We start from the raw sequence: 52454 nt of genomic DNA on the forward strand, positions 1-52454 counted from the left end.
AGTGAGCCTGCAGGCCTACGGCGTCTTTGCCCACCGGCACCAGCCCGAAATTGCTACTCACCTTGATTGTGATGTGATTTTCACTCCGCACCTTGGCAACTTCAAGCGCGGCATTCTGGCGACGATCACCGCCAAGCTGGCTGACGGTGTCAATGCCGGACAGGTTGCCGAGGCTATGCAGCAAGCCTATGAAAGTCAAGCTTCCCAGCACGCAGTCAGGTTGCTGGGCGAACAGACGGCGAGTATCCAGAATGTTGTTAATACCTGCTTTTGCGATATTGGCTGGAAGGTACAAGGTCAACACGTTATTTTAACATCTGCAATTGACAACTTATTGAAAGGTGCATCGGCTCAGGCGATGCAATGCATAAATATTCGGAATAATTTTCCGCAGTTAACCGCGTTGGTTTAGGAGATATCGCCATGAGTCAGAGTCCTTTAGTCATCAAATTAGGCGGTGCTGTGCTGTCATGCACTGACACGCTGGAAAAATTGTTCAATGCCATTAATCAGTACCAAGCTAAAGCCCAGCGCTCATTGCTGCTGGTGCACGGTGGCGGCTACCTGGTAGATGAGCTGATGGAAAAACTGCAGCACGAAACCGTAAAAAAAGAAGGCCTGCGGGTAACACCGAAAGAGCATATTCCGTTTATTGCGGGTGCCTTGGCAGGAACGGCAAACAAAGTCCTGCAGGGGCACGCAATAAAGTCAGGGGTGGCAGCTGTTGGCTTGAGCCTGGCGGATGGCGGTTTGTGTCAGGTTACTGAGCTGGACCCGGCGCTGGGGGCGGTCGGCAAGGCATCGCCGGGCAATAGCGCACTGGTCAATCAGATTATGGCATCGGGCTACCTGCCGATTGTCAGCTCTATCGGATTAGATGCCGAGGGTGAGCTGATGAATGTTAATGCCGATCAGGCGGCGGTGGCCGTCGCTGCGGCACTGGATGCCGAACTGGTCTTGCTATCGGATGTCAGTGGTGTCCTGGATGGCAAGGGGCGGTTGATTGCCAGCCTGACGGAAGCTGAAGCCGAGGCTCTGATCACGCAGGCCGTGATCACCGATGGCATGGTGGTCAAGGTGCGTGCGGCGTTGGAAGCTGCAAAGACCTTGGGAAGACCCGTTGAAGTCGCGACCTGGCGTTACCCAGAAAAGCTGGAGGCATTATTTGAAGGCCAGAATATCGGCACTAAGTTTTCGGCATAAACAGAATTCTATTTTTAAGCACAACCCATTTTTAAAATAAGCCTGAGCGGTATGACCGTCGACCAGGCAATCAGGAGAGCATTATGAGTAAGGTAACTAAAGTCGTATTGGCCTATTCCGGCGGTCTGGATACATCGGCGATTATTCCATGGCTGAAAGATAACTATGACTGTGAAGTGGTCGCATTCGTGGCCGATGTCGGTCAGGGTGAAGCCGAACTTGAAGGTATTGAAGAGAAGGCATTGGCATCAGGTGCTTCGGCTTGCTATATCGCCGATCTGAAAGATGAAATGGTTGCAGACTATATTTATCCAAGTCTGAAGACCGGGGCGATCTACGAAGGAAAGTACCTGCTGGGTACCTCAATGGCACGTCCGATTATTGCCAAGGCACAGGTTGAGTGCGCACTGGAAGTCGGCGCCGATGCCGTCTGCCACGGTTGCACCGGTAAAGGGAATGACCAGGTGCGTTTTGAAAGTGCCTACGCAGCACTAGCGCCCCAGCTTAAGGTGATTGCACCATGGCGTGAGTGGGATCTGCGTAGCCGTGAAGCCCTGCTGGATTATCTGGCTGAGCGTGATATTCCATGTACGGCATCACTGGAAAAAATCTACTCGCGTGATGCCAATGCATGGCACATTTCGACCGAGGGCGGTGTGTTGGAAGATACCTGGAATCAGCCGAACGAGCTGTGCTGGGTATGGACCAAGGATCCGGAAGATGCGCCTGAAAAGCCTGAAAACGTATCTATCCTGATTGATAAAGGTGAAATTGTGGCGGTTGATGGTGAGGCGATGTCGCCGCTCAATGTGCTGACTTACCTGAATGAAAAAGGTGCCGAGCATGGTGTCGGTCGTATCGATATCGTTGAAAACCGTCTTGTTGGTATGAAGTCGCGTGGCTGTTACGAAACTCCGGGCGGTACCATCATGAACGAGGCGCTACGTGCGGTAGAGCAATTGGTGCTGGACAAAGAGTCGTTCGAGTTTCGTGAGACGATTGGCCTGAAAGCCTCGCACCTTATCTATGACGGACGTTGGTTTACTCCGCTGTGTAAGTCACTGCTAGCTGCTGCCGATGAGCTTGCCCAAGATGTGAGCGGTGAAGTTGTTGTGAAGCTCTATAAAGGTCAAGCTACAGTGGTTCAGAAACGCTCGCTCAACAGCTTGTATTCCGAAGAGTTTGCAACCTTCGGGGAAGATGAGGTGTATGACCACAGTCATGCTGAAGGCTTTATCCGTCTGTACTCGCTGGCTAGCCGTATTCGTGCGTTAAACGAGCAGAAGAAAAATAAATAACCCAAAGCAATGAGCAAGTCGAGTAGCGAAGCAGAGGAGAAGTACCATGGCACTATGGGGCGGACGTTTTAGTCAGGCAGCTGACACACGGTTTAAGCAGTTCAACGATTCACTACGTTTTGATTACCGTTTGGCGGAGCAAGACATCGTTGGTTCTATTGCATGGTCGAAGGCATTGCGTCAGGTTGACGTCTTAACGGATGAAGAGCAGCAGAAGCTTGAGTTGGCTCTGAACGAACTGAAACTGGCCGTGATGGAAGATCCGGAGCAGATCTTGCGCTCTGATGCCGAAGATATTCACAGCTGGGTCGAGCAGCAGCTGATCAGCAAAGTCGGCGATTTGGGCAAGAAGCTGCATACCGGTCGTTCGCGGAACGATCAGGTGGCGACGGATCTCAAGCTGTGGTGCCGCCAGCAAGGCCAGCAGCTGCTCTTGATGCTCGACAAGCTGCAGAACCAGCTGGTTTCGGTCGCCCGCGACCATCAGACAACAGTGCTACCGGGTTATACCCACCTGCAGCGTGCCCAGCCGGTGACTTTTGCCCATTGGTGTCTGGCCTATGTCGAAATGTTTGAGCGTGACTATTCGCGTCTGCATGACGCGCTTGATCGGCTTGATACTTGTCCGCTGGGCTCTGGCGCCTTGGCTGGCACGGCGTATCCGATTGATCGTGAAGTGTTGGCTCATAGCCTGGGTTTCCATAGGGCAACCCGCAATAGTCTTGATTCGGTATCGGATCGGGATCATGTGATGGAACTGCTGTCGACGGCCTCTATTTCGATGCTGCACTTATCCCGGATGGCGGAAGATTTGATCTTCTACAACTCCGGCGAGTCGAACTTTATCGAGTTGGCTGATACTGTGACCTCGGGTTCGTCGTTGATGCCGCAGAAAAAGAATCCGGATGCGCTGGAGTTGATCCGGGGCAAATGCGGCCGGGTGTACGGGGCCATGACCGGCATGATGATGACGGTGAAGGCGTTGCCGCTGGCTTATAACAAAGACATGCAGGAAGACAAGGAAGGGCTGTTTGATGCCCTGGATAGCTGGAATGACTGTATGGAAATGGCCGCGTTGTGTTTTGACGGTATCAAGGTCAACAAAGATCGGACGCTAGAGGCTGCCATGCAGGGCTACTCGAATGCCACCGAGCTGGCTGATTATCTGGTTGCGAAAGGGATCCCGTTCCGTGAAGCTCACCACATTGTCGGTGTCGCGGTCGTAGCTGCTATTGCCAAGGGCTGTGCGCTGGAAGAGCTGTCGCTGGCGGAGATGAAAGAGTTTTCTGAGGTTATCGACGAAGATGTCTACCCAATCCTGACTATTGAATCATGCCTTGAGAAGCGTTGCGCGCTAGGTGGCGTCGCGCCGAACCAGGTCGATTATGCAATTGGCCAGGCCGAGAAGCGGTTAGAGAAGCGCTACTCGCCGGGTGTGAAAGTGCGGGGGGCTCGTCTGACGGATCTTGATGCGATCGAAGGGATGGTGGCCTACTGGGCTGGGCTGGGTGAAAATCTGCCACGGCTGCGCAATGAGCTGGTACGCGATATCGGATCGTTTGCGGTGGCTGAGCATCACGGTACGGTAACAGGGTGCGCCTCGCTGTATGTCTACGATTCCGGTCTCGCAGAGATCCGCTCGCTGGGGGTAGAAGCCGGCTGGCAGCATCAGGGGCAGGGACAGGCCATTGTCGAGCATCTGATTGAGAAAGCCGATCAGATGGCAATCAAGAAAGTCTTCGTGCTGACCCGTGTACCTGAATTCTTTATGAAACAGGGCTTTATCCCGACCTCGAAGTCATTGCTGCCTGAGAAGGTGATGAAAGACTGCGATCGCTGCCCGCGTCAGCATGCCTGTGATGAAGTTGCTCTGGAAGTTCGTTTGGATAAAGAGCAGGCGATCCCGACGGTAAACGTCGCTTAACATTTAGCACCCTTCTTACAATTATAAAAATCCGCTCCTAGGTTTAGTTACTAGTGAGCGGATTTTTTATGGCATTTGCCGGGGCTTGCGCTCACGCTTGAGCCTGTTTTTCAAGGTAGATCTAACTTTCAAGGAATTACTCAAGGCGACAATCAAGTGCGCGGCCAGCAGCAGACTGAATGTCGCTGCGGCAAAAAGTAGGGTAATAGAGCCCACGACCTTCGGGGTAGGTAAGTAGAAGTAGAACCAGGCTCCCCAGCTGATTATGCTCAGCAAGGTTAGCTGGAGCATACATTGGCGGCATCGGCCGAGCTTCTGTTTAATTAGACTTGTTTTTTTGCAGCTGCGGCAGCCCATAGTGTCTTTCGTATAATCGGTTCGGGTGGGGGTGATTGTACATAAAAAAGCCCTCCGGATGGAGGGCGTATTAGGGTCTGTTTTTCTATCAACATTGCACCTGTAAAGACTATAAAAGTCTTCAGACAAGGCACGAAGAGAGAGGTTTAGTGTTCTAAATAAGCTCTGAGTAACGCCGTATGAAGCTTTTTGAGCCTTTACCCGAAGGGCTGGGGCTATTTTTCCACCTTACAGCGTTGTCAGATATTTAAGTAGGGCAACTACATGGCATATCTTCCGCCTTGTAAGCTGAAAAAATAGCCTCCAGCAGGAATTATGTTGATAGATAAACAGGCCCTATTAGGAGAGTTGTAGTGCGTTCTTGCTTGTCCGGACTTAGCAGCCAGGGCCACAGTCCAGACAGTGTTTGATCATTTCCGGACCAAGGTGAAGCTTGGCGTTCAGATCCCTAAGGGCAGTACGGACACCTTCTTCAATGACTGGGTGATAGAAAGGCATATCCAGCATTTCTGCAACAGTCATCTTGTTCTGATGCGCCCACGCCAGTAGGTGCGCCAAGTGCTCGGCATTCGGGCCAATCATCTCGGCACCCAGGAAGCGGCCGGTGCCGTGCTCGCCATAGACATGCAGCACCCCTTTGTTACGCAACATGACACGTGAGCGGCCTTGGTTTTCAAATGACACCTCACCGGTCTCGAAACAACCGCAGTTGCCTAAGCGGGTAGTGATGTCTTTGTATGTTTCGCCAACCATTGCAATTTGCGGATCGGAGAAAACTGCCGAGATTTTCGAGCGGCGCAGTCCGGCACGGATATCCGGGAAACGGCCTGCATTGTCACCTGCAATTCGCGCCTGGTCGGCAGCCTCGTGCAACAGCGGTAGCTGGTTGCTGGCATCGCCGGCAATGAAAATGCTGTCGACAGATGTTTGCAGCGTGAAGTGATCGGCAACCGGAACGCCACGCTCATCCAATTCGATTGCGGTATTTTCTATCGCCAGCTTGTCGACGTTCGGGCGGCGTCCTGTCGCGGCCAGCACGTAATCAACGGTGATTTCTTTTAGCTCGCCATCTTTGCCAAGGTATTTGATTTCAACTGCATCACCTTGACGCTTCATGCTCTCGAGTCTGACATCGGCATCAAGGTAAAACTCTTCATTAAAAGTGTTGTCGGCATAGGCCATTACAGCTGGGTCGGTCAGTGGGCCAACCTGGCCGCCAAGGCCAAACATGGCCACTTCAACCCCCAGTCGCTTTAGTGCCTGGCCTAGCTCAAGGCCAATTACGCCAGGGCCAAATATTGCCACTGCGCGAGGGAGATCATCCCAGTTGAATACGTCGTCATTGATGATCAGGCGATCGCCCAGCTCATTCCAAACGGTTGGGTAGGCAGGACGAGAGCCTGTTGCGATAACAATACGTTTGGCCGATATTTGGGTATGCTCATCGACGATCAGAGTATTGTCGTCGATAAACTTGGCATAACCCGCAATTTTGTCCTCCGCCGGGATTTCCTCAACCCCTTCCAGAACAAAGCCGACAAAGCGGTCACGTTCACGTTTTACCCGGTCCATGACTTCACGGCCGTTAATCATGATTTCGCCTTGTGGGTGAACACCAAAGCCCGGTGCTTTTTCGATCTGGTGAACGCTTTCTGCCGCAGCGATCAGTAGCTTAGATGGCATGCAACCGACTCGCGCACAGGTCGTACCGTAAGGGCCGCCTTCAATCATCACTACGCTATCAGTATGGGCTTTGGCTGCACGGTATGCGCCTAAACCTGCAGTACCACCACCAATGACTGCAACATCAACATTCAGGGTTTTCATTTCGCTTCTCTCCAATCAAATCTTTTTTATTCGGCCTGTATATCCGTTACGGTGGGGTACGTTCACCCCACCTTATAATTGCTTTGGCCGGATTAGCCTAGGTATGCTTCTAGTTCTTCGCTACCACCGATGTGTTTGCCGCCGATGAACACCTGAGGAACTGTGCTTTGGCCAGACACGGCGCGCAGGCTCACTGTTGTTGCATCTTTGCCCAAGATAACTTCTTCATACTGAAGACCTTTATCGATTAGGTTCTGCTTCGCTTTGGCACAGAACGGACAGCCAGGTTTAGTGAATACCGTGATTGATTCTTGTAGCTTGTGCTCTGGCGCAACGTACTGAAGCATGGTGTCGGCATCAGAAACTTTGAACGGGTCGCCTGGTTCTTCGTTTTCGATAAACATCTTGGTGACAACACCGTTCTTAACCAGCATGCTGTAGCGCCATGAGCGAGGACCAAAGCCTAGTTCTTCTTTGTCTACCAGCATGCCCATGCCTTTTGAAAACTCACCGTTGCCATCAGGGATGAAAGTAATGTTTTCTGCTTCCTGGTCGGCTTTCCAAGCATTCATGACGAATGTATCGTTCACCGATACACATAGGATGTCGTCAACGCCATGCTCTGCGAAAACTGACGCTAGTTCGTTGTAGCGAGGCAGGTGGCTTGAAGAGCATGTTGGGGTGAATGCACCCGGCAGGCTGAATACGACAACTGTTTTGTTTGCAAATAGTTCATCCGTTGTTACATCTACCCACTGGTCGCCCTGGCGAGTGTGGAAAGTAACCTGTGGAATTGCCTGACCTTCTTTAGATGTGAACATAATCTTTTCCTTCAATACTTTAATTTATGTTTAAGTGGTTATTTGTGTTTCAACCGGAGCTTACTCTTCGCTGCTCCGTTTTGATGTGATGATTATGTGATTTTACGCTTGATAGGTCTAATCGTTTGCTGCTATGGTTTTAATAGTTAAAAGCTATTACTAAGTTGTAGAGCCATGAATATCAGAGATCTCGAGTACCTGGTGGCCTTGTCTGAGCACAAGCATTTCAGAAAAGCTGCCGAAGCCTGTTTTGTCAGTCAGCCCACCCTGAGCGGGCAAATTCGCAAGCTGGAGGATGAGCTCGGCGTGTCACTGCTGGAGCGAACCAGCCGTCGGGTGCTGTTTACCGATGCGGGTTTGAATCTGGTCGCCCAGGCACAGAAAGTCTTGCTGGAAGTTAAGGTCCTGACCGAGTTGGCGAGCCAGCAGGGGGAGAGTATGGCCGGGCCGTTACATATCGGGTTTATTCCGACGGTGGGACCTTACCTGCTGCCGCACATCATTCCGCAGATCAAGGCATCTTTTCCTGAGCTAGAGCTATTTCTTCATGAGGCGCAAACCCACCAGTTGGTTCAGCAACTGGAAGAAGGCAAGCTGGACTGCATTATTCTGGCCGCCGTCAAAGAGACCGAGTATTTTATCGAGCTGCCGCTTTATAATGAACCAATGGTATTGGCCGTGCCGGATGAGCACCCGTGGGCCAAGCTGAAAGAGCTTGAGATGGCTAAGCTGCATGGTGAGACTTTGCTGATGCTGGGTGACGGGCACTGCCTGCGGGATCAGGCGATGGGCTTTTGTTTTGCGGCTGGTGCCCATGAAGATGGCAGTTTCAAAGCCACCAGTCTCGAAACCCTGCGCAATATGGTCGCAGCGGGAAGCGGGATCACGCTGTTGCCCCAGCTTGCTACGCCCAAGGAGCAGAACCGTGACGGAGTGAGTTATATCAAAGCTTGCGATCCGATCCCGACGCGCTTGATCACCCTTGCCTATCGCCCGGGCTCTCCGCTGCGGGCGCGCTATGAAAAAATAGCCGAGCTGATCAGCCAGCACATCGTCGCTCGCTTTAGTACGGAGTAGGGCCTTGAGAAGAACCCGCTTTGGTATGTGATGGAGATACAAAAAGAGCGCCACAGGGGCGCTCTTTGATTTTGTGTACTGGGGATATTAGAACAGCTCGTCGGAGCTATCCGATTCGAAAATCCCTTCAGAAGCGCCTTCGCCAACCTGCTCTGTTGGTTCGGTACCTTTTTCAAAATACTCAAACATCGAGGTGTAATCGTTACGGTTGCTCAGCTTGCCGGTATCGCGGTCAATACGGACTTTGACGATATCAGACGGAAGCTGCTTGCGCTGTACCGGCACATCTTCCAGGGCTTTGCCCATAAACGAAACCCAGGCTGGCTGCGCGGTTTTTGCCCCAGCTTCACCGCCAGAAATTTGGTTCTTGTCCAGATTATTGTTCCAGGACGCTTTGCCCAGCTCACGGCTATGATCATCGAAACCGACCCAGGAGGTTGCCACAATATTCGGGCCAAATCCTGAGTACCACGCATCTTTCGAGCCATTGGTGGTACCCGTTTTACCGCCGACATCACGGCGTTTCAGCACCTGACCACGCCAGCCGGTTCCGTTCCAGCCGCTGCCATGGCGCCAGTCACCACCACCCCAGATGTTGCTTTCTAGCATTTCGCGGACTAGGAAGGCATTTTGTTCTGAAATAACCTGAGGCGCATAGCGGACCTGCTGTTGATCACTGCTCTCCGAACTGCCTGCATCTCCCAGCTCCTGCTCGCTGATAGCGATGTCGTTGAGGACTGCGCGGCTAGCCACAACGGCATTCCCCGCTTGCTGTTGGTCGCGCTGACATTCCGTGTTGCAGACAATGTTCGGGTTAGCCTGGTAGACCAGGTTGCCGTAAGGGTCTTCAACACGCTCAATGAAGTAGGGCTCGACATAGTAGCCACCATTGGCAAAGACAGAGAAGCCCTGTGCCATTTCCAGTGGTGTCAGGCTACCAGCCCCAAGGGCAATCGCTTCGGCGCGTGGCAGATCTTTCTTTTTGAAGCCAAAGCGGGTTAGGTAATTGATGGATTCATCCAGACCGACACTTTGCAGGACTCGTACTGCCATAACGTTTTTTGATTGTGCCAACCCCAGGCGCAAACGGGTTGGGCCGTTATAGGTCGGTGGCGAGTTCTTAGGACGCCATGCTGTCCCCATGCTTTTGTCCCAGCGGTTGATCGGTGCATCATTGATCAGGGTCGCCAGGGTCATGCCGGTATCTAGCGCCGCCGAATAGATAAATGGCTTGATGCTAGAGCCTACCTGACGGACAGACTGGGTGGCACGGTTAAACTTGCTATGGACAAAGTTGAACCCCCCCACCATGGCTTTGACTGCACCATTTTGTGGTGATACTGCCACAAAGGCCGTGTTGGCATCAGGCACCTGGCTAAGTACCCACTGTTGGTCTTTTTGCTGTACCCAGATTTGCTGGCCGGCAGCTAAAATATCGGTTGCTGCTTTAGGTGCCGGGCCCTGACGGGTATCGGTCACGAACTTGCGCGCCCACTTCATCCCAGCCCATTCGATGGTGTGCTGTTCGCCGGTTTGGGTCATCACCTGCGCGGTTTTACCGTTGACCCCAGTGACCACGGCGGCACGTAACTCACCATAGCTTGGCTGTGTTTTCAGGTGCTCGACAATTTTTTGGTTGTCCCATGCTGCTTGCCCAGATTTCCATAGTGTTGTAACCGCGCCTCGGAAACCGTGGCGCTGATCGTAGCGAAGCAGGTTATTGATGGCGGCCTGTTGCGCAGCCTGCTGCAATTTCGGATCGACCGTTGTGTAAATGCGCATTCCCGAGGTATAGGCATCTTCACCATAGCGTTCGACCATCCAGGCACGTGCGCGTTCAGCAAAGTACGGCGCATTGAGCTCAATTTCAGCACCGTGGTAGCGGGCGACAATTGGCTCCGAACGGGCCTGATCCAACTCAGTCTGGGTAATATAGCCTTCGGCAAACAGACGACTTAGTACCACATTGCGGCGTGTGGTTGCACGGTCCAATGAATAAAGCGGGTTCATGGTCGAAGGTGCTTTCGGCAAACCGGCGATGACCGCAATTTCACTTAATGTCAGTTGGCTGACCTCTTTGCCGAAATAGACTTGGGCGGCCGCACCGACACCGTATGAACGGTAGCCGAGGTAAATTTTATTCAGGTAAAGCTCAAGAATATCTTCTTTGCTCAGCAGTTGCTCGATATGGATAGCAATAAAAATCTCTTTGATTTTACGCATTATTTTCTTCTCGTTGGAGAGGAAGAAATTTCGTGCAAGCTGCTGGGTAATGGTACTGGCCCCTTGTTTGGCAGAGCCGGATGTCGCCACGACAAAAGCGGCGCGGGCAATACCGATTGGGTCAATACCTGGGTGGTCGTAGTAACGGCTATCTTCGGTCGCAATGACGGCATTGATCATTTGCGGTGGGATATCGTCGAGTGCCAGCGGGATACGACGTTTTTCACCGAACTGTGAAATCAGCTGGCCGTCGGCGCTGAAAACCTGCATAGGTGTCTGTAATTCGACATTTTTTAGTGTTGCAACATCTGGGAGTTCTGGCTTTACGTAGAGGTAAAAACCAAAGATTGTACTGACTCCAAGAATCATGCAAATCATTGCAAGGATAAGTAATCGCTTTATGAACTTCACTTGAGAATTCCCGTTACACCATCAATCGGCCGTTCAATATATTTCAACCAATAGTATAAAGATAACTTAAATAAAATTAACGCCATAGGCTGGTGTTTGTTTTAAAAATATTTTGCTTTTCCGTTACGAGGGAGCATAGCACGGTATGTTTCGGAACCCACGAATAATTGGGATAGATATTGGTCATCATAGCGTTAAAGCGGTCGTGCTGAGTCAAAATAAAGAACAATTAGAACTGACTGCATTTGCTGAAATTGTATTGCCTTCATCGGTGATCAATGAACAGCATAGCGTGAATACATCTGCCTTGTTGTCAGCAATACGTAAATTAAAAAAGAGTTTGCCGTTTAACGCCAAAACAGTGGCACTAGCCTTACCTGACAGTGCTGTTATCAGCAAAGTCATTCAGCTTGATACCAATTTGAGTGATGAAGAAGCCGAGTTTGCGGTTGCTCAGGCGCTAAGTGCATCGTCGCCATTTCCGGTTGAAGAGCTAAGGCTGGATTTCTTCCCGCTGTCGTCCGACTCCTTCACGGAGCCGACGATGACTGCCCCGTATCAGATTTTTGCAACTCGAAAAGACACCATTGATAGCCGGATTGAGGCGGTAAAAAAGGCCGGCTTGACACCGAAGGTCATGGAACTGCAGACCCATGCTCTGTTGTGGCTGGCCGAGCATGCCGCCGAACAAAGTGCTATGCAGGACCAATGGGGGCTGGTCGACATTGGCAAGCGGCATACCGAGTTTAGTGTCAAACCGTCGGGCGCGGCGGCTTACCACCGTGAGATAGCATTTGGTACCCGGCAACTTCGTGCTAATAGCTTTGATGATAGCGAAAGCATGCAGGTGTTTTCGCCGACCCCCGATCAGGCTGAAGCATTCACCAAGCAATTGGCCGATCAGCTAAAGCGTCAGTTCCAGCTGTATAACTCGACCCACCCGCGTTCTGTCTTGAAAGGCATTTGGCTGTGCGGCGGCAGCCAGCATGTTGTGCTGGATGACCTGCTTACCCGGCTGCTCAGTATTGAAGTGCAGTGGATGAATCCGTTCAGCTACTTTCCGTGTAGTAAAAAGTTGGACGAGATAGCCAGCAATAGCTTTTACAGCCAGTATGCGGTCGCGACCGGGCTTGCAATTCGAGGAGCGGCAGAATGATTGAAAAATTAAATCTGCTGCCCTGGCGAGAGGAAAGACGTAAGCAACATAAGCAACGTTTCATTGTCATGCTGGGGGCCGCGGTGATTGTCGTTGCTGCGGTGCAATGGCTGGCGGCAAGCTATATCGAGCAGCAAAAATATATTCAGCAGACCCGAAACCAGCAACTACGGCAAGAAATCTCGGCACTGGAGCGTCAGTTGGCTTTATTGCCTGAGCTTGATCGGCAGCGCGATGCTTTGAACAGGCGGCTTGGGGTCATTGCGGATATTCAGAAGGAGCGAAACCGGGTTACTCATTTGCTGAGCATGCTGCCGGGGATCGTGCCTCAAGGGGTCTACCTCGACAATATCTCGATGAAGTCTGCCCGGATATCGGTCAATGGTACCGGAGACTCGAATGGCCGACTGGCGACCTTACTATCGAATGCTGAAATGTCTGCCTGGCTGAAAGATGTTGCCATGCACTCTATCGTCGCAACAAAAGGTGATAAAAAGCAGGATCAGACCCAGTTTAAAGCCTCATTCACCATGAAGCATCCCGAAGAACCGGCACAAGATGTTGCCGTAAAGAACAAGGAGAGCAGCCGTGAGTGACTGGCAGGATTTGGAACTAGATGAAATCACGGAATGGCCCGTTGTTCCCCAGAGTGTTGTGGTCATACTGCTGGCGTTGATTTTGGGGGCGGCAGGTTGTTGGTACTGGCTGATCCCGTTGCAGGATGAGCTTGCGGACCTCAAGCAAACGGAATCAGAGCTACGCACCCAGGTTATACGACGAGCCAGCCAAGTGGCTGCCTTGCCGACGGTCAGGTTGCAGGTTGAAGAACTTAAAGATCGCTATCAACACGTTATTGAGCAACTGCCTGAGGAAAAAGAGCTGGCCAGTCTGCTTTCTGGGGTCAATGACATTGGGATCCGTAATGGTTTGGAATTTCAGCGTATTGAGTGGGCGCCGCGAGTTGAGCAGCCGCTGTACTATGAACTGCCCATTAATATCGCCCTCACTGGTCGCTATGAGGATATCGGCAAGTTTGCGGCGGCGGTCGCGAAGTTGTCGCGGATTGTGACCCTCAATGATTTCGATTTGAAGTTGTTGGAGCAGAGCCAGCCGCAGGAGACCCTGTCGCTGAAAGTTTCGGCCAGTACCTATCGATTTAAGGCGCCAAAGTCGCAAATAAAGGGGGAATAGCATGAAAATGGTTTGGCTTATTGCCCCCGTCTGTATGTTGATGCTTGGCTGCCGGGCAAATGAAGATTCCATCCAAGGCTTTATCGGCCAGGCTCATGACGAAGCCCTGGCAGAGGTTGCTCCGTTGCAGGAGCAGTATAAGTTTGTTGCTGATGAGTTTGTCATGACCAGCCCCCGGGTACCTTTTATCCGTCCCCGCCCGGAGCTGGCTGAAAGTGAGCCGGAGACGGCAAAAGCATGCTGGCAGCCGGATGTTCGTCAGGTAAGAGGTCCTCTGGAAAGTTATCCACTCGTCCAGCTGAGTATGAAAGGTGTGCTGGGAGATGGGAACCAGTTATGGGCGCTCATCTATACCCCCGAAGGTAAGTTAGTGAAGATCCGAGAGGGCTATTATCTCGGGCTTAATCACGGCAGAGTCCTGCAGGTGAGTCCGAAAAGTATCGAGATAGAAGAAATTTTGCCTGATGGTGTCGGTTGCTGGTTGAAAAGACCGATTAAATTGACGTTAGTCACCACAGACTCAGCAGTATAAGAAGGAAGAGACAAAAAGATGAAAAGGAACTTTCCGGCGCTAAACACAGTGCAGTCTGTGTGCTTACTTGTTCTCTGTTTGCTTATGAGCTCGATGGCCTTTTCGGTCGCGGCATCCGCTGTGGTGGATAATCAGGTTACCAAGATTGACTTTAAACGTAATCAAAAAGGGCAGGGGGTACTTAGCGTTGACTTGGCCAGGGCGCAGTCTTTGGTTGATATGCGTAAGTCGGGCAAGCAGCTGTATATCGATATTATTGATACCGCAATTAGTGATGAGATGTTGTATGTCTTGGATGTGGTTGATTTTGGCACCAATGTTAACTCGGTCGAAACGTTCAGCATGGAAAAAGGCGCCCGGCTTATCCTTAATATGGCTGAGCCGTTTACCTACGGCTATACCCTTAAAGGGACGCGCTTCAATGTGATGGTGAACGGGTCTAGCGCGAGCATCGAAGCTGGCCAGAGTGAACAAGTGACCTACAAAGGCAAGCCCATTTCGATTAACTTCCAGGATGTTCCGGTTCGGAACGTATTACAGCTGATCGCAGAATATAATGATTTTAATCTCGTGGTTTCCGATACCGTGCAGGGCAATGTGACACTTCGCTTGGATGATGTTCCGTGGCCCCAGGTGCTCGACATTATAATGCAGGCAAAAGGGTTGGATAAGCGAGTCCAGGGTACCGTGGTCCTGATCGCCCCGAAGCAAGAACTGGCCCAGAGCGAGCAAAAGGCGCTCGAGGCAAAACGTAAAGAAGAGGAGTTAGCCTCGTTGCGTTCAGAAATCCTCCAGGTAAATTACGCAAAAGCGACGGATCTGGCGGATCTGCTTCAGGGGGCCACTGACGGTATCAGTATGCTTTCTGAACGCGGTTCACTACACGTCGATGCCAGAACTAATTCGCTGATTGTCAACGATCTTCCTGAGAGTATTGCGAATGTCAGAGATATCGTTTCGGCGTTGGATATTCCTGTGAAGCAAGTGCATATTGAAGCGCGAATTGTCACGGTGAACGAAGGCGATATAGACGAGCTCGGGGTTCGCTGGGGGATCCTCAGCAGCAGCGGGAATAACACGGTCGGGGGCTCAATCGAGAGTAACTTAAATTCCGTGGGTATGCTGGAAGATGATGCGACAGTGGATGACTTTCTTAATGTGAATCTGGCGGCAACCCAGGCAGGTGCATCTAGCATCGCCTTTCAGGTGGCCAAGCTGGGCGACATTTTACTGGATCTTGAATTGTCAGCCCTGCAGGCCGAGCAGAAGGCGGAAATCATATCGAGCCCCCGTTTGGTAACCACCAATAAACAAACGGCTTATATCGAGCAGGGAACAGAGATCCCCTATCTGGAAGCGGCTTCTAGTGGGGCGGTTTCGGTTGGTTTCAAGAAGGCGGTACTGAGCTTGATGGTGACGCCGCAAATTACGCCGGACGATAAGTTAGTGCTCGATCTGGTGGTGACGCAGGATAAACCCGGACAGGTTGTCAATACCGGAACCGGCGAGGCCGTTGCCATTGATACCCAGCGGATCGGTACTCAGGTACTGGTCGAGAATGGGGAAACGGTGGTGCTGGGCGGGATTTACCAGCATCAGGTCGATAACTCTGTGGAGAAAGTGCCGTTACTGGGCGATCTGCCGGTATTGGGGGCATTGTTTCGTCATAAGCTAGAAAAACTGGCCAAGCGTGAGTTGCTGATTTTCGTGACGCCGAAGATAGTATTGCAGTAATTGCGCATCTTTTGTCATTGCTGGCGTATCAGTTAACACCACCTGCCAAGTTATCGCGATTTCTGTGTTGGTGGTGTTAAGTTGTTGTGTTTGTTGCAAACTTTTCCGGTTGGCGATAGCGTGAGGAGGCATTGTTTGATGCTTGGTCTCGTCTCAACGGTAATTAAATTGGCAATGAATCACTCTAGCTATTGCCAAACGATATCGAGTCCTGAGATAATTTTCGGTCTTATCACGAATTAAATGTGAGGAAGTTGGCGCCTCGGGCTTATTTATAGATAGCCTGCGGGCGGTGTCGTTTTATTAACCGCGCGTAAAATTGCTAAAAATGGCTGAAAAACGAAATATTTTCCTAGTCGGCCCAATGGGTGCCGGCAAAAGCACTATTGGTAGACACCTTGCTCAGCAGCTACATATGGAATTCTTTGACTCTGATTCTGTCATTGAAGAACGTACTGGAGCCGATATCAGCTGGGTATTTGATGTTGAAGGTGAAGACGGGTTCCGTGTTCGCGAAGAGAACGTGATCGATGATCTGACCCAGGAACAAGGTATTGTTCTTGCGACAGGTGGTGGTTCTGTTAAAAGTAAAGATAACCGCAACCGCCTTTCTGCTCGCGGTATCGTGGTGTACCTTGAAACTACCATTGAAAAACAATTAGCCCGTACTCAGCGTGACAAAAAGCGTCCTCTGCTACAAACAGATACGCCACGTGAAGTACTTGAAGCGCTTGCCGAAGAGCGAAACCCTTTGTATGAAGAGGTTGCAGACTACGTAGTACGCACTGATGATCAGAGCGCTAAGGTAGTGGCAAACCAAATCATCAAGATGCTTGAAGAGCGTTAATAACCAAGAGAAGCTGACCATGGAACGGATCAACGTCAAGTTAGGTGACAGAAGCTACCCAATCTCAATCGGCGCCGAGTTGTTTAATGACCCGGCGTTGTTTTCATCTGCTATCAGTGCGGGTCGACGTGTTGTCGTGGTCAGTAATGAAACGGTGGCGCCGTTGTATGCCGATAAGGTAATGGCGACCATCCGCTCACTGCAATGTGATGTTGCATTGTTATCATTGCCTGACGGCGAGCAATACAAAACCCTTGAGACCTTTAATCAGATCATGACGTTTTTACTCGATGGTAATTACGGTCGTGACGTGGTGATCGTCGCACTTGGTGGTGGGGTGATTGGTGATGTCGTCGGTTTTGCTGCCGCGAGTTACCAGCGTGGCGTCGATTTTATCCAGGTACCAACCACCTTGTTGTCTCAGGTGGATTCTTCTGTTGGTGGTAAAACGGCAGTGAACCACCCGCTGGGTAAAAATATGGTGGGTGCTTTCTACCAGCCAAAGGCGGTTGTGATCGACAACCATTGCTTGAAAACCCTGCCTGAACGCGAGTTTGCAGCCGGTATGGCTGAGGTGATCAAGTACGGTATTATTGCGGACTATGACTTTTTTGTCTGGTTAGAGCAGAATATTGAAAAAATGCAGGCGTTGGATAATGATGCCCTGTGTTATGCCATCGGACGTTGCTGTCAGATCAAAGCGGATGTCGTAGCCGCTGATGAGAAAGAATCCGGTGTGCGAGCCTTGCTGAATTTAGGTCATACCTTCGGACATGCGATCGAAGCCGAGATGGGCTATGGTAATTGGCTACATGGCGAAGCTGTATCTGCGGGCACGGTGCAGGCGGCACAAACCGCATGCCTCCAGGGCCTGTTGTCATCAGATGATGTCCGGCGAATTACTCACTTGCTTGAGCGAGCAAACTTGCCTGTTAAAGCTCCGGCTTCTATGGACTTCGATAGTTATATGAAGCACATGATGCGAGATAAAAAAGTTTTGTCAGGTCAGCTGAGGCTGGTGCTACCGACTTCGATCGGCAGTGCCGAGGTCGTGGCTGATGTACCACACGATATTCTTCGTCGTGTGATTAGTGCTTGAAGTTGTAAGTTAACATGACCCGTGGCACCCAAGTCGCTATGTTGGATCTGGACAGTCAGATCCAGCTTCTTTCCCGAATTCAATTCTTAACCCGCTTTAGTTCCAATCTTATTCAGATCACCGGTAGTGAAGGTGCAGGTAAAACCTGGTTGGCACAACGGTATCTGGAGCTGTGGGCAGATAATAGTAATCAGGCATTACTACTGTGTCATCCTGCCCAGAACGACAGCCAGCACCGGTCAATTCTTCTGAAGCAGCTTGTTGCCCAACCATTATTTAATGATCAAGACCCGTTGCAGCAAAGCGTTGAGCGCATGCTTGAGGGCAGCCCTGTCAACCTGTTGCTGGTGATCGATGATGCCCATTTGCTGAGTCCAGCGTTAATCGCGGAGCTATGGGCGCTGGTACAAAAGGCGCAGAGCGAACCAGGTTGGCAAATCAATGTATTGCTATTTAGCCAAAGAGAGCGGCTTAATAAATATCTTAGCCAGGTTTCTCATGGTCAGGGTACGACCCCCCTTGAACTAGAAATTACGGACTTTACTGAACAAGAAGTACAAACTTTTGTCGAAGTAATGTTCACCAGTGATCAACTGGATGCAAACGGAAGGCGGGCGCTCAAAGAGAAGGCAAGTATCAGCTCGCCGACTCCGGGAGCACTGATGCAATTAGACCAAACGGAGCAGTCAAACATGGCAGGTTCATCCTCACGTAGAATTTCACCGGTGGCATTACTTGTGATCTTACTGGCCGTGGCTGTTGCTGGCGTCGTGTTCTGGCTTTTCCCGGCCACTGAACAGGATACAGCGGAAGAGCAAAGCGAGCATCCGCAAGCATTTGTTGAAGAAGTGCAGGAGCCTGTGCTTTCAAGTGGACGTTTTGACGAACCGGAACCGGTAGGCGACTTGCTCAAGAGTGAGGAGCCCGACAATACCGTGGAGAGTGATGATTCCCACAGTTTGCCGCCGGAAGTCTCGCTGGAAGGGTTGACTGTTGGGCGTAGCGAGGAAAACCAGCGTGTCGTGGTGCCGTCGGATGTGGTGGATGCGATGATTAGCGAGCAGGCATTGGGCGGTAGTGGTGAGCAGGCTGTTGCCGAAAGCGCGATGGAAGCGATTTCGCCAGAAACGGCGAGTGAGCCGCCATTACCTGAACCTGAGCAGCCAGTCCCGGCTAGCAATACATCGAGCACTGAGCCTGTCATTGAGACAACAAATGTTAAATCCGATGTGGTAGGAACTGAGCTTAAAACGATCGACCAGCGTCACTACGCCTTGCAACTGGCAGCCCTGAAATCCATGACCGCGGCCAATAATTTTATTGCTGATTATGGAATAGCTCAGATTGCGACGATTTATGAAACTCGCCGTAACGGAGAGCCGTGGTTTATTATCATCACAGGGGATTACCCCGATATGCTGTCAGCGCGCAGAGCCGAAACGCGGTTGCCGGAAAGACTCCAGGCGGTTCAGCCATGGGTGAAATCTTATGCACAAATTCACCGTGAAATTGAACGAGTAAAATAATCACGGTAGTTAGCAGATATTTACGTGAATTGGTATCAGACTCGGTGTGAAATGAGGTACAATCCGCCACCTTTCGTAGCAATATCGGTATTGGTGGTGGTTAGCTGAATGAAAAAGCATCGTGCATTCCTGAAGTGGGCTGGAGGTAAATATTCTCTGGTCGAGGAAATCGAGCGCCATCTTCCACCTGCGCGTAAATTGGTCGAGCCTTTTGTCGGGGCCGGCTCTGTTTTCCTGAACACCGATTTTGAGCAATACCTGCTGGCAGATATCAACCCGGATTTGATTAACCTCTATAACATCCTGAAAGAGAAGCCTGAGCAGTACATCAAAGATGTGAAAGCGTTATTCACGCCAGAGTACAACCAGAAAGGGACTTACCTGGAAATCCGTGAGGCTTTCAACAACACCGATGATCCTTATATCCGCTCGCTGTACTTCTTGTATATGAACCGCCACGGTTTCAATGGCTTGTGCCGTTACAACAAGAAAGGCGGCTTCAACGTCCCGTTTGGCTCCTATAAGAAGCCCTACTTTCCGGAAGAGGAGATGTTCTTCTTTGCGGAAAAAGCAAAACGTGCCACTTTTGTCTGTGAAGGTTACCACCAGACCTTTTCGCGGGCTCGCAAGGGCTGCGTGATTTATTGCGATCCGCCGTATGCGCCATTGTCGACGACGGCAAACTTTACCTCCTATGCCGGCAATGGCTTTAGCCTTGACGATCAGGCTGCACTTGCGGATGTTGCGGAAAAAGCAGCGACAGAGCGAGATATTCCGGTACTGATCTCGAACCATGATACGACACTGACCCGTCGCCTTTACCATGGTGCCGACCTGTCGGTGGTGAAAGTGAAACGGACGATTAGCCGCAACGGCAGTGGTCGCAACAAGGTCGACGAGCTATTGGCATTGTTTACACCTGCAAAGACACAACCTGAAAGCTAGGCCGAAAAGCTAAGGTGCCGCGGTAACCGAGAAGGTGATCGCCAGCAATACGGCGACAAAAAGTACAATGGCGACTATCCCGCCAATAATGAACGGCCAGGGGCTTCGTTGAGCAAAGTCTGCCTGGCGGTTGCTGTCAGACTGTACCCCGAACAGCGCAGCGGCAACGCTAAGGGCAATATTACTTTTTGCCGTGCGCTCGGTGGCGGGCTTGTTTCCTTCCGATTTCATTTGTTATTCATCCCTGTTTTGCCATCACCCATCTTTGTCTTTCAAGCATAGTCACAAAACCAAACGAGATCCGTTAAGACATCGTTAACCGGATCGGGTAGAATTGCGCCGATTTTACCGACCGTATCGTTTGTATCGTATAGAGGCTGAACATGAAGGACTTTTTGATCGCTCCATCTATCCTATCTGCAGATTTCGCACGTCTTGGTGAAGACGTCGAGAAAGTATTGGCTGCAGGTGCAGATGTGGTTCACTTTGATGTGATGGACAATCACTATGTGCCAAACCTGACTTTTGGCGCACCAATATGTAAGGCATTGCGTGACTACGGCATTGCTGCGCCGATTGATGTTCACCTTATGGTTAAGCCGGTTGATCGCATTATCCCGGATTTTGCCAAGGCTGGGGCGACGATGATCACCTTCCACGCCGAGGCCACTGAGCATCTGGATCGTACCTTGCAGTTGATTAAAGAGCACGGTTGTCAGGCGGGTGTGGTATTGAACCCGGCCACTCCGCTTCATCACCTAGACTACGTGATGGATAAAATTGACATGATCCTGCTGATGTCTGTCAACCCAGGTTTTGGTGGCCAGGCATTTATTCCAAATACACTGAATAAACTGCGTGAATTGCGTAAGCGTATTGATGCGTCTGGCCGTGATATTCGCCTGGAAATTGATGGCGGTGTGAAGGTTGATAACATTCGTGAAATCGCCGAAGCGGGTGCAGACATGTTTGTTGCCGGCTCTGCAATCTTTAACCAGCCTGATTACAAAGCTGTGATTGATGAAATGCGAGCAGAACTGGCCAAGGTCGAGCGTTAATGGATTATTTCAAAGGCATTCGGTTTATTGCTTTTGACCTAGATGGAACGCTGCTCGACAGCGTTCCTGATCTGGCTGAAGCGGCAGACCAGGCCATGCGTGCCCTAGGTCGCCCGGGCGTGACAGTCGAGCAGGTGACAACCTGGATTGGCAACGGCGCCGATGTGCTGATTGGCCGTGCCCTGAGTCGCAGCCTTGAGGTCGACCCGCAGTTAGACCCAAAATTACATAAAGAAGCTCGCCAACTGTTTGATCGTTTCTACGATGCGGGTGGCCACAAACAGAGCGCACTGTATACCGGGGTGAAAGAGACTCTAGCCTCTTTTCATCAGGCCGGCATTCCGATGGCGATTGTGACCAATAAGCCAGCTCAGTTTGTGCCGCATTTACTGGAACAGCATGACATCAGCGACTACTTTGTCGATGTGATTGGCGGCGATACCTTTCCGCTCAAAAAGCCCGATCCGTTTGCCTTGCATTGGCTGATGGAAAAGCATCAGCTGGCGGCAACAGAGATGCTGATGGTCGGAGACTCCCGTAACGATATCTTGGCGGCAAAAGCAGCAACATGTTATGTTGTCGGACTGACCTACGGTTACAATTATGGTCAGCCGATCAGTGACAGTGAACCCGATATTGTGCTGGATCACTTTAGTCAGTTGGCGGAAGTGGTTAAACTAGACAGCTAGTACGGTCAGGTCTGCGTTTATCTGACAACAGGTTTTGAATATTAGCCAGCGGCACTCGTGCCGCTGCTTATCTTTAGTGACATAGGAAAATCCCATCATGAGTAAACCCATTGTATTGAGTGGCGTCCAGCCTTCTGGCGAATTGAGTATTGGTAACTATTTGGGTGCGCTGCGTCAGTGGGAACAGATGCAGGATGATTATGATTGCCAGTACTGTGTTGTAGACCTTCACGCAATCACCGTCCGCCAGGATCCAAAGGCGTTGCATGAAGCAACGCTAGATGCGTTGGCGATTTGTCTTGCCGTTGGTGTGGATCCAAAGAAGAGCACGCTGTTTGTTCAGTCACATGTGCCTGAGCATGCCCAACTTGGCTGGCTGCTGAACTGTTACACTCAGATGGGTGAACTGAGCCGTATGACCCAGTTCAAGGATAAATCACAGCGCCATGCGAATGACGTCAATGTTGGCCTGTTTGGTTATCCGGTACTGATGGCGGCAGATATTCTGCTTTACGGCGCGCACCAGGTACCAGTTGGTAGTGATCAGAAGCAGCACCTTGAGCTTGCCCGTGACATCGCAACCCGTTTTAACAATATCTACGGTAATGATGAAGCTATCTTCCAGGTGCCAGAGCCTTACATCCCGACCATTGGCGCGCGTGTAATGAGCCTGCAGGATGCCACCAAGAAGATGTCCAAGTCAGACGATAACCGCAAGAACGTGATCACGTTGTTGGAAGAGCCAAAATCGATCATCAAGAAGATCAACAAGGCACAAACCGATACCGAAACGCCACCGCGTATCGCCCACGGTGTCGACAAAGCAGGTATCACCAACCTGATGGGTCTGTACTCGGCGGCGACAGGCAAGTCGTTTGAAGAGATCGAAGCACAATACCAGGGTGTTGAGATGTACGGCCCGTTCAAGAAAGACGTTGGCGAGGCGATTGTGGCGATGCTTGAGCCGGTTCAGGCTGAATACAAGCGTATTCGTGCAGACCGCGCCTACATGGATTCCGTAATGAAAGCGGGCGCAGAGAAAGCCTCTGAACGCGCTGCAGTAACGCTGAAGAAGGCTTACGAAGCGGTAGGTTTTGTCACTCGTCCTTAGTAATTACTGTTCTATGTATTCTAAAAAGCCGGCATATTGTCGGCTTTTTTGTTTTTGTGCTTCAAATCTTTGACGCCTTTCTTTAGTACTTTACCCATCCTGTTGAAAAAAGCCCAAAAAATGAGCGAGCAATCGTTTTCTAGAGCATTAACTCGAACCATTGTCACATTTAAGCATTAAGCGACTAGATGCTTTGTCATATCTGTCCAGAATGTCCTGCATATCAAAAAAAAATGTATAGCAGTGAAGCTGAGAGGTTTGAAAATGAGACATTTATCGCGTACCGCCGTAGCGTTGGCAGTCGGTTCAGCCATTTCTATGAGTGCCCAGGCCGATGTTCTTATGACGGAGTGGGTAGAGAATGGCAACGATAAGGCTATTGAAATATACAATAGCGGTGAGCAGGCCGCTGATTTAAGCCAATATACGCTAGTACAGCATAATAATCAGAATTCTGGTTCAGAGCCAAAATCCCTAAAGTTGACTGGCGAGTTAGGGGCCGGACAGATTTTGGTTATCGCTCATTCTCAGCTTGCAGCAAAGCTCGATAGCAGTATCAATGTTCAGGAGTATGGTCTTTCATTCAATGGTGAGAAAGGGGATGCCGTTGCACTTGAGCTTGATGGTACAACCATCGATATCATTGGCTATATGGGGACAGACCAGAAGAATTTTGGTGATAATGCCTCTCTACAGCGCAACCTCGACAGCCTAACGCCAAGCGCTACTTTTGAGCTATCCAACTGGACCGATGCCGGTAAAGGTAATTATGACGGCTTAGGCTCGGTAGAAGCCATTGAGCCACCACCGGCTTTTGTGTGCGAGACGGAAGATGGCAGTGAGCCTACCTTTACCTCCATCAATGCGATTCAGGGGGACGGAGGTAAGTCACCGCTGATTGAGGATGGCTTCATTACTGAAGATGAATACTTTGTCCGTGGTGTCGTTACAGCCCGTGGTGAAAGCCTGTTCAAGGGCTTCTTCTTGCATGCACTTGATGCTGACGGTAATGACAGTACCTCTGATGGCCTGTTTATCTATACGGGTGCCGCACCGAGCGACGACATTCAGCCGGGTGTTGAAGTCTGTGTTAAAGGTAAGGTACAAGAGTTCTATAACCAGACTCAACTAGCGTCCAGCAATAATAGCTACGCAGTTACTGAGCCAAACGGTACTGCCCCTGAGCCTCGACTACTGGTCATTAATGAGGGAGAAACGCTTCGTGATGCGCTAGAACGTTACGAAGGTATGCTGGTTGAGCTAGATACTGATACGGATTTACGTGTTACCCGTAACTTCAGTTATGACTACGCCGGTAAACGTAACAACATGGTGCTGTCTCATAAGACACCGAATATCAAGCCAACCCAGCTGTTTGCGGCAGAGTCAGACCTAGCTAATGCCGAGAGTGATAAGAACAGTGCGAACCGGATTTTCATTGAGTCTGATTATAAAGCCCAAAGTGGTGAGCTGCCTTATTTCGCTGATTTCAACCCTGAGGATGGCTACATCCGAATTGGAGATCGCGTAGAGAACCTTGCGGGTGTTATTGGTTATAGCTATGGCGAGTATCGTCTGGTTGCTGCCAATCAGTTAACAAAAGCAGATTTTGTTCGTGATGACGAGGTTGCCCATGAGCGAACTGATGCACCAGCCTTGGTTGAGCAGGCGGGGATCAAGGTTGCCAGCTTCAATGTATTGAACTTCTTTACTAGCTACAGTGAGATCGGTGGTCCACTTAATGCCAGCTGTGCGGATCAGGCTGATGCCGATAAGTCTAGAGGCTGTAACCGTGGCGCCAAAGATGTGACTGAGTTCCAGCTTCAGCGCACTAAGATTGTTAATGCAATGAAAGCAATGGATGCCGATATTATCGGGATCATGGAGATGGAAAATAATGGCTTTGGTGATGGTAGTGCCATTAAAGACTTGCTTGATACGCTAAATTCAGAATTTAGTGATCCTTCAGATTATTATGCATATGTAGAGATTTCTGCTGAAGATGCCGAGAAGTACGCGAAAGAAGGTGCTGACTTTGAAGGGCAGAAATACTTTGGTACCGATGCGATTATGGTTGCCATGTTCTACCGCCCGGCAACGGTATCGTTAGCTGGGGATGCTCAGGTTATCGTTACCCCTGAACAGCATGGCGAAGCCTCAGATGGCAGCAACTTCGATAAATACCAGCGTCATAGCCTGCTCCAGGGCTTCAATGTCCCAGGCCAGGATGAGCCGTTGCATATCGTAGTCAACCACTTTAAATCAAAAGGCTCAGGCTGTATTGAGGATGTTGGCGCGGAAGATGACCTACAGGGTAACTGTACTGAGTTCAGGGTTTCGGCTGCAGAAGTGGTTGGCGAGGCTGTCAGTCAGTTAAAAGGTGATGTACTGGTTATCGGTGACTTGAACTCCTACGGTATGGAAGATCCGGTTCTTGCGTTGACTACAATTCCTGAAGAGCGTGAAGGTAAAGTCAAAACAGCCGCTTCAACAACCTTGGATGGCGAGGAATATGATGCTTCTGGTCGTGTGCTAGCTGAAGGTGCTGGCCTGATTAACCTCAGCGAGCCTACTGCTTTCTCATATACCTATGAAGGTGAGTTGGGCAGCTTGGACCATGTGTTGGGCAATACATCAGTAGCCGGTAAGGTTATTGATATCACTGATTGGCACATTAACTCTTTAGAAAGCAATATGTTCGAGTATGGCAGTGCGTATACTGGCGACCTTGTGAAGTCTGAAAATGCATTCTCTGCCTCTGACCATGATCCTGTGATTGTTATTCTTGGTAATAACAAAGGTATTGCTGACGGAGTGAAAGTGAAGCCGGCTAGTGAAGGTGAGTCTGCAATTTTGCCTGTTGCGGTTGCTAAAAATGATGCTGGTAAATATATTGCTGTGACTTTGAATATGACCTCTGCGTCTGCTGGATTTAAAGCTGCTGGTGACGTAAATACGGTGATTCACCAGGTGACAGAAGCTGAAGCCGAGAGTGGTAGTGCGAATGTTGCCCTACCTGCCGACTTAGAAGCAGGTAACTACCAAATCAAACTAGAGCTGTACAAGGAAGATCCGAGTACCGTTTCTGGACAGGTGCCGGCTGATTTAGGTTCAGCTGAAATCAGTGTTGAAAAAGCAGATACATCTAAAACAGGTCCAACACCTGGAGAAGATAACTCTTCAGATGACTCATCTGGCGGTTCCTTTGGTTTCGGTGCGCTACTGGCTCTGGCTGGCCTAGGCTGGACACGCCGTCGTCGCCGTGCATAATCAATCCGATTAACGGAATCAACTAAACATCAAGGCCAGCTTCTGCTGGCCTTTTTTAGCACTGTTGGCAGGCAACGAGCAACACAATCGATGTTTCCGCTTGCCTTTCTCATTCCCTATAGCAAAATAGACCGCCAACTTACCTGGGAAACTGATGGTTCAATGCTGCTGATTATCGACAACTACGATTCTTTTACCTACAACCTGTACCAGTACTTCTGCGAGTTAGGTGCCGAGGTGAAAGTGGTGCGTAATAACGAGATTGATCTTGCGGGTATTGAAGCGCTGAACCCTTCCCATCTGGTGATCTCCCCCGGCCCCTGCACGCCGAATGAAGCTGGGATTTCCCTGCAGGCCATTGAGCACTTTGCCGGTAAGCTACCCATTCTCGGGGTATGCCTCGGCCATCAGTCAATTGCCCAGGTCTTCGGTGCTGAAGTAGTACGTGCTCGCCAGGTCATGCATGGTAAAACTTCGCCGATAATCCATACCGATAGCAGTGTGTTTTCCGGGCTGAATAATCCGCTTACGGTAACTCGCTATCATTCTCTGGTGGTGAAGGCTAGCACGGTGCCGGATTGTTTCGAGATCACGGCCTGGACCGAGCTTGACGGCGAATTCGATGAAATAATGGGGATTGCCCATAAAACGCTGCCGATTGAAGGGGTACAATTCCATCCGGAAAGTATTCTGACCGAGCAGGGACATCAGCTACTGGCCAACTTTCTTCGTCGCTAACCCTCACTCTATCGATGGCGGTAGCATTTTATGCTGCCATTGCTCGTGGGAGAGTGATTAATGTACATTGTATCTGGCATATTTTTACCTCATTAGGCTGAGTTCTGCGGCTTTAGTCGGGCTTAGTATCGCGATCCTTATCACCTTTCTTAACATTCTCTTATCTTTTTGCGGTTTTTTCGTCTAGCAATCTTATGCACCTCACCTGATTGGTTCTGGCACTATTTCCTATATGGAAAAACACTTTCATTCGAATGGTGGTTAATAACTTTTCCTGAAACCCGCATAAATATGTATTAATTAGAGAATTAACCAATCGACATAAAGCATAAAAAAAATATTCTGCTATTGGAATTGGTTAATAAAATGTAAATACTATGCTTAAGGCGCAATACACAGAAGGAAAGGATGATGGCAATGGAGCACAAAGTAGAACGTCAGTTGTTTGATGAGGTAATGGTACCTTGTTATTCCCCAATGCAGATCATACCGGTGAAAGGCCAGGGTGCACGCGTATGGGATCAAGATGATCGGGAGTACATTGATTTTGCCGGCGGTATCGCAGTGAGTTGCCTGGGGCATTGTCATCCTGTGATGGTTGATGCGCTAAAAATACAGGCTGACAAGCTTTGGCATCTAAGTAATGTCATGACCAATGAGCCGGCACTGCGTCTGGCGAAGAAGCTGACTGAGCACAGCTTTGCTGAAAAGGTGTTCTTTGCAAATTCCGGTGCCGAAGCCAACGAGGCGGCGCTGAAACTTGCCCGTCGTTATGCGGCCGATAAATTTGGCCCGGAAAAATCTGAGATCATTTCGTTCCAGCAGGGCTTCCATGGCCGGACATTCTTTACCGTCACCGTGGGTGGCCAGGCTGCTTATTCTGATGGGTTCGGTCCGAAGCCAGGTGATGTAACGCACCTGGCCTACAACGATTTATCGACGCTGGCCGAACATATGTCGGAGCGTACCTGTGCCGTGATGATGGAGCCATTGCAGGGTGAGGGCGGGATTGTTTCACCGACCCAGGAGTTTATCCAAGGGGTTCGTGAACTGTGTGATAAGCACAACGCATTGCTGATTTTTGATGAAGTCCAGACTGGCAATGGTCGTACAGGTGACTTTTATGCCTATCAGGGGCTGGGTGTAACCCCGGATATCCTCAGCACCGCCAAATCACTGGGTGGCGGCTTCCCGATTGGAGCCATGCTGACGACCTCTGCGTTGGCAACGCACCTGAAAGTCGGCACTCACGGTTCGACCTACGGCGGTAACCCACTGGCCTGTGCCGTGGCAGAAGCCGTTGTGGATGAAGTAACCAAGCCGGAAGTACTGGCGGGGGTGAAAAAGCGTGAGCAGTGGTTCCGCGAAGCCCTTGACCGTATCAATGCCAAGTACCCAATCTTTGATGAGGTTCGCGGCAAAGGTTTGTTATTAGGTGCCGCCCTTAATGATGAATGGCAGGGCCGAGCCCGCGATATTCTGCTTGCCGCTGGCGAGGAGGGACTGATGGTGCTGGTGGCGGGAGCCAATGTGGTGCGCTTTACGCCATCTCTTGTGATTGAAAAGGCTGATATTGACGAGGGTATGGCGCGTCTTGAGCGTGCTATTGCCAAGCTTTATCAATAGCAGGTTCCATCAATTATTAAGCTGCACCCGTAACACATTGATAGATCTACATATCGCAGCGGCTGGCAGGAGCCGGGTCGCTGCACTTGCCTGCATGTTGAATGAGCGGGCAATTAACACACCAAATTACAATGATTAGTTAGCGGTGAATACCGCTACCTGCATCAGGAGGGAGTTCGATGCTGGTTATACGTCCTATTACTGAAGCCGATTTGCCGGCGCTTATGCAGTGCGCTGAAGAATCCGGTCATGGTTTTACTTCACTGCCAGTGAATGAGGAGATCCTTAGCAACAGGATAGCCCATTCGGTGGAAAGCTTTGCCAAAGCGGTTACCAAGCCGGGATCGGAAGGCTATCTGATGGTGGCAGAAGATACCGAGACCGGTGAAATAGCGGGTACCACAGCAATAGAAGCGGCCATCGGACTGGATAATCCTTTTTATACCTACCACCTGAGTACTGTTGTTCACTCTTCCCGTCGCCTCAATGTCCACAATGTGGTGAAGGTACTGACATTTGGTAATGACTATACCGGTGTGAGTGAGCTCTGCACTCTGTTCCTGCGTCCTGAATGGCGTGAAGGCCTCAATGGTCGTCTCTTGTCGAAATGTCGCTTCATGATGCTGGCGGAGCACCCTGAGCGCTTTGATGACACTGTGATTGCCGAAATGCGCGGTGTTTCCGATGAGGAAGGCCACTCACCGTTTTGGGAATGGCTGAAGGATCACTTCTTCTCGATTGATTTCACCCTGGCGGATTACCTGACCGGGATTGGCAAGAAAGGCTTTATTGCCGATTTGATGCCTAAGCTACCTATTTACGTTAACTTGCTGAGCCCTGAAGCGCAGGCTGTGATTGGTGAGGTACACGAGAAAACCCGCCCGGCACTGCGTCTGCTGGAACAAGAAGGTTTCAGCTGTCGCGGTTACGTTGATATTTTCGATGCTGGCCCGACGGTCGAGTGTGATGTGCGCAATATCGAATCGGTCCGCCATTCGCAGCGCTGTACGGTTGTGATTGGCGAGCCGGGCAATGGCAGAGACTGCATCATCAGCAATACCTCGTTTGAGAACTTCCGTGCCGTTGTCGGCAAGGTGGGGCTTGATAGCGATAAAGAGGAAGCATTGATGAGCGCAGAAATGGCGGAAGCATTGCAGGTGCAAAACGGGGATCAGGTTCGCCTGATCGCGCAATAACAGGACGGGAGAACATCATGACACAATGGATTGCAGGAACCTGGCAGGCAGGTAATGGCGAAGAGATGCAGTCACTGAACCCATTTTCTGGTGAGGTGATTTGGCAGGGACAGGGCGCTACGCCAGAACAGGTAGAGCAAGCCGTCGTGAGTGCGCGTCAGGCACTGGCGAGCTGGCGCAAAACGGCATTCAGCGAGCGTCAGGCCATCGTCGAGCGTTTTGCCGGCCTAGTTAAAGACAACAGTGAACATATTGCGCGTACTATTGCCGAAGAGACCGGCAAGCCGTTGTGGGAAACCCGGACCGAAGCTGGGGCGATGGTGGGAAAAATTGCTATTTCGTTGCGCGCTTATGAAGAGCGTACCGGCTATAAGCAGAAAGACGTTGCCGGAAGCCAGGCAGTGTTGCGTCATCGCCCGTTGGGGGTGATGGCGGTATTTGGCCCCTATAACTTCCCGGGTCACTTGCCCAATGGCCATATCGTACCTGCATTGCTGGCAGGCAACACCGTGGTATTCAAACCGTCTGAGCTGACGCCGAAAATTGCCGAGGAAACTATGAAGCTGTGGCAACAGGCAGGTTTGCCTGATGGCGTGATTAACCTGGTACAGGGCGCGAGGACGACTGGCGAGGCACTGGCTGGCTCGGCGGGTATCGATGGCCTGCTGTTTACCGGTAGTGCTAATACCGGGCATATTCTCCATCGCCAGTTTGCCGGCCAGCCGGGCAAGATGCTGGCGCTCGAGATGGGTGGCAATAACCCGATGGTGATCTCAAAAGACTATGGCGAGCTGGAAGCGACTGTCTACACTATTATTCAGTCAGCCTTTATCAGTGCTGGTCAACGTTGCACATGTGCCCGCCGTCTTTATCTGCCGGAAGGGGCGGAAGGCGATGCGTTGCTGGAACGGCTAGTCGAAGCGACGACACAGCTTAACATTGATGGACCGTTTGCCGAGCCCCAGCCGTTTATGGGGCCGCAGATCTCCGATGCGGCAGCCGATAACATCATTCGGGCCCAGACCAATCTGGTGAGTTTGGGCGGTGAATTGCTACTGGAAGCGAAGCGTGGCCAGGGGGCGATTGTGACGCCGGCGATTATCGAGGTCAGCAAGGTGGCAGAGCTGCCGGATGAAGAGTATTTCGGTCCGTTGCTACAGGTGGTTCGCTATCAGGAGCTGGAGCAGGCGGTTACCTTGGCTAACAATACCCGTTATGGCTTGTCGGCAGGTCTGGTGTCTACTGATGATGAGGAGTGGCAGTATTTTATTGATCATATTCGTGCCGGTATTGTAAACCGCAACCGTCAGCTGACCGGTGCCAGCGGTGATGCCCCGTTCGGAGGCCCTGGCGCTTCCGGTAACCTACGTCCAAGCGCGTATTATGCGGCAGATTATTGCGCCTATCCTATGGCGTCAATGGAAGGCGAGCAAACCGAGCTGCCGGCCCAGTTATCGCCAGGGATTAAACTGTAACAAGTGACAGTAATACCTATCAATCAGTAAGGGGACAGGATCATCATGGAAAGGGTCGAACAACTGTTTAACGCGCTGTGGCAGGACTATATCCAGCGCTTGTGCCCGTCAGCAGCTCAAGTTCATGATCTGCTGGAGGAAGGCGAGCCCCTGCTCAATGATCATATTGCATTGCGAACTTTCAATTTGCCGCAGGTCGGTCTTGATCGCCTTGCCGCTCCGTTTATCGCTATAGGTTATAAACCGTGCGGTAGGTACCATTTCGAGCAGAAGAAGCTATATGCCGAGCATTTTGAACACCCAAACCCGCTAGCACCAAAGGTGTTCATCAGTGAGTTGATGGTCGGGCAATTTTCGTCATTGCTACAGGAGACGGTTCGTGATTTGGTGAACCAGGTTCCCGAGGCTGCGATGCACGATCCGGCATTTCTATCTGGCGGGCGGTTATGGAACTTGGATTTTGCAACCTATGAATTGCTTTCCGCGGAAAGCGAGTATGCAGGATGGCTGGCAGCCCATGGTTTTGGTGCCAATCACTTCACGGTCAGCATCAATCAGCTCGAGCAATTTACCGAGATTAGCGAAGTGAACCATTTGCTGCGCCATAACGGCTTTTCGATTAATGAGTCGGGTGGTGAAGTGAAAGGGAGTCCTGAGGTGATGCTGGAGCAGTCTTCTACGATGGCTGACCGGGTTCCGGTCAACTTTAGCGATGGTGAGAGAGTTATCCCCGGCGGGTTCTATGAGTTTGCCAAACGCTACCCGATGGCGGACGGCGAGCTTTATCAGGGCTTCGTTGAGGCCTCGGCCGATAAGATCTTCGAGAGTACTGACCAATAGACTTGCTACGGTGATCAGAGATCACCGTGCAAGCTTGCTTCTGGTATCAGTGCTGGCTATCCAGCGGTGATACCCAAGGTTCATCATTGGTGTGATGTCTGCGGCCTGAATGGCCAAATAAGGCTTGTTGTTCCAGGTAATGGCGGCGGTCGCTGAATCCGGTCAGCTCGACGGTGGCAGGCAGGGTTTTGATTACAGCTGGGATCACCGTCCCGGCATTGGCAGCAAAGCGCTCGATATCCATATCAGTACATTCCATGTTATCCCGTTCGTATCTGATCTCTTTCCTCAGTGCAGGTTCAGACCACGTGGTATATATGACTCATATGCACAATGTAGCATTAATTGGGGGGAGTGCAAGGGGCTGGATAGTGAGCCGGACGACAATTATGTTTGTAAGGTATGACTGCAGAAACAAAAAAAGCCGCATTATGCGGCTTTTTATCATTTCGGAGCAGGAGGCTTAGCGCGTACCGTAAACAACAATCGTTTTACCGTGCGCTGAAATTAGGTTCTGCTCTTCAAGCATCTTCAGGATACGACCCACGGTTTCACGGGAACAACCCACGATCTGACCGATTTCCTGACGAGTGATTTTAATCTGCATACCGTCTGGGTGAGTCATCGCGTCAGGCTGCTTCGCTAGGTTCAGCAGGGTCTGTGCGATACGGCCTGTAACATCCAAGAATGCAAGGTCACCTACCTTCTGGCTAGTCACTTGCAGGCGGCTTGCCATCTGAGCTGAAAGGCGCATCAAGATGTCAGGGTTAACCTGAATAAGCTGGCGGAACTTCTTGAATGAAATTTCAGCCACTTCACAAGGTGTTTTCGCACGAACCCAAGCTGTACGCTCCTGGCCTTCTTCAAATAGGCCGAGTTCACCAATGAAGTCACCTTGGTTTAGGTAAGACAGGATCATTTCCTTGCCTTCTTCATCCTTGATCAATACGGCAACAGAACCTTTGACAATGTAGTAGAGAGTTTCTGCTTTTTCACCCGCATGAATCAAAGTACTTTTTGAAGGGTATTTATGAATGTGGCAATGGGAAAGAAACCACTCTAGAGTTGGATCTGTTTGAGGTTTACCTGGAACCATATTACTAACTTCCTCTGCGTTTGTTGCCCAACAACGACATCCCTATAATTTGAGGCTGGGCCTAACAATAGAATCGTTTGCCGTCTAAGATATTCAGCCAGCCGCTGGGCTGCAAGCTCACGTGAATAATTAATTCAGAGTTTATCTTTTTTCGGCGCGTATTTCTTGATATTGATCTATCTGAAATGGCCATTTTGTAGTCATAAGTGTGCACATGATCACACAGTTGTCAGTTAGTGCCAAATCCCCCTGTTTGAAGTAAGGAGAAAGCAATGCAATCACGAGTGAAATGGGTCGAAGAAATGACCTTTCTTGGGCAGTCAAATTCTGGTCACAGTGTCGTTATGGATGGCAATGGGGGCGAAAAAGCACCGAGCCCGATGGAGATGGTACTGATGGCGGCGGGAGGGTGCAGCTCCGTCGATGTTGTCGATGGGCTAAAGTCTGCCGGACAGAAAATCACCGCCTGTGAAGCGCAGATTTCTTCCGTACGTCGCGAGCAGGCTCCTCGAATTTTCACCTCTGCCAACCTGCACTTTGTGGTTACCGGTCACGATCTGGATGATGCGCTGGTCGCCAAGATCGTTGCTGACTCGCTGCAGAAGTATTGTTCGGTATGCCTGATGCTGGGTGAGGGAGTGGAAATGACCCACTCTTATGAAGTGCTCAAGGCGTAAGAGACGGCTTTCTCTACGTATAAGCCTATCTGTGCATAGGTTTAATAGGAGCTTGTGGGCATATCGTCTGTACAGCATAGAGTAACGAGAAGCCAGTTTCTCGTTACTCTATAGGCACACTTCTGCTTTAACCTATCTTCCCTGTTTCAATTAACTGCTGGATCAGCGGCCGCATGATCAGCTCCATCGCAAAACTCATTTTACCGCCGGGTACCACCAGGGTGTTGTGGCGTGACATAAAGGATCCCTGGATCATCGACAGCAGGTAGGGGAAGTCGACATTCTTGATCCCGCGGAAACGGATCACCACAAAGCTTTCGTCCAGACTGGGAATCGCCTTGGCGCTAAGCGGGTTCGAGGTATCGACGGTCGGTACGCGCTGGAAGTTGATGTGGGTACGTGAGAATTGCGGGGTGATATAGTTGAGGTAGTCGTCCATCGAGCGGACAATTGACTCCATGACCGCCTCCCGGGAATGACCGCGATCTCGGGTGTCTCTGACGATCTTCTGGATCCACTCAAGGTTGACGATTGGTACCATGCCAATCAGCAGGTCGACATGCTGGGCAACGTTCGTTTCACCATCTACCACGCCACCGTGCAATCCCTCGTAAAATAACACATCGGTATTCTCCGGCAGCTCTTGCCAAGGGGTAAAGGTGCCTGGCATTTGGTTATAGGGAACAGCCTCGTCGAAGGTATGCAGGTAACGGCGGAACTTGCCACTGCCGTCGTCACCATACTGGCGGAAAAATGCCTCTAGCAGTGGGAAATCATTGGCCTGAGGGCCAAAGTAGCTGATGTGCCGTCCCTGTTCCTTGGCTTTGCGAATCTCGACATCCATTTCCGGGCGGGTAAAGCGGTGAAAGCTATCCCCCTCCAGCCAGGCGGCATTAATGCCCATCATATTGAACATTTTTCGGAAAGCTTCAGAGGTAGTGGAGGTTCCGGCGCCTGAAGACCCTGTTACTGCAATGATTGGATTTTTTGCAGACATGACAAACCCTGTCGTTAACATTAACGGAAAGAGTTATTAACAGGCTGTTGAAGAAAGGTCAAGCATAACCCGGGTTCGATGACAAAAAATGATACCGTTGCCATGTACTATATCCGGGCTAGGAATGACGCATTGGGCGATTCTAGAGTCTTAAGCGCCCAGTTCTCGGCGTAGCTTGATATCGACAGATTCATGTAGTTCGGAGAACACAATGACTGCCTCGCCGCCAGCCAGCTGCTGGCGAACATGCTGCACCTTTTGTGCCATCGTCAGCTCGCTTTCGCCGTAGTCGGTGCCTTCGCGCAGAACAAAATGTTCAATTAGGTTGGTGAGGGTATCGGGATCGATGTCTTGCCACGGGATTATCATTGAGGGAGATCTACGGTTACTGATGATAGGTTGATTATATTGTCAATTGGCCGAAATGTCAGAGAGAGTTCCTAGAACCTGGGAAAAGCGAGTCCTAGGCAAACCAGGCTCTAGGGAGAGAAAGAGCTTGCTAGAGCCGTGTGGTTGTTGAAACCTGCCTTGCAGGACCCTGGCCTCTTAGTTTCCCGTCACTTCCCTAAACCAGGCCGGTACCGTTTCTTCCAGCCAAAAACGCGGATTGCGCCATGAACCGGAAACAAAACCGACATGACCGCCGTATGGGGTGAGGTGGTAGTCGATATTATCAGGCAGTGGTTGGGGCGGGATCACCGCGGAGGTCATAAACGGATCGTCGGCGGCATGGATGATCCGCAGTCGGGTTTTAACATGCTGTAGCTTGCCAATACCGCTGCAGCGCTGGTAATAGTCGGAGGCATCCTTGAATCCATGTAGGGGAGCAGTTACCTGTTCGTCAAATTGCCACAGCGAGCGGATTTGTTGAACCTGCTGTGCCGCCAGCGGCATTTCTTCCGGCAGAGCAGCAATCTTGAGGCTAAGATTTTTTTTCATTGAGCCTAACAGGTACTGCTGGTAGATCCGGGAAAAGCCTTGTTGAATTCGATCGGAGCAGGAGGCCAGGTTCAATGGTGGGGAAATTACCTGCGCTGCTTCAAGCTCTGATTGCTCAGAATTTTCCGCCAGGTAGTTAACCAGCATATTGCCGCCCAGCGAGACGCCGACTGCCCAGAGCGGGTTGTTGGGAAACTGTTGCCGTAACCTGCGAATAAAAAACGTCGCATCGGTGGTTTCACCGGAGTGGTAGCCACGAGCCCTGCGGTTGATCTCGCCACTACAGCCGCGAAAGTGCATCATCACCCCGAGCCAGCTTTGCTGTTTGGCGGCATGTAGCAGCCCGTTGGCATAAGGGCTGCGGAAGCTGCCTTCCAAGCCATGGAACAGGATCATGATTGGCTGGTCGGATGGATAATCCTTGGCGGGGGCTGTCCACGCTAAGTCCAGGAAATCGCCATCCGGTGTTTCAATCCGCTGTTCTATTGGGGCAAACAGGGGCTTGCGGCGAATGAAGCGCGGCAGCAGGGTCTGCAGGTGGGCGTTGCGCAGTCCGCTTGCGGGTTCAAAAGGTTTCATGGGCAGACATTCCTTCGGCTACAGGGGGAAATCGTTCATCGGATCTTTTTCTAGCAGCTCAGCCAATATTAGCAAGCCCTGCTCCAGTTTGTGATGGCTGAAAGGGGCGCTGATGGCTAAGCGGACGGCTGGCGGGATCGTAGCGCCAGGCGGGGAAAACATCTCGGCTGATTTGATGATCACGCCTTGTTGCTCCGCAGCCGAGACGAAATCGCTGAGTCGCCAGTATTCCGGTAGCGTCAGCCAGACATGAAAACTGTCTGGGGTATGCTGAATGGCGAATTTTCCGAGGTGCTGGGTAACCAGCTGTTGACGCGCATTGATATCGCGGTGGATTTGCTGAAGTACCCGATCAGCATCGCCATTGCGGAGCATTTCGCAGGCCAGGCCAGTCAGCAGCGGACTGATCATCAGGCTGTGGTTGTGCAGTGCGGTATTGAGTCGCTGCTGAAGCTTTTGGGGGACCTGAATGTAGCCAAGCCGCAGGCCCGGAGCCAGGCACTTCGACAGCCCGCCAATATGGATCACCTGCTCAGGGGCGAGGTTGAGCATAGGAGTCGGCCGCTGTTCGGGCAGCAGGCCGTTCACATCATCTTCAATTAACAAGACCTGATGCTGACGGCATACCTCGATGACTTCACGGCGGCGCTGCTCTCCCATGGTTGCCGTGGTTGGGTTCTGCAGGGTCGGGGTGCAATAAAGCATACGCGGCTGGAACTGGCGACAGGCTGCATCGAGACTTGCTGGAATGATCCCCTCGTGGTCAACCTCCACCGGCTTCACATTGATCTGCTGCTGCCTGGCCAGGCTGAGGAAGCCCGGATAGGTGACTTGCTCAACGAGCAGCGTGTCGCCTTGGCGGCAAAATGCAGACAACAGGAGGTGGGCGGCATGCTGGCCGCCAGAGGTGAAGTGCATGCGCTGCGGATCAATCTCAAGGCCTTTTTTCTGTAGCCAGCTAGCAACGATTTGGCGGTGCTCCTCCAACCCCTGCGGATCGTGGTACAGCATCATCTGGTTTAGCTGATCAGGTTGGTGGGAGAGGTTGCCCATTGCCTGTTTTAGCATAGCTGAGCGGTCAAGGTGGGGCGGGATATTGTGACCGAGGTTGCAGGCTTCTTCCTCCTGGGGCGAATAATTGTACACCCAGCTTGGTGCATTTTGCTGGCAGACAAAAGTCCCGGCACCGACCCGGGCCTCAACGAGTTCTCGCTGTTCTACTTCGGCATAGGCTCTGGTGATGGTGCCGACAGTGACCTTGAGCTGATCGGCGAGAGCACGGTGGGTTGGTAACTTCTGCCCGGCGGACAGTGTTCCCGATGCGATATGCTGCTCAATGGCGTCGGCGATCTGGCGGTACAAGGGGGCACTTTTGTGCTCTCCGCTTGGGGTGTCGAGTACAATATTTATGATTGTCATGGTGACAATAAACCTTTTGATCTCAATAAATCCTGCTGTTAGGGTTCATTTTGTACGGTTTAGCAATGTAGAGCAATCTTAATTGCTGATTGTATCGATACAATTCTGCAGGGAGGTATTTGAGAACAATGTGGGAATGGCAATTTATTATGTCGCTGGCAGCTTTTGCAGCCACGATGACCGGGACACCGGGGCCGAATAACATTATGGTAACGGCATCGGGGGCCAACTTTGGCTACTGGCGGACAATGCCCCATATGATGGGTATCGGTTTTGGCCTGGTGTCGATGATTGTACTGGTTGCCGCGGGACTGGGAGTGATATTCAGCCAGCTTCCTTTCCTGCATGATCTGCTGCGCTGGGCCGGGAGTGCTTACCTGCTTTATCTGGCCTGGAAGATCGCCTCGGCAAGATCTGCGATCCGGGCTGCTCAGCAAGACAGTCAGCCGATGACGTTTTGGGCGGCGGCAATGTTTCAGTATGTCAATCCGAAAGCGTGGATGATGTCCGTGACGGCTATTAGTACTTTTACGGTCGCGGGTGAGCTTTATTGGCAGTCGGCGATGCTAGTGGCTGGGATCTTTTTCCTGATTTGCTTCCCGAGTGTCTCGATCTGGGCAAGCTTTGGCACCTTGATTGGCCGTTGGCTCCACAGTACCAAAGCGCGCAGGGTATTTAACACTGTAATGGGAGCGCTGACTGCAGGTTGTGTGGTGATGATTTGGTAAAGGCAGTGTCTAAACAGGGCAATAGAAAGTAGTAAGCAAAGATGAAGGATTAAGGTCGAGCCTGTAACTGATGCAGTAGCACGGATGCCTTGAGTTGCTTGCAGTAGCTGGCAAGGTTGTCGGATCTCGCAGCGTGCTTGGGGGTGAGGTCTTCAAACTGATTGCACTGGGCGACGAGATTGTGCTGTTGGTCTTGTTCCAATGTGAGCTCGAATGCCAGAAGTTGCTGGTAGCCCGTTTGATCCAACTGCGTTTTTAGCTGTTTTCGCATCGTTCTAAATTGCTGCAATCGGACATCGCTGGCGTAGAGCCCGGCAATGAGTGTATCGAGCTCAGGGAGCGTCAATGCGATATGCTGCGTATCAAGCCAATGTAGCAGTAGGGCAAGGTTAACATTGCCCTGGTAGGTATTCTGTAGGGTCATGCAAGCAGGTTGGACGCCAGCCTGGGCATAATGCGCCAGGCTGAACTGCCAAAAGTCTTGTGGGTTCAGACTCACCGAACTACCTGAAGGTTTAGATGTTGGCACTGAACTGGGCTTCCATCGCTTCAAGCTCTTCCTGCAATTCCATCCATTCCATTTCTACCTCTTCCAGCGATGATTTTGCATCTCCCTGGCGTTTAAGTTGCTCGTTGAGGCGGACTTTGTTGTCGGCGTCATAGATCGTCGGATCTGAGAGCTGCTGCTCGGCATCTGCTACCTCTGCACTCAGCTTTTCCATTTGCTTATCAAGCTGGGTGATCTTCTTGCGCAGCGGTGCGGTTTGCTTGCGGAACTCGGCTTCCAGGCGTTTTTGTTCTTTGCGTGATGCCGCACTGTTGTCTTTGGTTGTTTCAGGTTTGGCTGCCTGCTGTTCACGGCGCTCATTACGCTGCTGCTCGGTGAGCCACTTGTGGTAGTCATTCAAATCACCATCAAACGGCATTACCTGGCGGTTATGAACCAGGTACAGGTCATCGGTGGTCGCACGAAGCAGGTAGCGGTCGTGACTGACGATAACCATAGCCCCTTCGTAGGACTGCAGTGCCAGAGTCAGTGCCTGGCGCATATCCAAGTCCAGGTGGTTGGTTGGTTCATCGAGTAGCAATAGGTTCGGGCGCTGCCATACAATTAGCGCCAGTACCAAGCGGGCTTTTTCACCGCCCGAGAACGGACCGACCTTATCCAGCGCCTTGTCGCCGACAAAGCCAAAGCTGCCGAGGTAATCTCGCAGCTGCTGCTCGGTTGCCTGCGGAGCAATGCGGGCCAGGTGCTGAACCGGGGTATCATCAAGACGCAGGGTCTCTAATTGGTGCTGGGCAAAGTAGCCAATTTTGACGCCTTGCGAATAGGTCAGATCACCCGCCTGTGCCGGTAGTTCGCCAGACAAAAGTTTGATTAGGGTCGACTTACCCGCGCCATTACGCCCAAGCAGGCCGATACGGCTGCCCGGTACCAGGTTGAGACGGATTTTCTCCAGGATCAGGTTGTCACCGTAACCGGCTGCCACTTCATCCATCATCATGATCGGGTTAGGCAGGGCTGACGGTTCACGGAACTCGAAGCTGAACGGGTTATCGAACTGGGCTGGCAGCACTTTTTCCATCCGCTCCAGGGCCTTGATACGGCTTTGTGCCTGACGGGCTTTGCTGGCTTTGTAGCGGAAGCGGTCGATATACGACTGCATGTGCGACATTTGCTTTTGCTGCTTCTGGTACATGGCCTGCTGCAGGACCAGCTTTTCCGCGCGTTGGTTTTCAAACGATGAATAGTTGCCGGTGTAGCTGTTCAGAGTCTGGTTTTCGATATGGATAATGCGGCCGACAACCGGATCAAGGAAGTCACGGTCATGGGAGATCAGTACCAGGGTGCCGCGATAGCTCTGCAGCCACTTTTCCAGCCACATGACTGCATCGAGATCCAGGTGGTTGGTCGGTTCATCGAGCAGTAACAGATCGGAACGGCACAGCAGAGCCTGGGCAAGGTTCAAACGCATCCGCCAGCCCCCTGAGAACTGGGTCAGGTTCCATTGCATCTGCTCCTGGGAAAAGCCAAGGCCGTCAAGCAGTTCGGCGGCACGGGCATTGATGCTATAGCCTCCGATGGTATCTAGTTTGCCGTGGAGTTCAGCAACCTTGGTACCGTTGTTGGCTTCTTCGGCTGCGGTAAGCTCATGCTCTAACTGGCGATATTCGCGATCACCGTCAATGACATACTCAATGGCACTGCGCTCCAGGGCCGGTGTCTCCTGGGCAACCCAGGCCAGTTCCCAGTTGGCGGGGAACTGACAGTTTCCTGCATCTACGCTTAATTCACCTTTTAGTAAAGCAAATAGAGTAGATTTACCACAGCCGTTCTTGCCGACAAGGCCGACCTTGTCGCCGGGATGGATAGTGGCCGTGGCGTTTTCGAGAAGGGCTTTACCGCCACGTAATAATTGAATGTCCGAAAAGGTGATCATCGACAGTGTCGGGGTAGCCCCGCTCCGAAAATAAAAGTGCACGAAATGAGCGGCAGTCTATACCAAACAGCCATTGACTGCTAACCCAGAAGGTGGTGATGCCGTGAGAATCAGCAAGATGTGATTATGAATTTGGATTCAGGCGATCCGCTTTAGTAACAATTATGTATGATGTGTATAGGTGTAAAAGTAATTGTTGCTCCTGAGGGATGGCCTGAGGAAGTAGTAAAGGGAAGATATGACGACACAAGGACAGCCAAGAATATTGGTGATTTATGCCCACCCAGATCCGCAGGAGTCCGTGGCCAACCGCGAGATGCTCGAGGGGATAAATGATCTCGAGCATGTCACGGTGCATGACCTCTATGCCGCTTATCCCGATTTTTTTATCGATATCAACCAAGAACGTAACCTGATCCGGCAGCATGACATCATTGTCTTCCAGCATCCGCTTTATATGTATTCCTGCCCCGCTTTGCTGAAAGAATGGATTGATGTTGTTCTCAGCAAGGGATTCGCCCATGGTGATGGGCTTGAGACCAAAGGGAAGTACTGGCGTTCGGTGATCACCACTGGCGGAGCGGCAGAGGCCTATACCCCGGACGGCTATAACCGCTGTAGTATCGCGGACATTCTGAAGCCCTTCGAACTGTCGGCGGACCTATGCCAGATGGAGTGGATGGAACCGCTGGTCTTGCACTGGGCAAGGCGGATTCCGCAACCGGAGCTTGAGCAGCATGTTCAGCATTATCGGCAGTGGCTTTTAACCCCGTTCCCAGACGGCAAGGAGGCGGCATATGGCCAGTGATGTACTATCAGTCAGTGTGGTCTTTCTTGCGGCCGCGGTTGTCGCAGTGCCGATTGCCCAGCGTTTGGGGCTTGGCTCTGTGCTGGGGTATCTTTTGGCCGGGATCGCGATTGGCCCGTGGGGGCTGCGGCTGATCTCCGATGTCGATGCTATTTTGCATTTTTCCGAGTTTGGTGTCGTGCTGCTGCTGTTTTTGATCGGCCTTGAGCTGAACCCAAAGAAACTGTGGCAGATGCGCAGGCCGATACTTGGGCTGGGGGGCAGCCAGGTCGTCCTGACCAGCGCTGTTATTACTGCGCTCATGATGGCTGCCGGCCGAGTGTTCTTGCCCGATCTTAGCTGGCGTGATGCGGTAGTGGTCGGGATGGGGCTGGCGTTGTCTTCTACGGCTATCGCGCTGCGGGTGATTGAAGAGCAGAGCCTAGATGGCAGTGAAACCGGGCAGTCGGGTTTCGCGGTATTGCTGTTTCAGGATATCGCGGTGATCCCGATGCTGGCAGTATTGCCTGTTCTGGCTGGCGGAGGCGGAGGAAGTTGGCTCGATTTTGCCTGGATGATTGGGGGAATCGTTGCGCTACTGGTTGGCGGGCATTTCCTGTTGCGGCCATTGTTTCGCTGGGTGGTATTGAGCGGTGTCCGGGAGCTGTTTAATGTTGCTGCCTTGCTGCTGGTGATAGGTATTGCCCTTGGCATGCAGTCACTGGGACTGTCGATGGCGCTGGGCACTTTCTTGGCCGGGGTGCTGCTGGCCGAAAGTGAGTATCGCCATGAGCTGGAAATTGCCATCGAGCCGTTTAAGGGGTTGTTGCTCGGGTTGTTTTTTATCTCGGTCGGGATGGCTGTCAACCTTGGGCTGTTACTGGAATACCCGTTGCAAATTTTGTTGGCGGTTATCGTTCTGATCTGCGTTAAAGGACTGCTGTTGTACGGCTTGGCAAGAATGTTTGGTATCCGGGCCAAGTCCCGTAGCCAGATGGCGGCGATCCTCAGTCAGGGCGGGGAATTCGCCTTTGTGCTGTTTACCGCTGCGTTGGGGGAGGGGCTGTTGGGGGCTCAGTTGTCAGCGTTTTTGCTGGTAGTAGTCAGTTTGTCGATGATGACCACGCCGTTGATTTTGCTGCTGCAGGATAAATGGTTTGTCCGTACCTTCAAGGCCGAGGAAGAAGAGCTCGAGAGCGATGTAGTGGATCGTGAGCCCCGAGTGATTATTACCGGCTTTGGCCGATTTGGTCAGGTTGTCGGTCGACTGTTGTTTGCCAATAAGATACGGGTAACTGTGCTGGAGCGTGATCCGAGCCAGATCCAGTTTCTGCGTAAGTTTGGCTACAAGGTGTATTACGGCGATGCCACGCAACTTGATTTGCTGCGGGCCGCGGGAGCCGACAAAGCCGAAGCCATTATTATCTGTACCGATGAGCCCGATGAGGTGATGGAAGTGGTCGCCCTGTGCCAGCAGTACTTTCCCAACCTCAAGGTTCTGGCGCGTGCAAGAAGCCGGGTTGAGGCCCATCAATTACTTAGCCATGGAGTTGAACACTTCTCGCGGGAAACTTTTGCCAGCGCCCTTGATTTAGGCCGTCAGGCCCTCATATCTTTGGGTATGCATCCGTACAAAGCCAAGCGGGCTGAAGCTCATTTTCGGAAACTGGATACCACGGCATTGCAGGATTTGCTGCCGCAGCATTCGGAGGATGTTCATTTGGCTTCACGCTCTAAGGAAGCCCGTAAAGAGCTGGAAGAAATTTTTGACCGTGAAATGCGCGGTGAGCGTGAACGGCATAATGGTTGGGATTAATCCTTGTTTGTAGTGAGCTCGCCTCACTATAAAGCAGTCGTAAGGGACTGGGTTGTATGGTTAAAAAAAGATTTATTGCCGGTGCCGTGTGCCCTGAGTGTAAAAAACAGGATACGTTGCGCTGGTGGCAGGAAAATGAGGTTGAACGGGTTGAGTGTGTGGCATGCCATCATACCGATCGCCGTGTACCGCAATCTGTAGAGAAAAGTGAACAGCTATCTCAGCAAACCAAGCAGCAAGTGATTGGGGTCTTTAAACCCGAATAATGAGCAGATATTGGCATCCAGGTGCCTTTATCCGTTATGATGCAGTGTAGATTTATATCGAGTACCGTTTCACTGTGGTTTTGGGTACCCCTAAAGTCATAGTGAAACGGTACTATCTAAATATCGGAGTAAACATGAAAGTCGCTAAAGACATCGTAGTAAGCCTAGCTTATCAAGTGAAAACTGAAGACGGCGTAGTTGTTGATCAGTCAACGGCTGAAGCACCACTGGATTACCTTCACGGTCACAACAACCTAATTGTAGGCCTGGAAAAAGCGCTAGATGGTCGTGAAGCTGGCGAGAAATTTGAAGTGACTGTTGCTCCTGAAGAAGCATACGGCGAGCACATGGCAGAAATGGTTCAGCGTGTTCCGGCTGACGTTTTCCAGGGTGTTGATGAAATTACTGTGGGTATGCGTTTCCTAGCGGACACTGACCAGGGCCCAATCCCTGTAGAAGTGACTGAAGTTGACGGCGACCACGTTGTTGTTGATGGCAACCACATGCTGGCTGGCCAGACGCTAACATTTACCGCTGAAGTTGTTGCTGTACGTGCGGCAACTGAAGAAGAAGTGGCTCACGGCCATATCCACCAGGGCGGCGGCTGCTGTGGCGGCGGTAGCTGTGGTGATGACCACGGTCACGATCACGCTGAAGAAGGTGGTTGCTGCGGTGGCGAAGAGAAAGGCGGCTGCGGCTGTTCTCACTAAGAAGCACTCTTCTTAAGAACAAATACAAACGGGAAGCCTAGGCTTCCCGTTTTTTTATTGAACCATCAATAATCAATAATGCGGTGGCGGTGTTTCTTCCGACTCGTCGGCTAAATTCGATGTCTGCATTCCCTTGACCTTGCCGACCATAAACTTCAGCTGTACCTGCATTTTCTCGATCAAAAACTGCTGGGCAGTCAGTGCCTGGTTCAAATCATCGATGGTCTGCTCCTGGAAAGCCTGCTTCATCTCAAGCTCGTCAATCTGAGCCTGTAATTTTTCAATTTCAGTCATGGGCAAATTTGTCCGGTTTTAATCAGTGGTCCAAGCCTGGGCAATGCCGGCGGATGTACCGGATACGACCTGCCCGTCAGGAGTTATGGCGACATCATACACCACTGCCGCCGGTGGTCGAGTATCTTGTTTCGGGGCGGCTTCCCAACGACCAAGGTTGCTACCGGTTGCGGTATCCCATAATTCGACTCGCCGAGACGGCGTGCCGGTCGCTAGCTGCTGCCCGTTGTCTGAAAAGCGGGCGCTGGACAGGTTCTGCTGGCGCAGTCGAACAGCCAGCTCGGCCTGTTTCTCGCCGCTGCTGAGATCCCAGATATAGGCGTCATTTCCGCCATCGGCAGTTAGGGCCAGTTTGCCGTCACGTTGCAGGGCCACCCTGCTGATCCGAGAGGTATGCTCAAATTGATAGATGATTTGTCCGCTGCGGGTATCCCAAAAGTAGGCCGAGTAGTCGTTGCCACCGGACAGAGCAAAGTTGCCGTTGGCCGATAGGGCGACGGAATTAACTTTTTCTTGATGGGCAAGGAACTCTAGTCGCCGTCCGGTGCCCAAGTCGATGTACAGAGCCTTGCCGTTAGATAATCCGAGTAAGACTTTCTGGCCGTTATTGGCAATATCGACATCACGGATAATGCCGTCAGAAATGGACCACAGCCCGTCGGACTGGCCCCATGCGAGATCCCAGATCGCAAAATTTTGCGCAGTCGCAGTGATGGCGTAACGGTTGTTGTCTGAAATTTTACTGGTCAGGACGGTATTGTGATGTGGATCTTGAGAACCAAAATCAGCTAACTTTTTGTTTTGCCGTAAATCCCATAGCACGATACCTTGTTGGGCTGAGTGGTATATGGCAAAACGACCGTCTCGGCTGAGGCTAAAACTGGTCGTCCCTTCGGGAGCGACATTCCAGCGATTTGCCTCTGAACCAGAAAAAAAGCAGCCAGTTAGAGTAATCAGTGCCAAAATAATGCTAAACAACTGTATTTTTTTGTGCATTAAGCTTCGGTTCCGGTTTGTTTTGCTAAGAGATAAAGTGTAAATAATCGTATTAAGTAACTGAATAAAGAGTATTGTTAGGCTGTTACTTAATCCGATTGGTATTAGTATATTGATATAGCGAGCTTTTCAAAGTGGTACCGAAAAGCCGAATATAAAAATGAGGCATTCCCTCAGCGATTGATGGAGAAATACATGAAACCTGTTCTAAAGATGTCAGTTTTGGCTGCAACAATCCTACTGGCTGTAGGCTGCCAAGATGAAAAAGCGGCTGAAACAAAACCTGTAGAACCTGCAAAAGTAGAGCAGGTGGCATCTGATGCAGCAGCCCCTGCAGCATTTGCGTCTGAAGATGAAAAAGCCGCTTACGCGATTGGTGCATCATTGGCGCAATACCTGTCGGCTAACCTAGATCAGCAAAAAGAGCTGGGGCTAAACCTGGACCGCGAGCAAGTGCTTGCCGGTGTCAGCGATGTGTTTGCCGACAAGAGTCGTCTAACTCCAGAAGAAACTCAGCAGGCGCTTCAGGATTTGGACAAGCGCGTATCTGAGATCGTAGCGGAAAAAGCGAAAGCCGAAGCTGAGAAAAACATCAAAGCCGGCGAAGATTTCCGTGCTGAGTTTGCGAAGCAAGATGGCGTAGTAAAGACGGATTCCGGCCTGCTTTACCAGGTAGAAACTCAGGGCGAGGGTGACAAGCCAGCAGCCACTGATACGGTTAAAGTGCATTACAAAGGTATGCTGACTGACGGGACTGAGTTCGACAGCTCTTACAAGCGTAACCAGCCAGCCACCTTCCCGCTAAACCAGGTTATTCCTGGCTGGACTGAAGGTGTTCAGCTAATGCCTGTGGGCTCGAAGTTCAAGTTCGTTATTCCGCCTGAGCTGGCATACGGTTCTCAGGCAAACCCAAGCATTCCGGCTAACTCAACACTGGTATTTGAAGTTGAGTTGCTTGATATCGTGAAAGCAGAACAACCTGTTGAAGAAGCCACGCAGTAAGCCGTTGGCTGTAAAGACTTCTGAACTCAGAAGTGACTGTTGTGTAGATAAAACCCGGCAATTGCCGGGTTTTTTAATTTATATTGCTAGTTGAGAAATCAGATAAAAGTTCAGGCAACTGTCAATATTCTGATAAACTTGCAAGCAAGATTTGAATTTTTATCCGTTCTATTTATTTTCACGATCTTGGCTGACGGTGAAACTAAATGAAATGGTTTGAGCAAGGAAGATATGACAGTGGTATCTACAGATAACTTTGGTTCAGAAGTCATGGTAGAAAGTGACTTAATCGAGCCGCGTGCATTCAGTGAGCATGACTACATCATCTTACGTTCCTATGAGGCGGTAGTTGATGGGCTGGCAGCGTTGATTGGTCCTTTTTGTGAGATCGTACTGCACTCGCTGGCTGATCTGAATACGTCAGCAATCAAAATTGCCAATGGGGAAAATACCGGCCGTAAGGTGGGATCGCCAATTACCGATCTGGCACTGCGTATGCTGCGTGATATTGAAGGCTCGGAACGCAACTTTTCCCGTGCTTACTTTACCCGCGCCAAGGGTGGTGATTTGATGAAGTCGATCACCATCGCGATTCGCAACGGAGAAGACCGCATTATTGGCCTGCTGTGTATCAATATTAACCTCGATGCGCCGTTCTCGCAGATCCTGCAGTCTTTCATGCCGACGGATGAGGCCAAGCAGGCTGCATCGAGCGTGAACTTTGCCAGTGATGTCGATGAGCTGGTGGATCAAACCGTTGAGCGTACGATTGAAGAAATCAATGCCGATAAGAACGTGTCGAATAATGCCAAGAACCGTCAGATCGTGATGGAGCTGTACGACAAAGGTATTTTCGATATCAAAGATGCGATCAACCGGGTGGCAGAACGTCTGAATATCTCCAAGCACACGGTGTACCTCTACATTCGCCAACGCAAAACAGAGGATGGCGAAAAATGATCCTGAATTATGTGCTGGTCGTTGACGGGCCAGCATATGGCACTCAGGCTGCCCGCTCGGCATTTCAGTTTGCCCAGGCGCTGATTGAAGAAGGCCATCGACTGTCGCGGGTTTTCTTTTATCAGGACGGTGTCCATAACGGATCTGCGTTAACCGCTCCGGCCTCGGACGAATTCGACCTCGTGGCAGCCTGGCAAGAGTTGGCCCAAACACATCAGGTGGAATTGCAGACCTGCGTGGCGGCAGCATTACGCCGAGGCGTGGTTAGCGAGCAAGAAGCCCAGCAAAATCAACTGCCAGGTAATAACTTAGCGGCATGTTTTGAGCAAGCAGGGCTCGGTGGCCTTGCCGAGGCGATGCTAACTGCCGATCGCGTTATTCAGTTTTAGGCCCCTAGATTCAAGAGAACATAATGAAATCGCTAGGTTTTGTATTTCATAGTGCACCGCATGGCACCAGTAGTGGTCGGGAAGGGCTGGATGCCGTTCTGGCTACCTCGGCTTACAGTGAAGATCTCAATGTCTTTTTTGTGGGTGACGGTGTTTTTCAGTTGCTGAAAGACCAACAGCCGGATCAGGTCTTATGTCGTGATTATATCGCCACCTTCAAAATGCTTGAGCTCTACGATATTGAAAATATCTATGTTTGCCAGCAGTCATTATTTGAGCGCGGTATTGATAGTAATGAGTTAGTGATTGATAGCGAAGTTCTCAGCCCGAGTGATATCAGCGCTAAACTTGACTTGTGCCAGCGAATCCTAAGTTTTTGAGGCCGTGATGCTCCATACTATCTCCACATCCCCTTTCCAAACCCAAGCCCTGCAGCGTTGTCTACGCTATATAGGCCATAATGACGAGATTCTGTTGATCCAGGATGCTGTTTCTGCCGGTATCGAAAAAAATATCTGGTCTGAGGCAATAAAAACATCGGGTGTAAAAATTTATTTACTTGAAGCCGATCTAGCAGCGAGAGGGCTGCTGGATAAGGTTGGTAAATTTGCAGAAGTCATTGATTATAAAGGCTTTGTGTCACTTACGGTGAAGCATGAAACTCACATGAAATGGGCATAAAAATCACGTCGAAGTTGAGTGGTAGTCAGGAAATTTGCACTGTTTAAGAAATGATCATCTGATTGAACGCTGTATAGATCTTGACACCTAAATGTGCGACGCCTAAAATTTCGCGTCCTCCTGTTGTTGGGAGGCGGATTTTTCACATTTACGAAAGTAATATTTCAGGAGCTATTTAATGGCAACTATTAACCAGCTGGTACGCAAGCCACGTGCAAAGCAAGTTGTTAAAAGCAACGTGCCTGCGCTAGAAGCGTGTCCACAAAAACGTGGTGTATGTACTCGTGTATACACTACTACTCCTAAGAAACCAAACTCAGCACTACGTAAAGTGTGCCGTGTTCGTCTAACTAACGGTTTCGAAGTAACTTCATACATCGGCGGTGAAGGTCACAACCTTCAGGAGCACTCAGTTGTTCTTATCCGCGGTGGTCGTGTTAAAGACCTTCCGGGTGTTCGTTACCACACTGTTCGTGGTGCACTTGACTGTGCAGGCGTTAATGACCGTAAGAAAGGTCGTTCTAAGTACGGTGTGAAGCGTCCTAAGTCTTAATGGATTCCGTTAAGTAAGGCCAAACACTAAAATTATTTAATTTTGAAGAAACTGAAAAGTTTTGGATAACCTGAAGAAGACAACGGAGAATATCCATGCCACGTCGTCGCGTAATCGGTCAGCGTAAGATCCTTCCAGATCCAAAGTTCAAATCTGAACTGCTGGCAAAATTCGTTAACATCCTAATGGTTGACGGTAAAAAATCTACTGCTGAGAAAATTGTTTACACTGCACTTGATGCAATGGCTGAGAAGTCAGGTGAAGAACACCTAGCAGTATTCGAAAAAGCTCTTGAAAATGTTCGCCCAGCGGTAGAAGTTAAATCTCGCCGTGTAGGTGGTTCAACTTACCAGGTGCCTGTAGAAGTACGTCCAGTACGTCGTAATGCACTAGCTATGCGTTGGTTGGTTGAAGCTGCGCGTAAGCGTGGTGAAAAATCTATGGCTCAGCGTCTTGCTGCAGAAATGCTAGACGCGGCTGACAACAAAGGTTCTGCTGTTAAGAAACGTGAAGACGTTCACCGTATGGCAGACGCGAACAAAGCGTTCGCACATTACCGCTGGTAATACCGACTGGGCGCAGCAAGCTAGGCTTGCTGCGCCTAAACCATACTCTAAGGTTAACCTTAGTAAGAGGATACAGCCGTGGCTCGTAAAACGCCTATCGAGCGCTACCGTAATATCGGTATTTGTGCTCACGTTGACGCCGGTAAAACAACAACTACCGAGCGTATTCTGTTTTATACAGGCCTGTCTCACAAGATCGGTGAGGTTCACGACGGCGCTGCTACCATGGACTGGATGGAGCAGGAGCAGGAGCGTGGTATCACTATCACTTCTGCTGCTACTACTACGTTCTGGCGTGGTATGGAAGCTCAGTTTCCTGAGCACCGCGTTAACATCATTGACACCCCGGGACACGTTGACTTCACCATCGAAGTAGAACGTTCTCTGCGTGTACTTGATGGTGCAGTTGTAGTTTTCTGTGGTTCTTCGGGTGTTGAGCCTCAGTCTGAGACCGTTTGGCGTCAGGCTGACAAATACGAAGTACCGCGTATGGTTTTCGTTAACAAGATGGACCGAGCTGGTGCAGACTTCCTTCGTGTTGTCGACCAGATCAAAAACCGTCTTGGTGCGAATCCAGTGCCAATCCAGCTTAATATTGGTGCTGAAGAAGAATTTAAAGGTGTAGTTGACCTGATCAAGATGAAGACCATTAACTGGTCGGAAGCAGATCAAGGTACAACCTTCACCTATGAAGACATTCCAGCAGAGATGCAAGACCTTGCTGATGAATGGCGCATGAACTTAGTTGAATCAGCTGCCGAGGCATCTGAAGAACTAATGGACAAATACCTTGAAGAAGGTGAACTGTCTGAAGAAGAAATCAAGGCAGGTCTCCGTCAGCGTACACTAAACAACGAAATCGTTCTTGCGACTTGTGGTTCTGCATTCAAGAACAAAGGCGTTCAGGCAGTACTAGATGCAGTTATCGAGTTCCTACCATCTCCAACGGAAGTAAAAGCTATCCGTGGTGAAGATGAGCAAGGTAACGAGATTGAGCGTCACTCAAGCGATGATGAACCTTTCTCAGCGCTTGCGTTTAAGATCGCAACTGACCCGTTCGTTGGTAACCTGACTTTCATGCGCGTTTACTCGGGTGTTGTTAACTCTGGTGATTCGGTCTACAACTCTGTTAAAGAGAAGCGTGAACGTTTCGGTCGTATCGTACAGATGCACGCGAACAAACGTGAAGAGATCAAGGAAATCCGCGCCGGTGATATCGCCGCGGCAATTGGTCTTAAAAACGTAACTACTGGTGACACACTATGCGATCAGGACAACAAAGTTATCCTTGAACGCATGGAATTCCCGGAACCAGTAATTCAGATCGCTGTAGAGCCACGCTCTCAAGCTGACCAGGAAAAAATGGGTATCGCACTAGGTAAACTAGCTGCAGAGGATCCGTCTTTCCGCGTAGAAACCGACGATGAGTCTGGCCAGACACTAATCTCTGGTATGGGTGAACTTCACCTAGACATTATCGTTGACCGTATGAAACGTGAATTCAGCGTTGAATGTAACGTGGGTAAACCTCAGGTTGCATACCGTGAAACCATTCGTGGTACGACGGAAGTTGAAGGCAAGTTCGTACGTCAGTCTGGTGGCCGTGGTCAGTTTGGTCATGTATGGCTTAAGATCGAGCCGTCGGAGCCTGGTGAAGGCTTCGTGTTCGTGGACGAAATTGTGGGTGGTGTTGTACCAAAAGAATACATTGGTGCGGTATCTAAGGGTGTTGAAGAACAGATGAACAATGGTGTGCTTGCTGGTTACCCAGTATTGGACGTCAAGGCGACTCTGTATGATGGCTCTTACCACGATGTTGACTCCAACGAAATGGCGTTTAAGATCGCAGGTTCAATGGCATTCAGGAAAGGTGCGCTAGAAGCAAACCCAGTAATTCTTGAGCCAATGATGAAAGTTGAAGTAACCACTCCGGAAGATTGGATGGGTGATGTTGTTGGTGACCTTAACCGTCGCCGCGGCATGATCGAAGGCATGGACGAGGGCCCAGCGGGTCTGAAGATCGTTCGTGCTCAAGTACCGCTTTCAGAGATGTTCGGTTACGCAACGGATCTTCGTTCTGCTACTCAAGGTCGAGCTTCTTATTCTATGGAATTCAGTGACTACGCTGAAGTGCCAAAGAATGTTGCTGACCGAATTATTGCAGAACGCTCTTAATTTGATTATTGCGTCAGCCGTCGTTGACGCATAAAATACAAACTTCGGACGCGTCCCCTAACCTAGTAGGGGGCGTATCTTAACTAGGAAGGAACACGATTGTGTCTAAAGAAAAATTTGAACGCGTAAAACCGCACGTTAACGTTGGTACTATCGGCCACGTTGACCACGGTAAAACAACTCTAACTGCTGCTATCTGTACTACTCTT

Annotated in this window: 53 protein-coding genes (1 of these 53 cut by a window edge); 38 read left to right on the top strand and 15 right to left on the bottom strand. The window is 50.8% G+C overall.

Annotated elements, in window-relative coordinates; genetic code table 11:
• The 4 genes from argC to argH all read left to right on the top strand — a co-directional run.
• Nucleotides 1–412 carry the final stretch of an N-acetyl-gamma-glutamyl-phosphate reductase gene (argC, locus tag MD588_RS12540; protein ID WP_265697634.1) on the top strand. It extends 602 nt beyond the left edge of the window, so only the last 412 of its 1014 coding nucleotides appear in the window; its start codon lies beyond the left edge, outside the window; its stop codon occupies nt 410–412.
• 11 nt (nt 413–423) lie between these two features.
• Nucleotides 424–1203 (top strand): acetylglutamate kinase, encoded by a 780-nt coding sequence (gene argB / locus MD588_RS12545; RefSeq protein ID WP_265697635.1) that lies wholly within the window; start codon nt 424–426, stop codon nt 1201–1203.
• Nucleotides 1204–1286: 83 nt separating this feature from the next.
• Nucleotides 1287–2501: an argininosuccinate synthase gene (locus MD588_RS12550; RefSeq protein ID WP_265697636.1), complete on the top strand. Its 1215-nt coding sequence runs from the start codon at nt 1287–1289 to the stop codon at nt 2499–2501.
• 46 nt (nt 2502–2547) lie between these two features.
• On the top strand, nt 2548–4425 hold the full coding sequence (gene argH / locus MD588_RS12555; RefSeq protein ID WP_265697637.1) for an argininosuccinate lyase: 1878 nt from the start codon (nt 2548–2550) through the stop codon (nt 4423–4425).
• A gap of 66 nt (nt 4426–4491) precedes the next feature.
• Here argH and MD588_RS12560 read toward each other — a convergent pair whose 3' ends face one another.
• The 3 genes from MD588_RS12560 to MD588_RS12570 form a co-directional block, all read right to left on the bottom strand.
• The gene (locus MD588_RS12560; RefSeq protein ID WP_265697638.1) at nt 4492–4782 is read right to left on the bottom strand and encodes a DUF3624 domain-containing protein; all 291 of its coding nucleotides are present in this window, start codon (nt 4780–4782) and stop codon (nt 4492–4494) included.
• A gap of 375 nt (nt 4783–5157) precedes the next feature.
• Nucleotides 5158–6609, bottom strand: coding sequence for a dihydrolipoyl dehydrogenase (locus tag MD588_RS12565; protein WP_265697639.1), 1452 nt, complete (start codon nt 6607–6609; stop codon nt 5158–5160).
• Between the two features lie 92 nt (nt 6610–6701).
• Nucleotides 6702–7430 carry a glutathione peroxidase gene (locus MD588_RS12570; RefSeq protein ID WP_265697640.1) on the bottom strand — a complete coding sequence of 243 codons (729 nt, stop codon included), beginning with the start codon at nt 7428–7430 and terminating at the stop codon, nt 6702–6704.
• A 174-nt stretch (nt 7431–7604) separates the two neighbouring features.
• On the opposite strand from MD588_RS12570, the gene oxyR reads away from it, so the two are divergent.
• Nucleotides 7605–8507 (top strand): DNA-binding transcriptional regulator OxyR, encoded by a 903-nt coding sequence (gene oxyR, locus MD588_RS12575; protein WP_265697641.1) that lies wholly within the window; start codon nt 7605–7607, stop codon nt 8505–8507.
• Nucleotides 8508–8594: 87 nt separating this feature from the next.
• Here the strand turns inward: oxyR and MD588_RS12580 are convergent, their stop codons facing one another.
• Nucleotides 8595–11141 (bottom strand): penicillin-binding protein 1A, encoded by a 2547-nt coding sequence (locus tag MD588_RS12580; protein WP_265697642.1) that lies wholly within the window; start codon nt 11139–11141, stop codon nt 8595–8597.
• Nucleotides 11142–11286: 145 nt separating this feature from the next.
• On the opposite strand from MD588_RS12580, the gene pilM reads away from it, so the two are divergent.
• The 9 genes from pilM (at nt 11287) to MD588_RS12625 (ending at nt 20171) form a co-directional block, all read left to right on the top strand.
• Nucleotides 11287–12297: a type IV pilus biogenesis protein PilM gene (pilM, locus tag MD588_RS12585; RefSeq protein ID WP_265697643.1), complete on the top strand. Its 1011-nt coding sequence runs from the start codon at nt 11287–11289 to the stop codon at nt 12295–12297.
• Nucleotides 12294–12893, top strand: a complete 600-nt coding sequence (locus tag MD588_RS12590; RefSeq protein WP_265697644.1) for a PilN domain-containing protein — start codon at nt 12294–12296, stop codon at nt 12891–12893. Before pilM ends, MD588_RS12590 begins: the two co-directional genes overlap by 4 nt.
• Nucleotides 12886–13488 carry a type IV pilus inner membrane component PilO gene (locus tag MD588_RS12595; protein WP_265697645.1) on the top strand — a complete coding sequence of 201 codons (603 nt, stop codon included), beginning with the start codon at nt 12886–12888 and terminating at the stop codon, nt 13486–13488. Before MD588_RS12590 ends, MD588_RS12595 begins: the two co-directional genes overlap by 8 nt.
• 1 nt (nt 13489) lies before the next feature.
• Entirely contained in the window at nt 13490–14020 is a 531-nt protein-coding gene (locus MD588_RS12600; protein ID WP_265697646.1) for a pilus assembly protein PilP, read from the top strand.
• 18 nt (nt 14021–14038) lie between these two features.
• Nucleotides 14039–15754 carry a type IV pilus secretin PilQ gene (locus tag MD588_RS12605; protein WP_265697647.1) on the top strand — a complete coding sequence of 572 codons (1716 nt, stop codon included), beginning with the start codon at nt 14039–14041 and terminating at the stop codon, nt 15752–15754.
• Nucleotides 15755–16082: 328 nt separating this feature from the next.
• Nucleotides 16083–16601 (top strand): shikimate kinase AroK, encoded by a 519-nt coding sequence (gene aroK, locus MD588_RS12610; protein WP_265697649.1) that lies wholly within the window; start codon nt 16083–16085, stop codon nt 16599–16601.
• Between the two features lie 19 nt (nt 16602–16620).
• Nucleotides 16621–17700 (top strand): 3-dehydroquinate synthase, encoded by a 1080-nt coding sequence (gene aroB / locus MD588_RS12615; protein ID WP_265697650.1) that lies wholly within the window; start codon nt 16621–16623, stop codon nt 17698–17700.
• A 14-nt stretch (nt 17701–17714) separates the two neighbouring features.
• Nucleotides 17715–19226 carry an SPOR domain-containing protein gene (locus MD588_RS12620; protein WP_265697651.1) on the top strand — a complete coding sequence of 504 codons (1512 nt, stop codon included), beginning with the start codon at nt 17715–17717 and terminating at the stop codon, nt 19224–19226.
• Nucleotides 19227–19334: 108 nt separating this feature from the next.
• Nucleotides 19335–20171 carry a Dam family site-specific DNA-(adenine-N6)-methyltransferase gene (locus tag MD588_RS12625; RefSeq protein ID WP_265697652.1) on the top strand — a complete coding sequence of 279 codons (837 nt, stop codon included), beginning with the start codon at nt 19335–19337 and terminating at the stop codon, nt 20169–20171.
• Nucleotides 20172–20180: 9 nt separating this feature from the next.
• Here MD588_RS12625 and MD588_RS12630 read toward each other — a convergent pair whose 3' ends face one another.
• The gene (locus MD588_RS12630; protein ID WP_265697653.1) at nt 20181–20402 is read right to left on the bottom strand and encodes a DUF2970 domain-containing protein; all 222 of its coding nucleotides are present in this window, start codon (nt 20400–20402) and stop codon (nt 20181–20183) included.
• 152 nt (nt 20403–20554) lie between these two features.
• Between MD588_RS12630 and rpe the strand changes: the two genes are divergently transcribed.
• The 9 genes from rpe (at nt 20555) to MD588_RS12675 (ending at nt 32174) form a co-directional block, all read left to right on the top strand.
• Entirely contained in the window at nt 20555–21229 is a 675-nt protein-coding gene (rpe, locus tag MD588_RS12635; RefSeq protein ID WP_265697655.1) for a ribulose-phosphate 3-epimerase, read from the top strand.
• Nucleotides 21229–21918, top strand: coding sequence for a phosphoglycolate phosphatase (locus tag MD588_RS12640; RefSeq protein WP_265697657.1), 690 nt, complete (start codon nt 21229–21231; stop codon nt 21916–21918). Before rpe ends, MD588_RS12640 begins: the two co-directional genes overlap by 1 nt.
• Nucleotides 21919–22015: 97 nt before the next feature.
• Nucleotides 22016–23029 (top strand): tryptophan--tRNA ligase, encoded by a 1014-nt coding sequence (gene trpS / locus MD588_RS12645; RefSeq protein ID WP_265697658.1) that lies wholly within the window; start codon nt 22016–22018, stop codon nt 23027–23029.
• Between the two features lie 264 nt (nt 23030–23293).
• Entirely contained in the window at nt 23294–26299 is a 3006-nt protein-coding gene (locus MD588_RS12650; RefSeq protein ID WP_265697659.1) for an ExeM/NucH family extracellular endonuclease, read from the top strand.
• 162 nt (nt 26300–26461) lie between these two features.
• Nucleotides 26462–27037 carry an aminodeoxychorismate/anthranilate synthase component II gene (locus tag MD588_RS12655; protein WP_265697704.1) on the top strand — a complete coding sequence of 192 codons (576 nt, stop codon included), beginning with the start codon at nt 26462–26464 and terminating at the stop codon, nt 27035–27037.
• Nucleotides 27038–27448: 411 nt separating this feature from the next.
• On the top strand, nt 27449–28663 hold the full coding sequence (locus MD588_RS12660) for an aspartate aminotransferase family protein (protein WP_265697660.1): 1215 nt from the start codon (nt 27449–27451) through the stop codon (nt 28661–28663).
• Between the two features lie 179 nt (nt 28664–28842).
• The gene (gene astA, locus MD588_RS12665; RefSeq protein WP_265697662.1) at nt 28843–29859 is read left to right on the top strand and encodes an arginine N-succinyltransferase; all 1017 of its coding nucleotides are present in this window, start codon (nt 28843–28845) and stop codon (nt 29857–29859) included.
• A 17-nt stretch (nt 29860–29876) separates the two neighbouring features.
• Nucleotides 29877–31334, top strand: a complete 1458-nt coding sequence (gene astD, locus MD588_RS12670; protein WP_265697663.1) for a succinylglutamate-semialdehyde dehydrogenase — start codon at nt 29877–29879, stop codon at nt 31332–31334.
• A 45-nt stretch (nt 31335–31379) separates the two neighbouring features.
• A complete protein-coding gene (locus tag MD588_RS12675) occupies nt 31380–32174 on the top strand; it encodes a DUF1338 domain-containing protein (protein ID WP_265697665.1) in 795 nt (264 codons plus the stop codon).
• A gap of 46 nt (nt 32175–32220) precedes the next feature.
• On the opposite strand, the gene MD588_RS12680 is transcribed toward MD588_RS12675, so the two are convergent.
• Both MD588_RS12680 and crp read right to left on the bottom strand, forming a co-directional pair.
• Entirely contained in the window at nt 32221–32433 is a 213-nt protein-coding gene (locus MD588_RS12680) for a hypothetical protein (RefSeq protein ID WP_265697666.1), read from the bottom strand.
• A 204-nt stretch (nt 32434–32637) separates the two neighbouring features.
• Nucleotides 32638–33270, bottom strand: a complete 633-nt coding sequence (crp, locus tag MD588_RS12685) for a cAMP-activated global transcriptional regulator CRP (protein WP_036801200.1) — start codon at nt 33268–33270, stop codon at nt 32638–32640.
• Nucleotides 33271–33542: 272 nt separating this feature from the next.
• Between crp and MD588_RS12690 the strand changes: the two genes are divergently transcribed.
• The gene (locus tag MD588_RS12690) at nt 33543–33947 is read left to right on the top strand and encodes an OsmC family protein (protein ID WP_265697667.1); all 405 of its coding nucleotides are present in this window, start codon (nt 33543–33545) and stop codon (nt 33945–33947) included.
• Nucleotides 33948–34074: 127 nt separating this feature from the next.
• Here the strand turns inward: MD588_RS12690 and MD588_RS12695 are convergent, their stop codons facing one another.
• From MD588_RS12695 to MD588_RS12710, 4 genes are all read right to left on the bottom strand, one after another.
• A complete protein-coding gene (locus MD588_RS12695) occupies nt 34075–34944 on the bottom strand; it encodes a phosphoribulokinase (RefSeq protein ID WP_265697668.1) in 870 nt (289 codons plus the stop codon).
• A gap of 150 nt (nt 34945–35094) precedes the next feature.
• Nucleotides 35095–35313 (bottom strand): YheU family protein, encoded by a 219-nt coding sequence (locus MD588_RS12700; protein WP_265697669.1) that lies wholly within the window; start codon nt 35311–35313, stop codon nt 35095–35097.
• A 177-nt stretch (nt 35314–35490) separates the two neighbouring features.
• Nucleotides 35491–36462 (bottom strand): hydrolase, encoded by a 972-nt coding sequence (locus MD588_RS12705; RefSeq protein ID WP_265697670.1) that lies wholly within the window; start codon nt 36460–36462, stop codon nt 35491–35493.
• A gap of 18 nt (nt 36463–36480) precedes the next feature.
• Entirely contained in the window at nt 36481–37881 is a 1401-nt protein-coding gene (locus MD588_RS12710; RefSeq protein WP_265697672.1) for an aminotransferase-like domain-containing protein, read from the bottom strand.
• 128 nt (nt 37882–38009) lie between these two features.
• Here MD588_RS12710 and MD588_RS12715 point away from each other — a divergent pair, with 128 nt between their 5' ends.
• Nucleotides 38010–38609 carry a LysE family translocator gene (locus tag MD588_RS12715; RefSeq protein WP_265697673.1) on the top strand — a complete coding sequence of 200 codons (600 nt, stop codon included), beginning with the start codon at nt 38010–38012 and terminating at the stop codon, nt 38607–38609.
• A gap of 49 nt (nt 38610–38658) precedes the next feature.
• On the opposite strand, the gene MD588_RS12720 is transcribed toward MD588_RS12715, so the two are convergent.
• The gene (locus MD588_RS12720) at nt 38659–39108 is read right to left on the bottom strand and encodes a TIGR02444 family protein (RefSeq protein WP_265697674.1); all 450 of its coding nucleotides are present in this window, start codon (nt 39106–39108) and stop codon (nt 38659–38661) included.
• A 16-nt stretch (nt 39109–39124) separates the two neighbouring features.
• The gene (locus MD588_RS12725) at nt 39125–41050 is read right to left on the bottom strand and encodes an ABC transporter ATP-binding protein (RefSeq protein ID WP_265697676.1); all 1926 of its coding nucleotides are present in this window, start codon (nt 41048–41050) and stop codon (nt 39125–39127) included.
• Between the two features lie 238 nt (nt 41051–41288).
• Here MD588_RS12725 and kefG point away from each other — a divergent pair, with 238 nt between their 5' ends.
• The 4 genes from kefG (at nt 41289) to slyD (ending at nt 44629) form a co-directional block, all read left to right on the top strand.
• On the top strand, nt 41289–41858 hold the full coding sequence (gene kefG / locus MD588_RS12730) for a glutathione-regulated potassium-efflux system ancillary protein KefG (RefSeq protein ID WP_265697677.1): 570 nt from the start codon (nt 41289–41291) through the stop codon (nt 41856–41858).
• On the top strand, nt 41848–43653 hold the full coding sequence (gene kefB, locus MD588_RS12735) for a glutathione-regulated potassium-efflux system protein KefB (RefSeq protein WP_265697678.1): 1806 nt from the start codon (nt 41848–41850) through the stop codon (nt 43651–43653). Before kefG ends, kefB begins: the two co-directional genes overlap by 11 nt.
• 56 nt (nt 43654–43709) lie before the next feature.
• Nucleotides 43710–43919 (top strand): YheV family putative zinc ribbon protein, encoded by a 210-nt coding sequence (locus MD588_RS12740; RefSeq protein ID WP_265697679.1) that lies wholly within the window; start codon nt 43710–43712, stop codon nt 43917–43919.
• 134 nt (nt 43920–44053) lie between these two features.
• On the top strand, nt 44054–44629 hold the full coding sequence (gene slyD / locus MD588_RS12745) for a peptidylprolyl isomerase (protein WP_265697680.1): 576 nt from the start codon (nt 44054–44056) through the stop codon (nt 44627–44629).
• A 72-nt stretch (nt 44630–44701) separates the two neighbouring features.
• On the opposite strand, the gene MD588_RS12750 is transcribed toward slyD, so the two are convergent.
• Together MD588_RS12750 and MD588_RS12755 are read right to left on the bottom strand one after the other, a co-directional pair.
• Entirely contained in the window at nt 44702–44923 is a 222-nt protein-coding gene (locus MD588_RS12750; RefSeq protein WP_265697681.1) for a SlyX family protein, read from the bottom strand.
• 18 nt (nt 44924–44941) lie between these two features.
• The gene (locus MD588_RS12755) at nt 44942–45919 is read right to left on the bottom strand and encodes a WD40 repeat domain-containing protein (RefSeq protein WP_265697682.1); all 978 of its coding nucleotides are present in this window, start codon (nt 45917–45919) and stop codon (nt 44942–44944) included.
• A gap of 195 nt (nt 45920–46114) precedes the next feature.
• Between MD588_RS12755 and fkpA the strand changes: the two genes are divergently transcribed.
• The 9 genes from fkpA to MD588_RS12800 all read left to right on the top strand — a co-directional run.
• Nucleotides 46115–46921 carry an FKBP-type peptidyl-prolyl cis-trans isomerase gene (fkpA, locus tag MD588_RS12760; protein ID WP_265697683.1) on the top strand — a complete coding sequence of 269 codons (807 nt, stop codon included), beginning with the start codon at nt 46115–46117 and terminating at the stop codon, nt 46919–46921.
• 237 nt (nt 46922–47158) lie between these two features.
• Complete coding sequence (locus tag MD588_RS12765; RefSeq protein ID WP_265697705.1) at nt 47159–47881, top strand: helix-turn-helix transcriptional regulator; 723 nt, start codon at nt 47159–47161, stop codon at nt 47879–47881.
• Nucleotides 47878–48270 (top strand): sulfurtransferase complex subunit TusD, encoded by a 393-nt coding sequence (gene tusD, locus MD588_RS12770; protein WP_265697684.1) that lies wholly within the window; start codon nt 47878–47880, stop codon nt 48268–48270. The genes MD588_RS12765 and tusD overlap by 4 nt, the downstream gene beginning before the upstream one ends.
• Nucleotides 48271–48293: 23 nt before the next feature.
• Entirely contained in the window at nt 48294–48650 is a 357-nt protein-coding gene (gene tusC / locus MD588_RS12775) for a sulfurtransferase complex subunit TusC (protein WP_265697685.1), read from the top strand.
• A gap of 7 nt (nt 48651–48657) precedes the next feature.
• Nucleotides 48658–48951 (top strand): sulfurtransferase complex subunit TusB, encoded by a 294-nt coding sequence (gene tusB / locus MD588_RS12780; protein ID WP_265697687.1) that lies wholly within the window; start codon nt 48658–48660, stop codon nt 48949–48951.
• Between the two features lie 178 nt (nt 48952–49129).
• Nucleotides 49130–49504, top strand: a complete 375-nt coding sequence (gene rpsL / locus MD588_RS12785) for a 30S ribosomal protein S12 (protein WP_005417208.1) — start codon at nt 49130–49132, stop codon at nt 49502–49504.
• A gap of 95 nt (nt 49505–49599) precedes the next feature.
• On the top strand, nt 49600–50070 hold the full coding sequence (gene rpsG / locus MD588_RS12790) for a 30S ribosomal protein S7 (RefSeq protein WP_047877869.1): 471 nt from the start codon (nt 49600–49602) through the stop codon (nt 50068–50070).
• Between the two features lie 78 nt (nt 50071–50148).
• Entirely contained in the window at nt 50149–52245 is a 2097-nt protein-coding gene (gene fusA / locus MD588_RS12795) for an elongation factor G (protein ID WP_265697689.1), read from the top strand.
• A gap of 101 nt (nt 52246–52346) precedes the next feature.
• Nucleotides 52347–52454 (top strand): GTP-binding protein (locus tag MD588_RS12800; RefSeq protein ID WP_005595135.1); only part of this gene is annotated, 108 nt, incomplete at its 3' end.

Source organism: Photobacterium obscurum, assembly GCF_026191635.1.
GTDB classification, from domain to species: domain Bacteria; phylum Pseudomonadota; class Gammaproteobacteria; order Enterobacterales; family Vibrionaceae; genus Photobacterium; species Photobacterium obscurum.

What these genes read in the sequence shown, in the direction of transcription:
- MD588_RS12605 (WP_265697647.1), top strand. Translation starts at nt 14,039, where the DNA reads ATGAAAAGGAACTTTCCGGCGCTAAACACAGTGCAGTCTGTGTGCTTA.
- MD588_RS12620 (WP_265697651.1), top strand. Translation starts at nt 17,715, where the DNA reads ATGACCCGTGGCACCCAAGTCGCTATGTTGGATCTGGACAGTCAGATC.
- MD588_RS12750 (WP_265697681.1), bottom strand. Translation starts at nt 44,923, where the DNA reads ATGACTGAAATTGAAAAATTACAGGCTCAGATTGACGAGCTTGAGATG.
- oxyR (WP_265697641.1), top strand. Translation starts at nt 7,605, where the DNA reads ATGAATATCAGAGATCTCGAGTACCTGGTGGCCTTGTCTGAGCACAAG.
- MD588_RS12715 (WP_265697673.1), top strand. Translation starts at nt 38,010, where the DNA reads ATGTGGGAATGGCAATTTATTATGTCGCTGGCAGCTTTTGCAGCCACG.
- MD588_RS12740 (WP_265697679.1), top strand. Translation starts at nt 43,710, where the DNA reads ATGGTTAAAAAAAGATTTATTGCCGGTGCCGTGTGCCCTGAGTGTAAA.
- MD588_RS12710 (WP_265697672.1), bottom strand. Translation starts at nt 37,881, where the DNA reads ATGACAATCATAAATATTGTACTCGACACCCCAAGCGGAGAGCACAAA.
- argH (WP_265697637.1), top strand. Translation starts at nt 2,548, where the DNA reads ATGGCACTATGGGGCGGACGTTTTAGTCAGGCAGCTGACACACGGTTT.
- fkpA (WP_265697683.1), top strand. Translation starts at nt 46,115, where the DNA reads ATGAAACCTGTTCTAAAGATGTCAGTTTTGGCTGCAACAATCCTACTG.
- MD588_RS12550 (WP_265697636.1), top strand. Translation starts at nt 1,287, where the DNA reads ATGAGTAAGGTAACTAAAGTCGTATTGGCCTATTCCGGCGGTCTGGAT.
- MD588_RS12565 (WP_265697639.1), bottom strand. Translation starts at nt 6,609, where the DNA reads ATGAAAACCCTGAATGTTGATGTTGCAGTCATTGGTGGTGGTACTGCA.
- MD588_RS12650 (WP_265697659.1), top strand. Translation starts at nt 23,294, where the DNA reads ATGAGACATTTATCGCGTACCGCCGTAGCGTTGGCAGTCGGTTCAGCC.
- MD588_RS12660 (WP_265697660.1), top strand. Translation starts at nt 27,449, where the DNA reads ATGGCAATGGAGCACAAAGTAGAACGTCAGTTGTTTGATGAGGTAATG.
- aroK (WP_265697649.1), top strand. Translation starts at nt 16,083, where the DNA reads ATGGCTGAAAAACGAAATATTTTCCTAGTCGGCCCAATGGGTGCCGGC.
- MD588_RS12690 (WP_265697667.1), top strand. Translation starts at nt 33,543, where the DNA reads ATGCAATCACGAGTGAAATGGGTCGAAGAAATGACCTTTCTTGGGCAG.
- kefB (WP_265697678.1), top strand. Translation starts at nt 41,848, where the DNA reads ATGGCCAGTGATGTACTATCAGTCAGTGTGGTCTTTCTTGCGGCCGCG.
- trpS (WP_265697658.1), top strand. Translation starts at nt 22,016, where the DNA reads ATGAGTAAACCCATTGTATTGAGTGGCGTCCAGCCTTCTGGCGAATTG.
- crp (WP_036801200.1), bottom strand. Translation starts at nt 33,270, where the DNA reads ATGGTTCCAGGTAAACCTCAAACAGATCCAACTCTAGAGTGGTTTCTT.
- MD588_RS12705 (WP_265697670.1), bottom strand. Translation starts at nt 36,462, where the DNA reads ATGAAACCTTTTGAACCCGCAAGCGGACTGCGCAACGCCCACCTGCAG.
- MD588_RS12600 (WP_265697646.1), top strand. Translation starts at nt 13,490, where the DNA reads ATGAAAATGGTTTGGCTTATTGCCCCCGTCTGTATGTTGATGCTTGGC.
- astA (WP_265697662.1), top strand. Translation starts at nt 28,843, where the DNA reads ATGCTGGTTATACGTCCTATTACTGAAGCCGATTTGCCGGCGCTTATG.
- tusB (WP_265697687.1), top strand. Translation starts at nt 48,658, where the DNA reads ATGCTCCATACTATCTCCACATCCCCTTTCCAAACCCAAGCCCTGCAG.
- MD588_RS12680 (WP_265697666.1), bottom strand. Translation starts at nt 32,433, where the DNA reads ATGGAATGTACTGATATGGATATCGAGCGCTTTGCTGCCAATGCCGGG.
- MD588_RS12695 (WP_265697668.1), bottom strand. Translation starts at nt 34,944, where the DNA reads ATGTCTGCAAAAAATCCAATCATTGCAGTAACAGGGTCTTCAGGCGCC.
- MD588_RS12655 (WP_265697704.1), top strand. Translation starts at nt 26,462, where the DNA reads ATGCTGCTGATTATCGACAACTACGATTCTTTTACCTACAACCTGTAC.
- MD588_RS12560 (WP_265697638.1), bottom strand. Translation starts at nt 4,782, where the DNA reads ATGGGCTGCCGCAGCTGCAAAAAAACAAGTCTAATTAAACAGAAGCTC.
- MD588_RS12630 (WP_265697653.1), bottom strand. Translation starts at nt 20,402, where the DNA reads ATGAAATCGGAAGGAAACAAGCCCGCCACCGAGCGCACGGCAAAAAGT.
- aroB (WP_265697650.1), top strand. Translation starts at nt 16,621, where the DNA reads ATGGAACGGATCAACGTCAAGTTAGGTGACAGAAGCTACCCAATCTCA.
- argB (WP_265697635.1), top strand. Translation starts at nt 424, where the DNA reads ATGAGTCAGAGTCCTTTAGTCATCAAATTAGGCGGTGCTGTGCTGTCA.
- MD588_RS12675 (WP_265697665.1), top strand. Translation starts at nt 31,380, where the DNA reads ATGGAAAGGGTCGAACAACTGTTTAACGCGCTGTGGCAGGACTATATC.
- MD588_RS12570 (WP_265697640.1), bottom strand. Translation starts at nt 7,430, where the DNA reads ATGTTCACATCTAAAGAAGGTCAGGCAATTCCACAGGTTACTTTCCAC.
- tusC (WP_265697685.1), top strand. Translation starts at nt 48,294, where the DNA reads ATGAAATCGCTAGGTTTTGTATTTCATAGTGCACCGCATGGCACCAGT.
- MD588_RS12590 (WP_265697644.1), top strand. Translation starts at nt 12,294, where the DNA reads ATGATTGAAAAATTAAATCTGCTGCCCTGGCGAGAGGAAAGACGTAAG.
- MD588_RS12640 (WP_265697657.1), top strand. Translation starts at nt 21,229, where the DNA reads ATGGATTATTTCAAAGGCATTCGGTTTATTGCTTTTGACCTAGATGGA.
- tusD (WP_265697684.1), top strand. Translation starts at nt 47,878, where the DNA reads ATGATCCTGAATTATGTGCTGGTCGTTGACGGGCCAGCATATGGCACT.
- pilM (WP_265697643.1), top strand. Translation starts at nt 11,287, where the DNA reads ATGTTTCGGAACCCACGAATAATTGGGATAGATATTGGTCATCATAGC.
- MD588_RS12625 (WP_265697652.1), top strand. Translation starts at nt 19,335, where the DNA reads ATGAAAAAGCATCGTGCATTCCTGAAGTGGGCTGGAGGTAAATATTCT.
- kefG (WP_265697677.1), top strand. Translation starts at nt 41,289, where the DNA reads ATGACGACACAAGGACAGCCAAGAATATTGGTGATTTATGCCCACCCA.
- MD588_RS12755 (WP_265697682.1), bottom strand. Translation starts at nt 45,919, where the DNA reads ATGCACAAAAAAATACAGTTGTTTAGCATTATTTTGGCACTGATTACT.
- rpsG (WP_047877869.1), top strand. Translation starts at nt 49,600, where the DNA reads ATGCCACGTCGTCGCGTAATCGGTCAGCGTAAGATCCTTCCAGATCCA.
- MD588_RS12700 (WP_265697669.1), bottom strand. Translation starts at nt 35,313, where the DNA reads ATGATAATCCCGTGGCAAGACATCGATCCCGATACCCTCACCAACCTA.
- slyD (WP_265697680.1), top strand. Translation starts at nt 44,054, where the DNA reads ATGAAAGTCGCTAAAGACATCGTAGTAAGCCTAGCTTATCAAGTGAAA.
- rpe (WP_265697655.1), top strand. Translation starts at nt 20,555, where the DNA reads ATGAAGGACTTTTTGATCGCTCCATCTATCCTATCTGCAGATTTCGCA.
- MD588_RS12725 (WP_265697676.1), bottom strand. Translation starts at nt 41,050, where the DNA reads ATGATCACCTTTTCGGACATTCAATTATTACGTGGCGGTAAAGCCCTT.
- rpsL (WP_005417208.1), top strand. Translation starts at nt 49,130, where the DNA reads ATGGCAACTATTAACCAGCTGGTACGCAAGCCACGTGCAAAGCAAGTT.
- astD (WP_265697663.1), top strand. Translation starts at nt 29,877, where the DNA reads ATGACACAATGGATTGCAGGAACCTGGCAGGCAGGTAATGGCGAAGAG.